The organism is Fictibacillus barbaricus, from assembly GCF_031457135.1.
In the GTDB taxonomy this organism is placed as follows: Bacteria; Bacillota; Bacilli; order Bacillales; family Fictibacillaceae; genus Fictibacillus; species Fictibacillus barbaricus_A.
In genome coordinates this window covers 403699-461369 of record NZ_JAVDWA010000001.1, presented here as the reverse complement: position 1 = coordinate 461369, position 57671 = coordinate 403699, and the positions used below count along the sequence as shown (strand labels likewise).

Genomic DNA, 57671 nt, shown 5'->3' with positions numbered 1-57671 from the left:
CCTTCTCTGCCAATTGTTTACCTAGTTCAAAACCAATACCTCTGTTACCCCCAGTTACGAGTGCAATTTTTTGATCGTTTATCATCTTATCCTCCTCGTTAATAAGAAATGACTTAATAGTTGTATGTACACACAATTATAATTACAACGATTACAAAATGTCAAAAGAAATTTATTAGAGATACTTTTGAAACGCTTTGAAAAGGAAAAAAAGCCATCGAGTAGAAATAGTTGTTAAAAAGATTTATATAAGGAGTTACTCTATGATTTGTTCGGTATCTAAGGGCAGTATTTTTTATGAAATAGCTGGTGAGGGTTTTCCGATCGTTATCCTGCATGCTATGGGAACAGATCACCGGTCGATGAAGGCTTGGATTGAACCAATCTTTGAAAGAATCCCAGGCTATAAGCGGATTTACGTTGATCTGCCAGCCCATGGTTATAGCCAGATTTCGAACGACTTGAAGTCTTCAGATGATATACGCCAAAATCTATTAGATCTTATTGATTACATACTTCCGCAACAACGTTTTTCTCTAATCGGCACTTCTTATGGAGGATATTTAGCTCAGGGCATTCTTCATCAAAGACCGGAGCAAGTAAAGGGAATCTGCCTGCTCAGCCCTGCCTTGCATATGAGGAATCGAGTGCAGCCTGAAAAAGTTGTCTTGACACGTGACGAGGAACTTTTAAATCAGCTGGATCCAAATATTCGAGCGGGCTTTGAAACATTGATGATCTATCAGGATAGCAAGCACTTGGAGTATTTTTTACGAGAGATTCAGCCTGGCCGTTTGCTGGTGAACCGTGACTTTTTGCTGTCAGATTGGAGGGAAAAAGGCTACTTTTTTCATGAAGAACTGTTTGCAGAAATTGATGATGTTGATCAGCCTGCTCTTATTATAACCGGCAAGCAAGATACGATTTGCAGTTATAAGGATACATTTATCCTGTTAGATAAATTCCATCGGGCTTCTTTTGTGGTGATGGATCAAGCTGGACATATGCTGCAGATTGAAAAAAGAGAGCTGGTACAGGAGCTCGTTTCGGAGTGGCTGGATCGTGTTAATTATGAAAAAGAAGGCTGACATTGTCAGCCCTCCTTCATTTACGTGTTCGGTGTCCTTTCATGGTGGACACTTTTACGTATTTGTTGAATTATTTGTTTTTCGCGAGATTATTAAAATTTTCGTGAGATTATGATCCTTTTTCGCGAGATTAATGGAAAATCCGCGAGATTATCGTACCACGTGTTTTTTTGAGGAAGAATTTAATATTAAGAACTTCTCCTCTCCTTCTTTATTTGGTGAATGACAAAGATCAAGCTTACAAATCCGGCAGTAAAGGAGCTTGGGATGCTAAATAAGAGGTATCTCCATTGACCTGTCATCAATGAAACAATAGTAAATAGAATCGGAAAACCTACTAATATAAAAAGGGAAACAATGAATCCTAATCTCGTATTGCTTTCCATATTTTTCTCTTCCTATTTTATTGATTCTCGTAAACTTGGATGATCGTTTCAGCCACTTCCGTAAAAACATCCTCCCCCTTGTCACAATCACTCCAGTTGAAATGCCTTTTACCTCCGTTCATCCAAACGGTCAGATCATACTTCATTTTTGAGTTTGTACAGACACCCTGCTCATATTTTTGATTTAAAAAATCAGCATACACGAGATTCTTAAACACGGTATTTTTCTCTTTGTTATCCATTGGAGTCTTGTTCGTATCAATGGCATTTTCCAAATTGGGTCCATATTTAAGAGCAAAATCAAAACGATCTTCACTTGATGAGTCGTAATGCAAGGTAAAGAGTTCAATCCGTTGTCCATCGTCACATTGGTCCAAATAACCACTCATCTGCACATCGTTCTCGTCCACATGAAACGTCTGGCAAGATGTCGTCCTGATATCTTTGACTCCAAAATCATCTTCACTGTTATCAAACTTATAATTAAAAATCTTTCCATTATACTTTACTTCTTCGTATATGGGATCTCCTTCAATTGTATGATGGCTTATTCGTATTTTATCCTTTTTACGAACCTCAATCTGCTTTATAAAATGGGTCAACCGTTCCACATTTTCAATTCCGTTGTATGAAATTTTAATTTCATCTTTGCTAGGAACACTCTTAATCTCCTTCTCTTGGCATGCTGTTAAGAGACATATAGCTGCAATGATCAATAGCCAATATTTTATCGGACCTCACCTCACTTCGTGTATTTTTCTATTTATTTCCAATCATTATATATCGAACATGTAAGATTAAAAAGGGGAATTATGGTCTTTGTCGAATTTTTGCAGTAAGGGGGAACTATCATGAAGAAATCACAAGGGAAATTTAGACCCATCTTTATACCTGTTGTCTTTTTCTTAATTGTATTTTCGATATTAACGAGTCAAAATCTTGCTAACGAAAAAGAACTTCCGTCTAAAGGATGGAGCAGATCATTGCCACTCCATACAGGTACATTTGGAGAAGTGAAGCCGGCCGTTTATGAAGAAAATGGACGATATCATGTTTATGTACCGAAAGAAAATGAGGTTCTGTCCTTTTTTGTGAATGATAAATTGCAGGTTAGCGATAAAAAAACAACTCCTGTTTCGATCCCGGGTTCACAAAATTTCTGGACCGATCGCAGAGAATTTATTTTTGTAAAAGGGACTCAGCTCATTCATTTTGATGGAAAACAGGAGCAAGTACTCGACAAAAATGTTCTAGGAATGGATTCGAATAAAAGTACCATTATCTACTTTAAGCAGCATGAAATTTTAAGCGTTGATCCCGCAACCTTCAAAGTTCAGTCTGTCGATAAAGTGAAAGAAGATTTGAAATCTGTCGCACTAAATAGCTCTTCAAAATCTTTTGTTATAAAGTCTATTTATTTGGACCCTTTTAAAAAAGTGAAGGCTGTTTTTTATGAATACAAGAATGCTGCCTTTTATAAACATGTTCTGTTAAATACGGACGAAGCCATCTCAGAAAACCATTTCAGCTTTTATTTTGTAGAAAACGGTTCAGATTTAACCGTGTATTATTTGCTGTTTAATAATGCAAGCGGCGGTAAATCATATCACCTCTATCACGGAACAAATCAATTGAACGCAAACACGGATTGGAAGTTCGAACCGATGACCTTTACGGATAAGGATGGGGTTGAACTCGAAAATCCTAAGTTTGTTCAATATGGAGTCGATGAAAACAACCAAGTTAGAATTCTCTTCACAACACGAGCTAAGAAGTCTATTGATAAAGAGGCAGTCAATGTGTATGAAGTGAAGCAAAAAGGTGATAGTTGGCTCACGGAGAGAAGAAGTACTACAAACTACAATTCTATTTATCCTCATTGGATCGGTAATCACTCGATTATGTGGATGAACATGACTGGACAAGATGAATTTACGTATAGCGGTGCCTCCACTAATAAAGATATCGTTGAGAAAAGTCTTATCACAACGAACGAAGATATTAAACAAGCCACCTCCCGTACCATTCTTTCTATGTTCAAAGGATTAATTCTTGGAATGAGCGCTTTGTACTGGGTCGCGCCAGCTGTTCTATTTGCAATCGTTATTTATTTCGTGAAACTTCAGCTCATGGAGGATGAAGATAAACGTGTGAAGTATGCGATTTTAGCTCTCTATCTTGGTGTTCAGTTAATCTTTGTGCAAACGCTTTTTAACGATCATTTTTATTTTTTCGCACCCGACTTTCTAACGTTTAGCGGCAGTTCATTTGTTCTCCCTGTCCTTATCGCATTGATCAGTGGCATAGCTGTTCTTCTTGGGAAAAGACGCAATTGGGGGATGCTTGCTACTATTAGTTATTTTGTAGTGGTCAATATTATCTTTTTGTCCTTAACAGTTGGACCTTATATGTTTTAACTTCAGGAGGTATATCATGCAGTTTTTTCATTTTGGCAAGGAAGTCGGAAAACATATCGATAAGTTTGACTCTAATTTTGTGATGTCACGTATTGTCCAAACAGAAAAACCCGCTCATATTGGATGCATGTATTTAGAGGAAGGTGGAATAATCGGCTATCACCAAGCTGTCGTTCCACAGTTGCTGCTGATCGTAAGCGGCAATGGGTTTGTCCGTGGTGAAAGTGGAGAATTTATTCCCATCAAGGCTGGAGAGGCAGTCTTTTGGACAATGGATGAGTTTCACGAAACTCGAACAGACTCGGGATTAACGGCAATCGTGATTGAAAGCGAAGAGCTGAACCCCTCTTCGTTTATGCAAGAGAAAAAACGTTAAAAGAATGAGGATCATCAAAATGAAACCAACTGTATTAACCCCTATCACAAAACCATTAAAAGTTAGAGCTGATGGCCATGCTGTAGAATTATCCGATCAGCATAATTTTGAAATTGAACAGTATTGGAAACAAATTAACGTGAATGAGAGATTTACCAGAGGAGAAATCTTTCATGTTCATTCCATTGAGGAACATGAAGATCGTTTTGATATCATACTGCGCACTACGGATTATGCCCATTACTTACATTCCGTACGATATGATACGGCTGATGATAAAAGCTGCAAAGTAGTCTACGGAGCTGGTTTAGTAGAAACAAAGGACTCGTACTTTGTTTTTGGTGAAATGGCTAATCATACCGCATACCCCGGCAGATTGCAATGTGTCGGCGGCAGTCTCAGTGATGAAGATAAAAATGGTACGTATTTTGATCTCGAAAAAAGTGTGTTGAGAGAGTTATCAGAAGAAATTGGAATCGATGATGTTGAAAAATTGTGTGATAGTGAAGTACAATTCATTAAAACCGGCGGAACATATGATTTTATAGCGGTATTGTTTCACATTAATCTCGATCTTACTTTAAAGGAATTCCAGCAATACTATACTGCTTATTGTAATGAGCTTATTGCAAATGGTGAACAGCCTGAGTTTAAAAGACTCGTAACGTTGAAGAATAATCTGAATGAGATCAGCGAATTTTTAAAGACAGAACGACGTGATGCTGTAGATTACTTATTTTCCTTATTAGAACAACAAATGCGGAAAGCTTGAGGCATCTGTCCTCAAGCTTTTATTTATTCTTCCACTCTTCTTTTAAAACACTCATTCTCAAACGACAACGAATTTTCCATTTCTTAATCGATCTTGCCGCAGTATTCCTTCTTCTATGTATCCAGCTCTTTTATAAGATTTGATGGCTTTTTCATTATCGATCTCAACCCGAAGCCAAATTTTATTTAAATGTAATTCTGTAAATCCGAAATTGAGCATTGCTCTCATAGCTGCTAATCCATATCCCTTTCCCCAAAATCGCTTGTTCCCTATAGCGATTCCAAGTTCAGCATGCTTGTTCATCCTATCAATGTTTTTGAGATCAACCCATCCTATATGTTCCCCGTTTTCAGTAAGAATAGCTTTTGTTCATACCCATTGCTTTTATCGATACATTTCTGAATCCATTCTTGAGTTTCTTCCTTGCTAAAAGGAGGGGTTTTTTTCAGGCATGTTAAGATGCTTCGTTACTTCTTCATCCAGACACCATTGATAACGGTCGTTTGCATCATCTATCAATAAATCTCTTAATCTAACTTTTACTTGTTGATTCTGCATGATACTGTTCTCCATATTTTAAATCCATTCCAAATCTTCAGCTATTTTTTCTGCTTTCTCTAAAATCTGAATTCTGATCTCGGATTTCTGTTCAATCTTAGAAATCATTTGCTTTGCAGTTTCAAAATTAAAGATGACATATCCTGTTTTTTCATGGTTAAAAGCTGTGGATACAAATTCGTCTACCTTTGCTAAGAACCAGATTGTATATGTATTCGTAGATTCCCAGTACCATGAAGCAAATGGAATCTTCTCATCCTGAAGCGTTATTCCCGCTTCTTCCATTACTTCACGGTCAAGCGCTGTATTTATTTTTTCTTCGCCTTCGATTCTCCCGCCAATCGTCGTCAGGAGCTGCTCGTCTTCGTCCCAAGCCATCATGATCATTCCGTTTTCGGTAATAGGAATGCAGTGAACACTAGCAATTTTCTTATTAGTTGGTAGTTCTTTTATAAACGCAATCATCTTTTACCCTCATTAAGATTTATTTTACGCGTTCCTTTTTTCTCTGAAACGATTGTATGGACTTGGTGTATCCCAGCTTTTCAAAAAACTCTTCTTTACCAGGCTGAGCCCCAAAAAATAGTGAGGTTGGACTTGCTTCCCACGCTAGTTCCATAAGACGTTTGCCTATGCCTTGCTTTTGATAATCCGGTCGTACTAAAACCTCTGAAATCGTCCCAAAGAAATAACCATCAGTTAAAATGCGGGCGCAGCCTACTAATCTCTCTTCGTCCCACGCCGTAATGTTGATGGTATTTTTTATGGCTTCTAACGTTCGAAATTCATGATAGGTTCCCGGCCAAACTGCATTTACTAAACATAAGAAGGAATCAACTGACAATGTTTTATCGTCTATCACATATCGTAAGTTCATCTTGTTCACCATTTGTGGTTAAAGAAAAGTATAAGAATGGGTAAGAAAATTGCTGTAAAACCGATGAATGAGAAAAATTGTACGATGTACTCTTTGCTCTCTCTATCATATTTCCATTCCATTAAAATTCGAAATGCACTTAAAATAATAATGAATATGAAAAACCAATACTTCGAAATCCAATTAGCCCCTTCTTTCATGTTCCCATAACCCATTATCCCGCCTACAATTACAAAGATGAAGATAATGAGAATTTCTCCCCATCTATGAAAACCATTTACACTTCTATACCAAAAACCATATTTCTTTGGAATGTTAAATTTTTTTCTGAATTTCTTTTCTGCTATCATTTCAATCCCGCCGAATACAATCGCAAACAATAACAACGCTAGGATATTCAATCATTGACCTCCCTTGGATAGGCGAAACTAAAAAATTTTCAACTATCCTTTAAAGCTATTTTTCCTTAACTCATCCCTTATTTCCATTAAGTATTCATTCTTCTGCTTCATCAATTTAATAATGGTTAATGCCACATAAACTACAAAAATCGGAATCGCTAAATAAAATAAAAGTCCTACTAACGGAAAAAGGCTAAAAAACGGGTTGCTCATCTTCCTGCCCCCTTTATTTGTATATATAGACTGATTTTAACACAAAATTCCAATTTTTCTCGCAATAATAGGAGGTCCATCTATATCTCGCGGATTTCAGCAACAATCTCACGAAAATTTCAATAATCTCACGGATTCTGGCTATAATCTCGCGGATTTTTTTTAATACTCGCGAGTCGACAATCACAATCAAAATATGAAAAACTTTGTTAAAATCAAAAAAACCTCTGGAACATAATCGTCGTCCAGAGGTTCATTTCCTTATTTCACTTTCGCTGCCTGCTTTTTTACTGGGATGTAGATGTCAATCTGCTTTCCTTCTTTTCCGTAGCATCTCTCATCATACAGTTCAAACTCTATGGTACCGTCATGTTCATATCCTGAATCCGGGAACCATTTTGAGAAGATCTCAACCCACGTTGATTGAATGGATGCTGAAAAGTCTTCCTCATTTGCTTTAGGTGTTGTAAAAACAGCATACTCCATTTCAGGAAAACTTCTGTATGTCATTCCTTCTGGCGCAGGTGTTCCTGCTGCCACTTCCATACCGATCAGATAAACAAATTCACCCGTTTTTATATTATAGTCCGTACATAATCCAAATTCTTCGTTTTTGTTGAGTGGGTTCGGAATTTTTGCGCCAAGATTGTTTTGCAGATAATGCTGCCAGAACTTCGGTATTTCGCGATTGTTCTCACCATCTATGTTACTTGTCTTCAGTTCGTACCCAATGATGTTGAATGCCGGTTTTGTAACTAACTTCATTTCCAATGTAAGTCCTCCCGTCAATCGGTTCCTATTCAGGTAAGCTTTTTGATGCAGAAATTTTGGTGCGATGTTTGCCTCGCGATATTGTCTTGGTGAAACGCCAAAGAACTTTTTAAAAGCACGATTGAATGATTCATGATAGTGAAATCCGAGATCCAGTGCGATATCGATCACTTTTTCGTCGGAGATCAATAATCTATGTGCTGCAAATGTGAGTCTTCTTTTTCTCACATATTCCATAACGGTTTCACCAACTAAAAAATGAAACACCCGATGATAATGAAAAGGCGAGAAACAAGCGAGCTCTGCAAGTTCCTCAAGCGTGATGCGCTCATGCAAATTCTCTTCAATATAATCCAGTGTCCGCTGAATACTAACTTCGTAATCCATTCCCTGATCACCTACCCTGCTTCTATCATACCCACGTACAAATGCTGCTTCTTAACATTTTTTGCTAAGTTCATTTTATCAAAACTCAAACGCTAAAATCGTTTAAATCATTTATTGAATGTATGTTTTTGATTTTTCATGTTAAAAAATAGGAAGAACAAATAAAGGAGAGAAGTTATGAATGGAACTATCGAAGTAATAATCCGAACCCTGGCCGCATTTACATTAATCATTTACATCGTTCACCTGCTTGGTAAACAAACCATTGCTCAGATGACCTATCATGATTTTATTGCTTCTACAACATTAGGGGCTATTGCCGGCAACTTAACATTCAATACTTCTATTAAATTTAGTAATTTTATTGTTTCATTACTTGTATTCGGAGGTATCACTTTCTTCTCCACTATCCTTTCATTAAAAAATAGAAATATCAGAGCATTATTTAGTGGTGAACCTACCGTTATCATACAAGATGGAAAAATACTTGAAAAAAATATGAAGAAATTAAAGTTTACACTAGATTCGATGAATCAAGCATTAAGGGCAAAAGATATATTTGACATCGATGAAGTGGAATATGCCGTTGTAGAAGCAGGAGGACAATTATCAGTATTGAAAAAATTACCGTTTCGGAACACGACAAAAAAAGATCTAGGGATATTTACACCGGCAAAGTCTGCCTTTCCGATTGAATTAATAATGGACGGCCAGTTGATAGAAAAAAATTTCACCCAAAATAAACTCACCAAAGATTGGTTTCATACAGAGTTAGATCAACGTGGACTCATTTTGTCTGATGTGTCCTATTGTGTCCGCGGTACGAATGGCCAGCTTTATTTTGATCTATTTCATGACAAAATTGCTTCTCCCATTGATACAGAGTCATAAAAAAAGCGCACTGCTCAATCTTTGAGTGTACGCTTTTACATTCTATTCCTCTGGAAGTAAAACAATCTTGCCAAGCTTACCTGAGTTTTTAAAAAAAGTTTGGGCTTCTCTTGCTTTCTCTAACGGAAAGGTACGTTCAATGACTGGTTTAATCTTCCCTTCAGAAATCGCGTCAAGCATACGTTTAAACTCTGCTCGAGTACCTAAAACAGACCCATATAAAGTAATGTGTTTTAAGTAGAGGGTTCGAAAATCAAGTTCCGTTTGCTGCCCCCCTGCTGAGCCAGAGATACAAAACTTTCCGCCATTCTTCAATACTTGTAGAGAAGTTGAAAACAAGGCATCACCCACAACATCTAACACCGAATCAACCGGACCGCCATTTACTTCTAAAATTTCTTCAGCAAGGTTTTCCGATTTATAAGAGAGTACATGTGCCGCTCCTAATTCTTGTATTCTTTCTTTTAAAGTCAGATCTCCAACAATTGCAATAACCTTCGCACCGAATACTTTAGAAGCAATCTGAACGTTTAATGATCCCACACCGCCATTCGCGCCGGTTACTATTATCGTTTCACCTGGCTTGGCTTGGATTTGTTCGACCATATGCCAAGCTGTAAGACCGCTTACTGAGAAAACCGAGCTTTCTATGTAGTCTGGAAGAGGCATATCAAAGCAAAGGTCCACTGGCCAAACTACGTATTCGGCATAGCCTCCATCATACTCAGAACCTATGAAAGACATGTCTTCAGAAATATGCTCAAAGCCTTCCTTCCCGCTGGAAGTAAACGGGAACAGAACTACATCCTTTCCTATCATGCTTTCTTCTACTTGATTTCCTGCTTTTACAATAGTCCCTGTTATATCGGATCCCGGAATTCTTGGAAACTGAACTCCCTCAGGCTTCCATCCTGACTTCGTACCCGAACCATAGGCGCCTTCTCTCATCCATATCTCTGTATTATTAATTGCACATGCCTTTACTTTAATAAGGACTTCATTACTTTTAGGCTCTGGTACTGACTTTTCCACAACTTCTAACTTGTCAACATCACCGTATCCCGTCACTTGAACTGCTTTCATAAAATTCTCACCTTCTAATCTATTTGTTAAATAAAAAGTACAATATTGGTTAGTTTACACATATTCGTACTCGTCATCCAATCTAATGCACTTTTGGACAAAAAAACAGCCGATCCCTTTTTCAGAATCAGCTGTTGTTAACATTATTGAATGCCTACTGCATTGAAAGCTTGTGTAACGGATGTTACTTCTTGTGATGAAGCACCATACAGGTCTGTTGCAGATTGGATGGCTGCCGCTCTAGCTTGGCTGAAGTTGGATGAAGACGTTAAATAAGAAGTGTTCATGCGGTAGAAGATTGCTCCTAGCTTCGCACGTCCAATTCCTGTCACCGTTACGCCATAATGAGTTCCGCCTTCACTCAACAAGTAAGCACATTTGTTGATGATTCCGCTGTTTGTATGAACGCCGCCGTTGTCACCTGTTCCTGTGTACCGTACTGAATAGTGGTCTGGATCTCCATATTTAGCTGGATTAGACATGGAACGAAGGGCATCTCCAGCGGTGCCTGGGGTGTACACATCTTCACCGATCTCAAAGTCGGGATTGTTGTTGCTTTGGTATTCAACGAGTGTCCCGAAAATATCGGACAATGCCTCGTTCAGTGCACCTGATTCATTTTGGTACGTAAGATTTGAACTCGTTTCAGTCACAGCATGTGTAAGTTCATGGGCAACGACATCGATTCCGCCAGAGAGAGGAATAAAGGTTGTTCCGTCACCATCTCCATACACCATCTGTGAACCGTTCCAGAACGCGTTGTTGTAGTTTTTATTAAAGTGAACAGAAGATTTAATCTGTGCGCCTTTATTATCATATGAGTTTCGGCCAAATGTATTTTTATAATAATCGTACGTCACACCTGCATAGTAATGGGCATCAACAAACGCTTTTTCATATGTGCTGTCCAACACATTATCTGTGCTGCTATAAAGGGTTCCTGGAAGAAAAAGCTCTGGAAGGAACGTACGGTTTTTCATATCATACGTCAAGATCCCACTTCCTCTCGTGTTGTCCTGCATATAATACTTGCCGCTCGAGAGTGTAAGGTTCAATGTTTTTGAGTCACCTAAGACGCCTTTTCCTGTTCCGGTCGTGCTTGTCCCGGATACTCCATCCATATTGTTGTATCGGTTTAGTATTTCACCTGTTGCTGCATCTAAAAAGTAATTCCAATTCCCAGGTTCAGGTGTTAAAAAGTTTAAGTTAACGAAGTATGCATAATGAGCAACGTCGTCTTTCATGAAAACAACGAGCTCTGCTTTCGGTGTTTTTTCAAATGTAGGTGTCATTCCCAATGCATCTTTTGCAATCTGAATCGCTTTTTTAGATTGGATCTTTTTGGTGTTTTGCAATTTTTCCTGCTTGTCCAATTCCGGAACAACTGAGCCAGATACAACTTTCAGCACTCCATCTTTTGTGACATGCGCCACTTGTGTCGATCCCCAAACAGGAACGCCGTTGTATTGCTGCTGAAGCCGAAGTACCTTTGTCCCATCTGCTTCTGTTGTGCTTTCTTTAATAGCAAAAGAATCTTCTGCTTTCTTATTGCCAAGTTTATAAGAGGATTTATGATTATTCATGTAATCGAAAAGAACCTTCTGAGCTGCATCCTTTGATGGTGTGGTTAGTTTTCCTGCTAAAAATGAGGGTGTTCCGAAATCACTTTGTGCTTTCACTTTTACTTCGTTTGAAGCAGCTGAAACTTGTGTGCCAAGTGCTCCTGATACGAGCGTTGCTGCGATCCCCATCGCAACCCATTTTCTTTTCATCATCATAAAACCTCCATTTTCCTTTTTCAGTAAATTAGCTAGCAAGCAACATCATATCACCCTTTCCTCTAAATTTATACGAATATTCAGAAAGTTAAAGAGATGTTACTACCGAAAATTGTATTTTGGAGTTTCATAGAGCCCATTGTCATATTTTGTATTTAGTACGAAAGAACCGTTTCTATCGTCATAAAAATGAACAACCTCCAGTAATCTACATAGAGGTATTTCATGATAATATGTTAAAATTAAATGGGAACATATAGGAATTAAATCAAAGATGAAAAAAGGGGAATTTATCATTCATAATCTCGTAGAACTTGTAGAATTAAATGCAAAAAATTGGTATGAATGCTGTACGTTAGAACTTGCTGATCATCAAGCCGGTCATATAGAACCTAATGCGGTTTCAATTGCTCAATCTAAATTTGAACCTTCCTTAAAACCATATGCCATTTACTATAAAGGAAAAACAGTTGGTTTTCTTATGTTTAACTCCATAATGGAAGAACTGGACGGTTATTGGATATATCGCATAATGGTCGACAAAAACTATCAACAAAAAGGCATCGGTAAAACCGCCACAAAATTAATGATTGATGAACTGATTAATAAAACAAATGCCAAAAGAATCGTGGTTGGCTATCATCCTGAAAATCGAGGAGCACACCAATTATATGCAAGCTTAGGATTTGTTGATCACGGTGACAGATTTGGTAAGGAAATGGCCGTGGTTTTGGATATATGAACAATATAAAGAAAAAGAGGCTGTTCTAAGCGAACTGCCTCTTTTAATCGTTTAAAATGCGGATTCTACATTTTTGTTTTGTATATTCATCCCTATTCGTTTATCCCACTCAACATTTACCAGCCAGATCCTCTCGTTTTCCCGACGATATCCCCTTCTAATGGAAAGAGGACGTATTCCCACGCATCATGACATTCCGTCAGCATGTAATAGCCTCTTTCTTCGTCCTTGGTAATCGTACTGCATTGCTGCGGGTTCTTCATTTTTATTTCTTTTTCAGCTTGTTTTGCAGGTACATGGCTGGCATCAGGCTGCACTTGAACCCAGCCTACTTGTGCTTGCATATCATAAACATATTGAAGATCATAGATCATCGGAACGTCAGGATCATCGAATTTTACACCTTCGAGATAACGGACGACTCGAATCTTATTTGGCTGTTTGTTACTCATATTTGAAATAAACTGTTCTAACTTATCCACATTCGTTAATTCGAATGAATCTTGAACGATGTCTTCCTTATTCGGCATAAACGTTTTACTTTTATTCTTTTCGTTTTCACTTAAAACGGACTGTTTACCTCCACAGCCTGAAACAAGGAGTAAAATTATCACAATCGACAGCAGCATTTTTGATGTCATTTTGAATCCTCCCTAACCTGCTCTTGATTATACGCTAATTGACTTTATGCTTTCTTGAGCAAGGAGGTCCAATGGGTTTGTTAGTTTCGGGAAATCCTTATTTCTCTCACTCATATGTGAAGGCAAAAACCATGCTGCTTGAAACGCTTGTATCCCTGCATCTCTTGCCCCATATAATTCATCAGATCCTCCATCACCTACGAAAATGGACTCTTGAGGTGTTACACCAAGTTTTTCACAGGCAATATGATAGATTTGCGGTGATGGTTTTGCACACTTTGCTTCATAAGAAAAGATAACGGTGTCAAAATAGTTTGGCAGTTTACAAGTGTTCCAAGACATTATTTCTTCTGGAGCGCAATTGCTGATCAAACCTAGTTTTATATTTAACGTTTTTAGCTGTTTAAGCAATTCAATCACTTCCGGATGCATCTCTTGAAAAGGAACGGCTTTTGCACGGACTCTTTCTTGATGCACTTCTTCAATCACTTTATTATCAATTTTTTTACCGTATACACTCAAGATATCCCTCAAAACGCTCTGATGATCCGGGAAAGTTCCATCCATTCTCATAGCTCTTCTGCTGTCCCATTCTTGTTTAAACACTTTCGGATCTAGTCCTAAATCATTGGTCGAATAGACTGCTTTTTTCACTTCATCCTTCCACTCCGTTATGAGCGTTTCATACAAATCAAAAAAAATGGCTTTAATCAAGTGATAGCCTCCTATGTATCTATTCTTCTATAAAAGGGACCTCACGCAAATGCTGTGTATGTTCAAATAAGACATGTGAGAAATGATCATAATTTACCCACTTAAAAGGGATGAGAAGTTGAATATCATTCTGCTTGTTGTAGATTTGCACATGTTTTTTATTGTATTTTACTTTCTTGATGTCCTGAATCTTCATTGCTTTACTATTCTTGCCTTTCGTTACAACTACATCTTGGCCAACAATTACAACTTGGCTCCGTTTCTTTTTCCATAGCTCATAAACGGTTAGAAGAAGACCGATTACGGTAAATCCGATCGAAATATAAATCTCGTCGTCTATTCCATTGATCAGCATCTTTCCCCAATGCGTAATGAGGATCGCATAAAAAAACCACAAGCCTGTTGGCAGTTTAGGTGAACTTTTATAATGGATCTCTTCATGATATTTTTGACTTAATTCTGCTCTCTTCGAAAAGAACTCTTCTTTATGTTCAGAAATGGACTTTGATTTTAATTCAACAAAATCCGTATAGGTCCCCTCCCATACATGCGCTGTGTCATCACCGTCCTCTAGAGAAAATCCGCCTACCCATCCAACATATTCTGTATCGCTTTCTTTGAAACTCATTAAAAAATAACGAATCGGCTGTCCGTATTGATTTTCCGTTTCAATCGAATCTAGAACATTGATTTGTTCAGGAAACTTTCCTATCATTTGATCTTCTTCATCGCGGAGATAAACGATATGAGTTAATAATTTTGATTTAGCGATGAGAGGCTGCTTGTCCTCTTGATTTGGAAATAAATGCTCTTTATTGCTTGATTTCAGGTCCCAATAAATCATTTCTGCACTTTCTAAATCAGCCGCTAATTTAGATAGAATTGCCTTATCAACATCAAGGTTCTTTTCCATACATATGTGTACCGCTTTTGCAGCAATAACCGGATCGTTAAAGTGTGTCGCTTCTTTTAAAAATTCTTCGGTCTCATTCGTAAAATAATAGTTTGTGAGTTGAAGAAGCAAGTTCATATTATAGCGAAGTTTAAAATAGTCTTCTTTCCAAGATGTGTACACGTATTTCGCTTGATAATCTTTGTCATACGAAAGATATTCTCTCCTCAGATCCTGATAATCTTTTAAAAGAACCGACAAAACGTTTTGTTTCTTGTAACCCGGCTCTACCCCGGATTCATTGATTGCAAGAATAAAATCATACATCATGTATTTATAATGAGGAGAATTTAATTTATCCAAAACCTGATCAACCACATTGCGCACGAAGACAGGGTATTCACAGAGCTGTTCGACTGGCAAAATTACTTCCTCTTCATGTATTAACGTTGCGATTTTATCTTCAATTTCAAAAAAGATCTCTTCATCTTCAGTGATTAAAAATAATTCCAACGCTCTTACTTTTGCATCAGGTGATAGTTTGTCAAAATACTTGATTAAATGTTCGACTACTTCAGGCATTGCATAGTCACACACAAAGTCAGTTAAATAATAAGAGGGCTGGTCCCACACATCAACGGGATCAGGAAAAGAACTCGCTGCTGTCTCAACCACTTCTTTTAACAGGTCAACTCTGACTTCTAAATCCGGTGTTTCTTTATATTCAAATAAAGCATCCAGTGCTTCAAATCGTTTTTCAGGGTCTTGGCTCTTGGTTTTTCTCAGCATATTTCTAAACTTTAATTCGTTCATGTTTTCACCTTTTTATTTAAATTTTCTTTATAAAATAGAAGGATTCGATTTATTCTAATTGATAAAAAAAGGAAATACAATGACTTTTTGTATTTTAAAATAATTATATGAACAGATTTATTAGGTAAATGAAAAAGAAAAAAGAGCTGCTAATGCAACTCTTTAACTGGTCCTAAAATATTTTCGCGTATACACATGTATCCCTTAGAGTCGAATCCGTTGCAAGTGATTCATTACGTAAGATGCCTTCTAGCGTAAATCCTAATCGCTCAGGTATCGCCGCACTCTTCTTATTCCGTCGATCACATCGGATCTCGATACGTCGTGCCTTTAATTCGTTTACTGCAAATTCTGTTATTCCTTGTACAGCTTCTGTTACATATCCTTTACCGGAATGCCGGCTGTCCGCCCAATATCCGATCTCGAACTTCGGAACATCCCAATCAATCCGGTGCAGACCAGACGAGGCGACCAGTTCGCCAGTTTCTTTTAAGAAGACAAGCAGACGCAAATCTTCTCTATTTAAAAATTTCGTATGTGCGCCTCTAATGTTTGCTTCTACATCATCTTCCGTTTGATCAATGTGAGCAAAATGCATCCATGGCTTCAACTCGTTAAGTGAAGCGTTGATTGATTCATATACAGCCTTGCCATCACCGGGCATAGGCATGCGGATTAAAAGTCTATCAGTTGTGAATTCTGTTGGAAAGTCTAGCAGGATTGGATTCATTGTGTGCCTCCGAGTTGATTCTTCATTATCTTTTAGAATAGTTTCTAGATTCGTGTCATTTTTCTTTATTTCAATTGGCATAAAAAGCGTAAAGCCACTCTTTTTCCTTGAACGGATTTTTGGTAGATACGGCGCTTGAATGAATATTCTTTTTTGAATCTTCATCGTTGTACCTGTTTCACATGAACAAGTTTTTCCGGGTTCACGATAAAATACAGATCTTGGATTTGTTCATTTTGTACGTTGAACGAAATAACACCGTACAATCGACCATCCATGTAGATGAGCATTCCTGGTCCCCCGTTAACCTGTTGAAGGGTATATGTGATTTTCTGTGTTGTTTTCGACATAACTCCCATACAAAAACGAGCAATACGTTCAGCACCCAAAATCGGCAATAAGGCAGCCTTCGTTTTTCCGCCGCCATCCGAAAGAAGTTTCGCATCCACTGCCAATAGTCGTAATAATGTGCTAACATCGCCAGAAGTGATTGCAGAAACAAACTGTTCTGTAATGGTAACAGCTTTTTCAGATGGCCTTTTGTGATATTCCGGATGAGCTCCTAATGCATTTTTCGCTCTCAGAAAAATTTGCCTGCAATTGGCACTAGTCTTTCCAACTGCATCAGCAATGTCTTCGTAATTATATTGAAGCACTTCCCGTAAAAGAAACACGGCTCGCTCGGTTTCAGAAAGTTGTTCTAATAAAAGCAAATAAGCTGTGGAAATGGATTCTTTCATGACATACTTATTTGCTGGATCTGATTCCAGCTTCTCATTCACAATTGGTTCTGGCAGCCAGGGTCCCACGTAAGTTTCCCGCTTCTTTCTGGCTGATTTCAACTCATCTATACAACGGTTCGTTACAATTTTACAAAGATACGCTTTCACGTTTTGAACGTTCTGTACTGATTTTTCGTTCATCGTAATATACACTTCCTGCACAATATCCTCTGCATCCTGGACACTGCCAAGCATACGGTATGCCAGGGAAAACAACAGTGGCTGATAGGATGTAAAAAGACTTACAGTACTAGATTCGAGCATCTTTAAGCTTCCTTTCTTATCTTATTGAAAGCGGATTTCTGAATGATTTTATCTGAGGCACGTTTGGCACTCGCAAATGCTGCGTCCACCAACATTTCTCCATGCCCCATTCCATCTCCTGCCATATATAGGTCTGGAATTTCAGGAACTGCAGGATCCAAAAACGATGTGTGAACCGTAGCAGTATTTTGAACAACGGTGATATGAGGTATAAATTGTCGCGCTGCTACTTCTTCTCTCCACCCAGGCTGCATGAGATCCATAACTTGTTCCAGTTCTTGTTCAACTGCTTTCACGTTCACTTCTTTTTCGAATCCAAGGTATTTCAGAACATTTATAACAACAGAACCATCATCCGTTAATTTCGCAGCACGTGACTGGTTCGTAAATAAAATGTGCTGGTCAATCCCAATCGCAAAATTGTGACTCGGCATAGGAAGCTTTTTAAGTACAACGTCCAGGCAAGCCGCATAAAGAGGCAACGATTTTTCTTTCCACTCATGAAGAGAAGAATGTTCTGCCCCTTTAACAACTTTGTTCGCTTGATTTGGCCCCGTCGTTACAATTACGAATAGAGCTTCTATCTGATCTCCATCATTAAATTGCACATGATGGCTGCCATTTTCATATTCAATCGCTGAAACCGATTTTTGCGTATGAATAGTGACTCCGGCTTTTAGTGCTTTATCTCGCAGGCTAACGACCATTGACTGCCAACCGCCGTCTACATATGTGACACCATTCAATGCAAGCTGCAATTGCTTAAGTACTGCGCCGGCAAGTAAACGTTCAAAATCAATACCATACGTTGCCGTTCGGCATAAAGCATAAAAGATGTGACGGACCATCGGATCAGTAATCTCACTTTCTGCCCAATCCCGCAAGCTGATATGCGGTATCTTTTCAGGAGTCAGCTTTTGCAATCGAATTATCATTTTACCCAATTCCATTTTTCCGGACCAGGATAATAATCGTGTTGTAAAGAGCGATGTTAAAGAGCTAGGCAGAGCATGCAGCTTGCCAATCCATATTGCATCCCCTTTCGTATCCGGAGTTCCGCCATATACAGTCACACCTAATTCTTTCAAAATCTTTTCTGCTTCTCCCCCCTTGTAAATGGCATGTGCCCCAAGGTTTAGCATCGCACCATTTTTCTTTACGGATTGGGCACGCCCGCCAACTTCTTTTCCTTTTTCATAAACGGCAACAGATAAACCAGCCTTCGCTAAATAGATTGAAGCCGTCAATCCAGAGATTCCTCCGCCAACAATTGCCACATCAAATTTATTCAAATGAATCACCACTTTCTGATTTTACAAACAAGACGAGAAAGTGGTTTATTTTGTGACATAAAAATAAATTTAAAAATGGATATAAGATAATCTTTGAAGGAAATTGATTCATTTTTTCATAGTAATTTATTTATTCAACCTTTCACTAGGTGTTTAAGTTTTGGAAAGAGAGGGAATGGTTTTTGTTTGATTTTCTGATGAAAGGGTATTCTTAAACAAAGGCTATTTTCAAAATATTCTGCCTTTTAATTTATTTTTATAAGAAAGGAGAACATATGATGTTATACAGAAAAATTCTCGTTGCAATTGATGGTTCAGAAGGCAGCATTGAAGCATTGAGAAACGGCTCTGAAATCGCAAAAAATTCAGGTGCAGAATTGACGCTTCTTCACGTGATGCACGAATCCCCTCTGCCATTATATGGCGGTGTATATCCGCTAAGCGTTGCAAGTACTTCTATGGTTCGGGAAGAAGTGATTGAGGCTGAAAAAGCTGAGCAGACACATGGCGAGGAAATCTTGCACAAAGCGCAAATGCAAGTGCCCCCTGAAGTCGAGACAAGAACCGCTTTGCTTAATGGAGCTCCCTCTGATACGATTTGTGCCTATGCAGAGAGATATAACATCGATCTCATCGTCATTGGAAGCAGAGGACTGACTGGACTGAAAAAATTCGTACTTGGAAGCGTCAGTCAAAAGGTATTACACGACGCAAATGTTCCTGTTCTTATTACAAAATAGAATAGAGCAGACTCTTTAACGAGTCTGCTCCTTTTTTTATTCCACCATTTCAGAAACCGTTTTAAATTTATATCCCTTCACTTTTAAACTTTCCACGATTCTTTTTAACGATTCCAGTGATTCTTTTCAGCTGTCATACATGACGTACAGCAATATAATCGAGCCAGGTTCGATACTTTAAATACCTGATATGTATTCCTAGTCGCACCATCATCAAAAGAAAAGGCAACCACCTTTTCGCTAGTATTTTGCTTTTGTGATAAAGGACGCATCGTAAAACCCAAAGCAGTGAATTAATCGAGCATTTCTTGCAACCAGTTAGCATACTTTTTACAGACGCTTGGGAACATAGTCGAACACTAACTGATTATTGCAAGGAAGACTGGTCATATTATCATAAATGGTTATCATGCAAAATTCATTCAATGGTTGGGTCAATTCAAGGATGTTCCGACCAGTGTCTTAATAATTTTTTTAGCCTAGTTTCAATTTCTTGAAGTAGAACATTCATTGTTTAAGAAGGGTTCGTCCGTCCCCTCCATTGCGAACATCGTTTATCAAATGAACAAATCCTTCAGACAAATTTAATGAGGAATACTTTGTTTCCTTATTCAATTGAAATGCAGTTTTGTTAAATAGAGAAATTCACAAAGGTTGATGGAGTACATTCGTAAGTATACAAGCGAGGTAAAATGGGGGTGATAGGTTGATAAAAAAATCAAAATTAATAGTAATTACTTTGATCCTATTACTTATTGGTGTTGTATTCTTTACATTTGTTCAATTAAGTTACCCTATCCGGATTGATGGGGTTTCTACTAGCACTAAGGAAGATGGAAAAAAGGAAATAGTTTTTCAATTTTATAACTTAGGTCTTAAGAGGATAACAATAAAAGAAGTCACTTTGAATCATAGGAAACAACCTAAAGAATTGGCATTAGGGATTAGTTATGATACTGAACATTTAGTACAAAGTGGTATTGATAATCCAATGATTAAGTTTATGAAAGTTGACGCAGCACCCATTAAACCAAAGTTAAACAAAAAAGAAATTACTGACGCTTTTAATAGAAAAGAAAATACACCAATTTATTATGGAATAAAAATGGAGTTTGAAAAGGAACCAATCAAAAGTATGACAGTTAAATATAAGTATTTTGGGTTTTTAGTTACTAAAAAGTATGATTTAGAATTATGGAATTTAGAAAACTAACAGATGAAATAGTTCAACAACGATAGGCTGCTTCGGCAGTCCCCTTTTTTTTGAGCTAACGTGCAGCATAGTTAAACAAGGGATTAACCAAAATTACGGGCAACATCTTACTTTATCAGAGCCAATATTAAAAGAGCATACATTTCTAGCTCCAATGAAAACAAAGATAGATAGGAGTAAAATGATTAAAACTTTCTTCACTCCATTTCACCCTGTAAAGTATATTAATCCGTTTACTTGTACCAATAACTCGTTAAGTCTGTTGTAACAGATGCGTAACCCATTTGGCGAAGCATCGCTGTTATATTTCCGCGATGGTAAGCGCCATGAGTAACAAGGTGCATCACCATTTCAGCAAGACTCGTTTCTCTTCGCCCTGCCCATGGTGTATCAAGCACTAACCTCTTGTCCAAATCTTCTTGTTCGTTCAAAAAACCTTTATACTGCCCCGTTAATTTACTAAACATCATAGTCATTTCTTCTATGTTCTTCGTATCTGTTTCTACTTTTTCGATTTCCAGTGCATCACTCATACTTATTCCAGAAATGATGTGGAACCAGAGTTGATCAACAATAAACATATGGGAAACTACTTTTGATACGGATGGAAAAGCGCTTTTCACTTCCTGATGATAAACATCATTTTGAAGTTCTAATAACCGGTTAAACAAGGTTTGATTCGCCCAAACGTGATAGTCATACATAGTTAATGCTTGATGAGTCATAATGGAATCCTCCATTTTTCTGTTATTTAATCATTCCAGTTCGTTCTCCTCCTTTTTTTCGACAAAGTCCCTCATTTCCCTTTTTTATGGATTTTAGAAGGGGTTTCGTTTGAAAGAAAGAATAATATTACAATTAAACGATGAATTTTTATAACCAAAGGAGAACAGCATGAATTCATTTGAACATGACATATAAAACCGCTATTTTTGCAGAGGACCTCCCGTTTTTTGTGGTTCGTTTATTTTGAAACAATACGGAGGTGCAAAAATGAAACGGGATAAAGAGTTTGAAATGTATATAAAAGATGCGGAGAAGCCTTTTTCCGGCTGGGATTTTTCTTTTATTTCGGAGACTGGCCGAGTGAGCAGCAGCATGCTTTCCTGGTCGTATGGCAGTATGGTGATACCGTTAGTTCAGAATGCTAGTTCAATGCTTGATATGGGAACTGGCGGCGGTGAACTTTTATCAAAATTCCAGCCTTTTCCCGAGATGATTTGTGCCACAGAAGCTTATCCCCCTAATGTGCCGATTGCGAAAAAAAGATTAGAACCTTTAGGTGTGAAAGTTCACCAAATCGGTGAGGATAATCTTCTTCCCTTTTCTGATCGGCAATTCGATTTGATCGTCAACAAACATGAGGAATATTCACCACAAGAAGTCCGCCGCGTGATTTCGGATGATGGTATTTTTTTGACACAGCAAGTTGGCGGTACGGATTGTAAAGAACTCAATGAACATTTTGGAGTTCCTTTGAATGATGTGTTTTCTCATTGGAATCTTTCTTTTGCTAAGCACCAGCTGCAAAGTCACGGGTTTGATGTGTTGGAAGCGAAACAAGAATTTCCGGTACAGCGTTTTTATGATGTTGGAGCTCTTCTATATTATTTAAAAGCGATTCCATGGCAGATGCCAGATTTCCAAAGAGATAACTATATAGAAGAACTTTATAGTATCCATTTAATGATTCAATCGAAAGGGTATTTTGATGTAAGACAGCATCGATTTATTTTAAAAGCGAGGGCTAAATGATGGAATATATGATTGCATTGCTTGTAGGCGCCTCAATTTTTATGTTCTTGATCTTCTATGCCATTCAGATTTACGCTCCAAAAAAGAAAAGAATAAAATACTTTTTCGCGATCGTCTTTCTGTTAGCAGGCTCGAGCGGATCCATTTACAGTTTCCTTCTTATTCCGGATTTACTAACAAGCATTGTGAGTTTAGGCCTTGTAGCTCTAGCTGCAGGTTCCTTTCTAATTGCTTTTTCAATGGATATGTTCTCCAAGTAAATCTTTGATTGGAAGTGCTCGGATGAAAAAATATGAAGCCAAATTTGACAAAAATGAAATCGATCTCCTCAAAAATATGATAGGGAAACAAATGACTTCTATTTTCGGTTCTTCCATTACTAGTCATGATCATGGTGATCTGACCCCTTACCAATCTTACGCAACGGTCTTTTTAACTAATGAACAAAAAGAGATTTTAGCATTCAGCTGTCGAGTGCTTGAAACCCAGCACAATGAAGAATATTGGAAGATTTCTATTCAGAAACAAGAAAACCCAGCTCCCTTTATTTTTGAAGTAGATGATGAGGATAAAAAGGTAAACCTGACTAATACAGAAATTTTGATTGAATCTCATGTGATGGGTATGTCTATCTTTTCAAAAGAATTTGAAACAGATATGGAGCAGCTAAACTATGATCATGCAGTAGTTTTCGAACTCGAAAACGGAAGAAATCTTTGTATTTCGGCAATGAACGGCCCTTGTGGAGTGGATATAACGATGGATGAAGAAGAAATACAGAAGATACTAGCAGGATGCATTGAAAGATTCGTATAGGATTTGAAAATACGAGCGCTTTCCCTGAAATACGATCACTCTACTCAACACGGCACAAAAAGAAGCAGTCCTTAATTTCTCAGGGACTGCTTCATTCATTTACTTCTGTACGTTTGTTACTTTCCAGCCTTTTTTATCGACCCATTCAAGGTTTACCGTATATCTTTGGTCAGATTTTCCGTCTGGACTTACTTCAGCGACAGATTTTTGCGGGCTTCCGCCATTCGCAATTTTCCACACTGTCATGTTTTCATCTAACCCTGTTGCTAATCGAATCGCTTTAAGTTTTTCATTCCAATCGACGCTTCCTTCTTCATAACTAGACGTATGCGGTCCAGTTTGGGAAGTTCCGATCGGCTTGTTGATTGTTGGCTGGTCTGCTGCTGCTTGTTGTTTCTTCTTGGCTTCAGCAGCTTTTTTCGCGTCTGCTGCTTTTTGGGCTTCTGCAGCTTTTTGAGCTTCTTCTTCTGCTTTTTGAGCCTCTTCTGCTTTTTGCTTTTTATCAGCTTCTTTATTCTGATCTATATTGCTGTTATTTGAGGAATCATCGCTTTCTGAATCATTCTTTTGCTTGTTCTCACTATCAGAACTCTTTTCTTCTTTCGTTGTTCCATCAGGCTGAAGTTTTACAATACTGTGTTTTGGTTCTTTAACTTGATGTTTCTCTGATTTATCATCATTTCCCATTAATAGAGCATCTTTCGGTAAAAACAATAATCCTATGAGAACTGCACCTAGTGCGCTGAATAAGACAACATTGCGCTTTTTTGTTTTGTTCCTGCTGCTGTTGCGACGTGATCTAGACATTTTCTCACTCCTTTTTAAACCGTTCCCTTTGTTGCTATATATAAACAAAGAACTCCTGTACAAGATATGAGTTCTTTCCTATTAACATCTTTTTCAATAACTTAAATGAACATAATAACATTCGAAGGGTTCACGTCGAAACATGTCGGTCAAATAAAAAAAGGAGCCAATTTCCAGCTCCTTTCCATTCACTATTTTATGCTGCTGTATTCTTTTGTTTAGCTTCTAATCGTTTGATGTCAAATCGGATCAAAACCGAAACGATGAGTGCCACTACGAACAATCCTGAGAAAAAGGATAAACTGTTTGCGTATGAGCCAGTTGTATCTTTAATCCAAGCTGCGAATAATGGTCCTGCAAGACCAGCCGCAGCCCAAGCTGTTAAAATATAACCGTGGATCGCACCCACTTCTTTTGTTCCAAAAAGGTCGCCAATATACGCTGGAATGGAAGAAAACCCTCCACCATAACATGTATAAACAACCGCAAGCATTACTTGAAAAAGCATGACCGATGTTGTATGAGGCAAAAAGAAGAACAATACAATCTGTAATACAAAGAATGTAGTATACGTATTAGGACGTCCAATGTAATCGGAAATTGTTGCCCAGCCGATTCGGCCAAACCCGTTAAATAAACCTAACACACCGACAAGTGCTGCCGCCTCAGCTGTTGACAGCCCTATGCTTTCCTGCGCCAATGGTTTTGCTGCCGATAGAATCGCAATTCCGCAAGTCACGTTGATAAATAGCATGATCCACAAGTAATAGAACCGGCGCGTTTTTACTGCTTCGTTTGCTGTTAATTGTGAAAGATCTTTTTTAATTTTCACTTTTCCGTTATCTACATTTTCCTGGAACCCTTCTGGCAGCCAGCCTTCAGGAGGTTTTTCTAGATAAAGAGAAGATAATGTCATGATAGCAAAATAAGCAATTCCAAGAATGAAAAATGTATTCGCTACACCTGCTGATTTTATCAGTGAATCCATGATTGGAGAACTGATAGCCGCTGCGAATCCAAAACCCATGATGGCTAGTCCCGTTGCCAAACCTCGGCGATCAGGGAACCATTTGATTAGCGTTGATACTGGAGCGATGTACCCGACTCCAAGTCCGATCCCGCCAAGCACTCCGTAAAACACATACAATAATGGCAATGACCCAATGTTTACTGCTAATCCAGAACCCGCTATCCCAATACCGAAGAAAATAGCTGCCAGCATACCCGCTTTTTTCGGACCGTGTTTTTCAACAAAATGACCAAGGAAAGCCGCAGATAATCCTAAAAATAAAATGGCAATACTAAAAGTCATCTGTACTTGTGAAGCAGACCACCCGAACTTGTCGATCAAAGGATTTGTAAAGTTACTCCATGCGTACACAGATCCGATAGAAAGATGAATTCCTACTGCAGATAAAGCGATGAGCCAGCGATTTTTCGTTTTCTTCATTTCTTCATTCCCCCTTTTCAATTGTTAATTTAGTTAACCTTTCTATACACTTACCCTTACAACAAACAAATAAAAAGACAACATTCAAAAAAACTTATACAATGATAAGCTTCATTCGAATGTTGCCTAACATCTCTACATACACGTGCAGAGAAATCATTCATCATTATTCATTAATAAAATAAAAAATGTGCAGTGCTTGCAAATTCTTCATTTTAGTTTGTTGTAGTTGTAAACGTCTTTAATATTATCAGATATAGAAAAGTAAGGCAATAAACTTTTTAATAGTTCTGAAAAATTGTCAGCTGCTTTTACCGCTGCTAGTGGCCCCTTTATTACCCGCTCCGTTGCTGGTTATAAAATATTTGATAGAGGCAACCGTTCCTATCCCATATAAAGCATACTGAAGCCCTACTAATAATCCAGCTGGAGTGGCTTTACCATCTTGCCAGAAAGCATAAAGTACTCCTAATACAACCGCGAAAATCGGAATATACCGATTAGAAACACGATTCGTTTGACGAATGGCATACAAAATCACAGCAAGACCAACATACGGAGTGAACGTTGTAAGCAGACTCATCTGATTGCCCTCCTCTAAAAGTGTGATGTCAAACCATTACTTGTAATATAACTATTATGAAATTGGACAAAAAAGACCGTTATGAAAAAGAAAAAAAGCGATTCAAAAGTAAAATCAATCACTCTCGGACCGCTTTTTTCTCTTTCCACTTTAGCGAATATTCTTCTCTTTCATGTTTGTTGTCTGTGCAGTTCTGAAATTATTTTACTGCAATCTACAGCTATTGTTTCAATCAATTCTTTAGCCGACTGTCTTTTACTCATTGCTGATGCTTGCCCAGCCCACATTGAAAGCATTTCTTTGTTTTTTCTTCGCCCTGCTTCTTTTCTTATGTCAGAAGTCAGGATGTGCTGGATAGGATAAGGCGGCAAGTTTTCAATTTGAATTTTCTCAAGCTCCAGCATCATCTCGTTCTTAAAGCCTCTGGCACTTTTTCCTGAAAAAGCCTTCGTGATTTTCGTGTCCGTATCTTTACTTGAAAGAATTGCTTGCTGATGGATGTCACTTGCTCCACTTTCGGTAACGGTTAAAAATGCCGTTCCGATCTGAACGCCTGATGCCCCTAACGATAAAGCAGCAGCATATCCTCTTCCGTCCATGATGCCGCCAGCTGCGATAACCGGACAACTTACTGCGTCAACCATCTGCGGAACTAACGCAAACGTTCCGATCAAAGCTTCGTTTTCCTTTGAGAGGAACGTTCCCCGGTGTCCTCCCGCTTCGCTTCCTTGTGCAACAATAACATTAACGCCTAACTTATCAAGTACTTTTGCCTCTTCTACATTCGTCGCAGTTGCGATTACAAGAATGTCTTTATTCTTCAGCCTTTTCACCAGTTCTGCTGATGGCTGATCAAAGGTAAAACTGACGATCTTCACTCCTGTTTCAATCACAACCTCGAGCTGCCGTTCAAAAATATCTTTCATGTCAGGAATCGTATGTATTTCTGGAATATCAAGCTTTTTTCGATAGTGATTCAAGTGTGCTTGCATGTTCAGAATCTGCTTTTCATTTGTTTCATAAGACTGCGGGAGAAATAGATTAACAGCAAATGGAGCTTCCGTTTGTTCTTTAATATGTGCAATTGCTGCACCGATATCTTCAGGCGGCATATACCCTGCACCTAATGTACCAAGTGCCCCAGCATTACTAACTGCCGCAATGAGTTCAGGGGTTGTTGGGCCGCCAGCCATTCCAGCTTGAATGATTGGATGTTTGATGTTTAGCATTTTTCTTAACATTTCTTCTCACCTCTTAAAATATAGCTTTTTTCGTAAACTTTGTTGCTTTTGGATGATGTTAATTTCCTCTGCAGTGGCTCGCTTTCCTCAGGTGTGCGGCGAGCCCAATTAACTTTTCAAAGAAGAACTGCTTGAAAACCTCTTAATAGCAACAATCTTTTAGAAAACAGCGTAAAATATAAAAATGAGTACTTACCTATACCATACTAAAAAGAAAAGGCTTTAGTCTTTTTTCAACTAAAGCCCATCCTGTTTATACCGCTATTTTTTTTCCAGAAGTCAACTCTTTCAACGCTTGTTCGCTCTGACTTTCATCAAATTCGTTCTCGCTTTTTGAAACAACAATTGTCGCGATTCCGTTTCCGATTAAGTTTACGATCGCACGTGCTTCACTCATAAAACGGTCTACGCCAAGTAATAATGCTAACCCTTCTACCGGAATAACAGACATAGCTGAAAGAGTTGATGCAAGTACGATGAATCCCCCACCTGTAACGGCAGCTGCTCCCTTTGATGTGAACATCAAAATGGCGATGATCGTGATCTGCTGCGTCAAACTAAGGTCAATGTTGAACACTTGTGCCAAAAAGACAACGGCCATAGATAGGTAGATCGATGTTCCGTCCAAGTTGAATGAGTAACCCGTCGGGATGACGAGACCCACTACTGATTTTGAACAGCCGAACTTTTCCATCTTGTTCATCATGCGCGGTAATACAGATTCAGATGAGCTTGTACCTAGAACAATGAGCAGCTCTTCTTTTATAAACTTCAAATACTTCCAAAGACTGAATCCGTTCATTTTACAGATGATGTTCAGTACGATGAACACAAACAAGAACATAGTTATGTAAACCGACATCATTAGTTTTCCTAGCGGCAATAATGATTCAAGCCCAAAGTTACCGATTGTAAAAGCCATCGCACCAAACGCTCCAAGAGGTGCAGCTTTCATAATATAGCCAACAATTTTGAAAAAGACGTTAAGCAGTTTATCGAAGAACTCAATGATGATTTTGCCTTTATCCCCTAAAGCAGTTAAGGCGACACCAAAAAGAACGGAAAAGAAAAGAACCTGCAGGATGTCTCCTTTGGCAAATGCATCAACCATGTTGCTAGGGACGATGTGTGTGAAAAACTCGATCCAGTCGATCTTGCCTCCTCCGTTAGATGTATATTGTGACACATCTCCTTTTTGAAGCTTATCAAAGTCCAACCCTGCACCAGGCTTTAATACATTTACTACAATTAATCCGATAATGAGGGCGAGTGTTGTTACGACTTCAAAATAAATAAAAGCTTTTCCCCCGACCTTGCCTACCTTCTTCATGTCACCCATTTTGGCGATTCCAAGAACAATCGTCAAAAAGATGATTGGAGCAATAACCATTTTTACGGCATTGATAAACGTATCTCCTACTGGTTTCATCTGCTTTCCGGCTTCCGGCCAGATTAAACCAACAAGTATACCTATAGCGATAGCAGTTAAAACTTGAAACGTGAGATTTTTAAAAATACTTTTTTTCAATGATAAGTCCTCCTTCAAATGTTGTTAGCAAGCTCTATATATTTTTGAGGAATAATAACGCTTTCAATATGTTGTAAGAATATTACGAAAGTATTTGCTTTTCAACTTAAAACTGTATTTGAATTGGCTGAACTAACGGTTATAAATGAAGCATATGAGTAGCGATATAAACGTCTTTTTCGATATAAGTAGGCATTTCTAACTGTTTTTTCAAACACTATATTTCGTTCCTTTGTAACTGTGGATAAAATTTACAACCTTGTAAAATGGGATTAATACATTTGATATAACATGATTACGCTATCACCAACATTGAGAAATTTCACCCTAGAAATAAAGCATTTCGCTTAATAAAGGAAAGGGGGACAGACCCCGGGTCTGTCCCCCTTTCAAAAAAATGATGGAGGTGTTGGTTATGAAAAGGCACGGCAACAAAAAGTTCCTTTCACTTTTTTCCGTTGTGATTGCTCTAGCAATAAGTACGCTAACCTTTATCCCGACTCTTCAGGCTACTGGAGATGGTACATCCAATTCCCCTTACTCTGTATCACAAGCGATTTCCAATCAAAATAACGGTGTGAAAGCTGTACAAGGGTATGTCGTAGGACAACCTACCGCAGCCTCAACCGTCGTAACAAGCAATTATCCAAACGATTATGCTCTTGCCCTTGCAGACAGTGAATCTGAATCAAACACTGCAAATATGGTTTACGTACAGATACCTGCTTCCTTCCGATCCACATTCGGTTTAAAAACAAATCCAAGTTTAAAAGGTACTGTTATTAAAGTAACCGGAAATCTTACCGCGTACTTTTCACACCCTGGATTAAAAGATCAAACAGCAATGGAGAAAACATCTAGCTCTGACCCTGAGGATCCGCCGACTGAACCAACTGATCCGCCAACTTATGATGATTCTTATTACGATCCAGCTCGAGGCAAAACAGGAGTTGCTTTAAAAACGGCTCTTCATAACATTATCGATGACCATACAGAACTCTCTTACTCTGCAGTTTGGGAAGCGTTAAAAGTCACCGACCAAGACCCGAACAACAGCAACAATGTGATTTTACTCTACACAGGTCGTTCTCAAAGTAAAAACTCAAACGGTTCAGGTGTTAATGATTGGAACCGCGAGCATGTTTGGGCAAAATCTCATGGAAATTTTGGTACAGCGATGGGACCAGGAACCGATCTTCACCATTTACGGCCAACTGATGCGAGTGTAAACAGTTCAAGAGGAAACCTTGATTTTGATAACGGAGGAACAGAGGATTCAGAAGCAAAGGGCAATTACCACGACAGCGATTCATGGGAACCTAGAGATGCTGTAAAAGGTGATGTGGCACGTATGATTTTTTACATGGCTGTTCGATATGAAGGAGACAGTGGAGAACCCCAGCTTGAAATGAACAATAACGTTAATAACGGAACGGCTCCTTATATGGGGAAAATGTCTATATTGCTGCAGTGGAACGAGCAAGACCCTGTTGATGACTGGGAACGAAACCGAAACAACATTATCTATGAAGACTACCAGCACAACCGAAATCCCTTTATCGATCACCCCGAGTATGCGGATGAGATTTGGTAATTCAAACACCTGAGTAACAAAAAGAGGCTCCTCCCCTTTAAGTCAAAAACTTGTGAGGAATGCCTCTTTTTTTATAATGTAGGACAGAACTGATTGACTATTTCTATCAGCCGTTCAGACTTTTCTGTTGAAACGCTTTCTGACAATCTTGCTCCCGCTATGATTGGAGCCCATTGAAAAACTTCATCTTTTGACAATCCACTTTTCTGACAATACAGATGCAGGTACAGATCGGCTATTTCTATTGAAAACTGCGAATACAAAAGATACGTACGATATACGTCAGCTCGTATGTCCCCAGCACTCGAATCAACCCAATCGATAATCGTCACTTTATTATCTGACAGAATCAAATTAAACAAATGAAAATCACCATGACAGAGTTTATTTTCAAATGTCATCGTCTCTAATTTTTGAAATAATGCCGTCTTCTGTCTTGTGTCCAAAGGATGTGCCAACTCAATTTGACGGGTTAATTTTTCAGACATCAGTTCAAGAGAATCAGCGGAATGCATATGAATGGCTTGTTGTATTTCAACGGATAAATTTAGGTAATATTCTGCTTGCTTCATGTTTTCAGACAGGATATCACCAATTGTTCTACCGTTGATATACTCCATGATTATTGCTTGTTTCCCATCTATCTTTGTAACATCCCAAACTTTTGGAACAGGAAGTCCGCACTTATAGGCAATCTTTTGCTTATTTGCTTCATACAAAGATTCTGAATTTGAGAATTTGTCATTAAACACCTTGATTATCTTGTTGTCGAATAAATAAATTTTAGCTGTATTACCTATTGCTATCGGAGTGCCTAAATTCATTAATCATCTCTCCTAATTTTTCAAACTACATAAATACCCTGTAATAGATTAGACAAATTGCACACGCTGCCCATGATACCATCGCGAAGACAGTTACGATCATATTCTCCGACCAGCCGTATTTGAGTCTGTAGTGATAGTGAATAGGTGTAAATCGAAACAGCTTCTTTTTTGTCCTTTTAAAATAAGCAACCTGTAAGATGACAGAAAGCTGTTCACCTAGATAGATAATAAATAGGATTGGGATTAGAATTTCTACCTTTTCAATAATTGCTAGAAATGATAGTGTTCCTCCTATCGCGAGTGAGCCGGTATCACCCATAAACGCTTTTGCCGGATACAAGTTGTAGATCAAGAATCCTAAAATAGCTGCGATCATCACCAGACAAAAAATCTTAACCTCTGTATGTTCGCTGATCACAAAGAAAAAGAAATAGGTAGGGATGGATACCATTCCTAAAAGCCCGTCCATTCCATCAGTAAAATTGATCGCGTTCGCGGTTCCTACGATAAACAGTGTGATGACTACGAAATACAAACTGTATGGTAAAACGATTTGCAGAGATTCAGTAATGTGTATGCTAGTATCCATTTCAAATAATTGAACACCTGCAAACAAGAGCAATATCGTGAATCCAAATTGAAAATACAGCTTCGTTTTTCCTGAAACTCCCCCTGGGTCTTGTTTCGATGCTTTCCAAAAATCGTCTAGAAAACCGATGAAACTAAACAAAATAAACGTACATACGAGAAACAGCATTTCCGGACTTTTGTCATTAAGCCAAGCGACAGCAACCCCCACTAGGAATACGCTTCCAAGCATTAATGGCGTCCCCTTCTTCTCTTGATGATCAGCAGGGAGTTCTGCCCGAATAGGCTGCGTCAACTTTAATTTTTGCAAAATGAAAATCAGAAGTGGTGCAATGCACACTGTAATAAAAAAGGTTATGAGTGCTGGTGTTAATTGAGAAAACACAATATGATCCCCTTTCAATCTATCAATCTTATAAGATTCGATAACATGTAAAGGTGTCCCTGTTTTTTTATGATAAATTTACTATTTTCGTATCATCACATATTTAATAATCCATTCTTTAGGTATTTGTACTGTGGGTCGTACGAGCGATAGACAACTTTGTTAATAGACTGCTACTGTAAGTAAGTGTAAGAATTTTCAGAATAAAGGAGATGAGTAAATGAGAGGAAAACGTGTCATTTTCAGCACAATGTTAAGTACGGCTATTGCTTTCTCTGCCGTTACCCCAATCATCCATGCAGAGGATACTTCCAAACATAATGCTGCACACCCTGGTGATTGGAACCGGCCAAGTATGCCTTCATCTGTTCTTCATCCGGGAACTCCTGAAAGCGTTTCCTTAAATCGCACCTCATTAAAAGCTATTGATCCATTTATTGAACAAGAAATCGAAAAACGTACGATGCCAGGTGCAGTCGTTTTAGTTGCGCGCAGCGGTTCGATCGCAAAGTGGGATGCATACGGCTACTCTACTCGTTACACAGACGATCAGTTTACTGAGATGGACAATCCTGTTGAAATGAAGAAGGATACGATTTTCGATATCGCTTCAATCAGTAAGCTCTTCACAACAACTGCAGCAATGCAGCTATATGAAAAAGGACTATTTAACCTTGATGACCCGGTAGGAAAATATATTCCTGAGTTCAATGAGAACGGTAAAGAAAAGGTCACCATCCGGCAGATCATGACGCATACTTCGGGATTTACAGCTTGGATCCCTCTTTATAACATGGGTACGAATCGTGAAGACAGGCTTCAGATTGCATTAAAGAACCCTCTAAAAAATCCGCCTGGTACAACGTATACATACAGTGACCTTAATTTGATCACACTCGGTGTTTTAGTAGAACGACTTACTGGCAAACGTCTTGATGCGTATGTAAAAGAAAACATCACGGAGCCGCTAGGTATGAAGGATACGATGTACAACCCACCCGCTTCTCTCCGCAGTCGTATCGCCGCAACTGAATATCAGCCTGCTCTGGGGCGAGGTTTAGTTTGGGGAAGTGTTCATGATGAGAACTCGTGGAGTCTTGATGGTGTAGCTGGTCATGCTGGTGTCTTCTCAACCGCAAAAGATTTAGCGGTTTTCGGTCAAATGATTTTACTAAAAGGAACTTACGGAGGGAAACAAATACTAAAACCCGAAACCGTACGATTATTAACTGAAAATCAACTTCCGCAATTCCCTAGCAACTCTCATGGTCTCGGCTGGGAGCTGAACCAAGGATGGTACATGGACGCACTTTCGAGTGATCTGACACTCGGTCATACTGGATACACAGGTACTTCGATGGTTGTGTCACCAAAAAACCAGATGATCGTATTAACATTGACGAATCGTGTTCACCCTTCCCGCAACACCGTTTCAACGAATGCAACAAGACGTCAGGTAGCACGTCTTGCAGCTGACGCGATCTCTGTCCCCATGCATAAACGCGATAAGGCATGGTTCTCCGGATATGGCGATAACTTGTCTAACGTTTTAACTTTCTCTGTAAAGCCTGATCAAAAGTCTCTTTCTTTCAAGACTTGGTACAGCATCGAAAATGAGAGTGATAAAGGACTCGTCCAAGTTTCTGCTGATGGCGAGAACTGGAATACGTTACCGGATTATTTTACCGGTAAGGATGAAGAATGGATGAAAAAAAATATAGATTTACCTGATGGGACACAATATGTACGTTTCCTTTATCAGACAGACGGTTCCGTAAACTGGCGAGGCTGGTATGTGGATGACGTATTTACCACTGATAGCCGCGGTCACAAAAATAAAGCAACAGTTACCGATGACCAATGGGGTCAAAGAAACTGGTAAAATCAAAAAGCCAACTCTCCATATTCATTGAGAGTTGGCTGTGTTTTATTGTCGAAGAAAGGAAGCATGAGGAAATCTGGATACGAGGGTCATTAGTCTGGAATAAATGCGGTTTTTTATCCTGAATAAATAGGATGTAATACCACACTTTTAATGAATAAAGTAAAACGAGAAAATACATTTTACTATTTTTATTCAATTATTTAAGAAAAAGATGGCCGAATTTAGCCATCTTTCTCATTCTATTGCTGCTTTTCCTTATATTCGTGTTGCAGGTCATAAACACATTACGCTGAATAGAAAGTAACCAGCATGATGTAAAAGGAATATAGAAGTGAAAGGGATCCGGCGCCATAATCAAATGCTTTTTTCTCCCTGTCCAATAAGAAAAGAAATAATAGTCCTGAGCAAAAGAAACCAATCATCCAACCGGTTTGGTAATTAAGAACCGCTAAGAAAAAACCAATAATTCCTATGGATTGCACCATGATCCTCAGAACCTTTTTACTCACTGCCTACTCCCCCTAGTTTTCATTATTTCTTATATCCCTGTAAAATACGACAAACTTCTATTTTTTTCCTTCTTCTTTCATTTGTCCAAAAAAAAACTTGGCAATCGCCAAGTCTCCTATTTCATCTGTATTCTCTCTGGTCTCGTATACACGTTCATAGAGTCTCCTCGTATAAAACCGACTGTTGTAATTCCGAGTTCCTCTGCCGATTGCAGAGCAAATTCAGTTGGTGCTGATTTAGACAAAACGATCTCACATCCAATCTTCGCTACCTTCAGTAATATTTCGGACGAGATCCTTCCACTGAACACAATAATCTTATCCCCTATGAAAATATCATTCCGCAAACAATAGCCGTAGATTTTATCAAGAGCATTGTGCCGTCCAATATCCATGCGATTCAGTATGATTCCGTCCACATCACAAAGAGCCGCATTGTGCACTCCGCCTGTTTTTTTAAAAAGTCCTGCAGAATCCTGCATCTCCTTCATCAGCCTGTAGCAGTCGTTCGGAGTGATCTTCACCCGTACTTCCTTCATGCGTTTTGCTGTTAATGCATCGTTTGCGAACACAAACCCTTGCCGGCTCATGCCGCAGCATGACGTGATGTATCTTTTATTCTGCAGATTTTGGTACAGTGGATTGAGCTTATCTGTTGTAACATGCGCATAGCTGCCGTCTTCCTGCACCCAAATGTCTTTAATATCCTGATAGTTTCTAATAATTCCTTCAGATGCTAGGTATCCGATGACCATGTCCTCAATGTACTCCGGACTGCAGACCATCGTCACGAACTCTTCACCGTTTATTTTAATGGTTACAGGCTGTTCTGTTACGATAGTGTCTTCCAGACGGGATGCTTTCCCTTCCTTAAACTGAAGAATTTCTCGTTTGATTTCAACAGGTTTCATGAGACTCACCTCCCTTAGGCGATCGGTTGATCGAACACAAATACAGAAACGGCCATGTCTTCATCTACTTTAAAATCAGAAAAAAGATGGACGAACTTTGCTCCTGTCACCTCTTCTAACCCTTCTGGAGGAGCCGTTGCATAAACGTCTTGGATTAAGCGTGTTCTTGCCGCATGAACCATCTCTTTGCCTTCTGCTGACCTTGCAATGAATTTTTCTGTCGGTGTTAAATTACCGTACATCGTGGAAATAGCCATATTTTCAACAAACACGGTATGTATTTTTTCAGGTCCTTTTCCTAAGAGGTTCTTGCGCAATTTCCGAATAATATCATTAAAATCATGCACCTTCTTTGACATTCCTTACACCACCACTGTTTCTTTATTTTGGTTAAAATATATCACTTTGAACTCACATTTTGCACGGAATTAATTTTAGAGATACATTGTCTAATAAATTTAGAAGCGCTATAATGAAAAAGAAAAGTTAGAAAATAAATCAATAGATGTTTTTCTTTCTTTACATAGCTGACGACGAGATTCGCAGCATATCAAAATTGAATCATATATTTTTCAGATGCAAGAAGGTCGAGGAAGTAAGATTTTCGAGACGCGGAGTTTAGTACATCTAAATGAGCACCGAGAAAACGAGACTGACGACGAGATTCGCAGCATATCAAAATTGAATTATATATTTTTCAGATGCAAGAAGGTCGAGGAAGTGAGATTTTCGAGGCGCGGAGTTTAGTACATCTAAATGAGCACCGAGAAAACGAGACTGACGACGAGATTCGCAGCATATCAAAAATATATTAAGTTGGATTGGTTAGATAGTAAGCCCTGCTATTAAACTATTCCACCATGTTAACGCATTTTCTGTAAGTGAAGGATCTGTGATTTCGTGGTGGATTTTTTTGTGCAATTTTATTTGAAAGGAAGATTCTTAAATGGACAAAATGATCCAGATAAAGATTGACGGAAAGACTTACGAAGCTCCATTTGGCACTTCTATTCTTGATATCATCAACGAGAATGAACTCTCTCATCCTCAAATCTGCCATACCCCACAAGTTGATCCGATCGAGACGTGTGACACGTGTATTGTGGAAGTGAATGGCAAGCTTGTACGCTCTTGCTCAACGACAGCCACCAATGGCATGAATATTGAACGATCTTCAGACCGCGCTAAAAAAGCGCAGACAGACGCGATGGATCGCATTCTTGAAAACCACCTGCTTTATTGTACGGTTTGTGACAACAATAACGGAAACTGCAAATTGCATAATACGGCTGAAATGATGGAGATTGAACATCAAGCGATTCCTTATTCTCCTAAGGAACAGCCTGTTGATATCGACATGTCTCATCCGTTTTATCGCTATGATGCGAACCAATGTATCACTTGCGGACAGTGTGTGGAAGTGTGCCAGAACTTACAAGTGAATGAGACGCTTTCGATCGATTGGGAACGTGAACGTCCTCGTGTCATTTGGGATGCTGGTTCCCCTATTAACGACTCTTCTTGTGTGAGCTGTGGACAGTGTGTAACCGTATGTCCTTGTAACGCGTTAATGGAAAAATCAATGCTCGGTGAAGCTGGTTTTATGACAGGCTTAAAAGAAGAACTTTTAGAACCAATGGTTGAGCTTGTAAAAGAAGTTGAGCCTGGCTATAGCGGTATTTTTGCGGTTTCAGAAGTCGAAGCTGCTATGCGTGAAACACGCACGAAAAAAACAAAAACGGTTTGTACGTTTTGTGGTGTAGGCTGCTCGTTCGAAGTGTGGACAAAAGGCAGAAAGATTTTAAAAGTTGAACCATCAGAGGGACCGGTTAACGCGATTTCAACTTGTGTAAAAGGGAAATTCGGATGGGATTTCGTGAACAGTGAAGAACGGCTCACTACTCCGCTCATCCGTAAAGATGGCGAGTTCGTGGAATCCACTTGGGACGAAGCGCTGAACTTAATCGCAAAAAAAATGGGCGGAATTAAAGCTGTCCATGGCGGAAAAGCGCTTAGCTTTGTTTCATCCTCTAAAATTACGAACGAAGAAAACTATTTGATGCAAAAGTTAGCTCGCCAAGTGTTCGGTACAAACAACGTCGACAACTGTTCTCGTTATTGCCAATCCCCTGCGACAGATGGTCTTTTCCGAACGGTTGGTATGGGTGGCGATGCGGGTACGATCAAAGATATCGCTGAAGCAGGACTGGTGATCATTGTTGGTGCGAACCCGACTGAAGGTCATCCGGTTCTTGCGACTCGAGTGAAACGTGCTCACAAGCTTCACGGCCAAAAGCTGATCGTCGCTGACCTCCGTAAGCACGAAATGGCTGAGCGTTCTGACATTTTCATAAGCCCTAAACAAGGGACAGATCAAGTTTGGCTGATGGCCGTAACGAAGTATATCATCGACCAAGGCTGGCACGACGAGAAGTTTATCGATGAGAATGTTCATTTTCTTGATGAATTTAAAGAACTGCTGGAAAAATACACACTGGAATATGCAGAAAAAATTACAGGTATATCAAAAGACACCTTAATTAATGTAGCCGAGATGATTCGTGATGCTGATGGGACTTGTGTGCTTTGGGGCATGGGTGTTACTCAGAACACGGGTGGAAGTGATACATCTGCTGCGATCTCGAACCTTCTATTAGCGACAGGTAACTATCGCCGTCCGGGTGCTGGTGCCTACCCGCTTCGTGGCCACAATAATGTTCAAGGTGCTTGTGACATGGGAACTCTTCCTGCTTGGCTGCCAGGTTATCAGCATGTTACCGATGATATTGCTCGTGCTAAATTTGAAAAAGCGTACGGTGTTGAGATTGGTGATACGCCTGGAATGGACAGCATCACAATGGTTGAAGCGATCGGCCGTGGTGAGATTAAAGCAATGTACCTCGTTGGTGAAGACATGGCGCTTATCGATGCGAATTCTAACCATGTTCATGCCATGCTTTCACAACTGGAATTCTTTGTGGTTCAAGATATTTTCTTATCGAAGACGGCTCAATACGCGGACGTAATTTTACCGGCTGCTCCTTCTCTTGAAAAAGACGGGACGTTCACGAATACAGAACGCCGTGTTCAGCGTTTGTATCAAGCACTTCCGACGACTGGCGGGTCCAGACCGGACTGGGAGATTATCCAAAGCATCGCAATACGGATGGGCGCAGATTGGAACTACACGCATCCGAGCGAAATTTTTGAAGAGATGGCTTCCTTATCTCCTCTGTTTGGTGAAGCGGACTATTCAGTACTTGAAGGCTGGGGCAGCTTTTTATGGGGAGATTTCAGCGGGAAAAGCACACCGCTACTATATACTGAAGGCTTTAACTTCCCTGATAAAAAAGCACGCTTTGCACTTTCCGACTGGGTGCTGCCGACTGAGTTTCCTGCAGAATACGACCTGCATATCAATAATGGCCGTATGCTTGAACATTTCCATGAAGGTAACCTGACAAACAAATCTCGTGGCATCCAGGAAAAAGTACCGGATGTTTTCGTAGAAGTTGCTCCTACTCTTGCAGAAGAGCGCGGCATTGTTGACGGCTCAGTCGTTCGGCTGATTTCGCCTTTTGGAGCGGTGAAATTGAATGCGCTCGTAACGGACCGCGTGAAACATAATGAATTGTACTTGCCGATGAACTCGGTGGATAAAGAGTCAGCGATTAATTTCTTAACAGGGCCAGCAGTAGACCATCGCACGCGTACTCCTGCTTATAAACAAACAAAGGTGCGCATGGAAATCATCAGCCGCGAAGGCGAAGTGAAGCTTCCAGGTCATAATCCAAGAAACAAGAAGCGCTACCCGCAAAACGGTGTAGAAGTCAGTCGGAAGTGGAATCGCCCAGGCTACGTCCACTTAACGGATGAAGTTTAGGAGGGATGATCGAATGGCTCAACCGATTACAACCGTGAGAAAAAAGATAAAAACAGAAGAACAAGTTCAACAGGACAAACTCATGGAATTGCAGACCGCATTAGCTGAAAAAGATGAAGCTCTTACAAAAACGCTAGATATCATCGGTGAACTTCATAGCATGGGAGCACTGGATGCAGTAAATGCGATGTTGGAAGCTAAAGAAAAAATTGCAGGTATTGCTCTTGGTCAAGCGACTCGAGAACCTGTCACAAACATGATCAACAACTTGATGGGTGCTGCCGGTGTTTTAACGAAAATGGATCCTGAAATGACAACGAAACTGTTAGACAGCGTTGTTGCCGGTGTGAAGCAAGGCGAAAACTTTGTGGAAAGCGAGAAAAAGATCGGCGTGTTCGACCTGATGAAGGTATTGAACGATCCTGACATCAACCGCGCTATCGGCTTTGGGCTCAACTTTTTAAAAGGCATGGGACAGGAATTGAAGAAGTAAGCAAAAAACCTCGGAGATATGAAAAACTCCGAGGTTTTTATTATGAATATCCGCTTTTTATTAGCGGTAAATGAACGGTAAATGTACTCCCAAATCCCGTCTTACTTACCAGTGTAATCGTACCGCCAATGTTATGAACGAGCTCCTTAGCGATGGATAAACCTAACCCTGTTCCTCCTGTTTGACGAGAGCGGTCTTTGTCTACCCGATAAAAACGATCAAAAATCTTATGCTGATCCTGAACAGGAATACCGATACCCGTATCAGTAACAATGAAACGGATTTCTTCATTATCTTTTTCTAATACAATGGTTATCTTTCCATGCTCATCCGTATATCTAATCGCATTTTCAATTAATATAACTGCAATCTGTCTAAATTGTTCTTCATCTGCCATACCAAATATATTATTCCCAAGGTTTCGAATAATTTCAACATTACTATCATTTTGCATTTGCATAACAACTCTCTCAATGACAACCGTTAAATTCACACGTTCATTCTTACTTTCAAAATGTTCATTCCTTGCAAGCGTAAGCATTTGAATCATCATACGCTCCATCCTTTTACTCTCTTCATCCAATGCTTGGATCGATTGTTCCAAAACCACCGGATTACTTTTCCCCCAGCGATTAATCAATTTCAAATGTCCTTTAAAAGCAGTCAACGGCGTTCTCAATTCATGAGAAACATTTGAAACAAAACTTTTCTCCCTTTCAAATTGTTCCTCCAATTGATGCAGCAGATGATTAAATGTCAGGGATAGCTCAGATAATTCCCGAGGAGCTTCAGGAACAGGGATCCGTTTCTTCAGATCTGTTGATCCTCTCATCTTTCCAACTGCATTTGTAATCATGAGTAATGGTTTTAAATTACGTTTCGAAAGTTGAAAGATGAGAATTGAACCTGCGATTAGGCTAATTACTCCTGTAATGAGTATAACCTGAATCATAAGTCCAAGAAATTCTGCATCTTTATTTAACTGTAATTTAATTTGTATTGTTCCCTTTTTTCCATTTGGCTGATTCCAAGGGATTTCCTCATGAAAAAACACCCCATGATTTCCATTCCAAAATATCGGTTCTAACCAATTCAAATGGACTTCATCAACATGAAAGGTATTCGCCCACCCCCTAGACTGAGCTAGCATTTGATTATCGTCAGTCTTAATCTTCACAAAATAATTGGAGTGGTCCGGATAGAGAATTTCATCTAATGAATCTTGCAGATTCTCCTTGGAATCTTCTCCTGTAATATATATGAGTTTTTCTTCAATAGCCTGCAGCTCGCTTTTGGTACTCTGAATCAAAAAATAGCTTACCGTTCCAATCACAGCAATACCTATAAAAAAAAGGATTGCGATAAAGTGCAGGACATACCAAGATGTGAATTGAAAGATTAATGTCTTTTTATTCTCTTTGTAAATTTTTTTAGGATTAAGGTTTGGAATGTTGAACTTCAAAGGATGTTCACTCCAGATGTGTTATTTTAGATCCGTTACGATTGGGTCGAACGTAAGACATAACCTATTCCACGAACGGTATGAATTAGTTTTGAGTCGTAATCCCGATCAATCTTATTTCGAAGATACCTGATATAGACATCAACAACATTGGTCTCTCCAACAAAATCATAGCCCCAAACTGCCGACAAAAGCCAATCACGGCTAATTACTTCTCCTTGATGTTTTAACAAAAATACTAATAAATCGAATTCACGCTGAGTGAGCTCAATGGATTTTTCAGATCTTTTTACCAGCCTGCTCTTAGAATCAACAACGAGATCTTCAAAGATATACGTTTCTTTTCCAGTACTTTTCGTCTCACTTTTATGCCGCCGCATTACGGCTCTGATCCTTGCTAACAATTCCTCTATTTCAAAAGGCTTTGTTATGTAATCATCTGCACCAGTATCGAGACCAGCAATTTTGTCACCGATATAGTCTCTTGCTGTTAAAAGGATTATCGGAACATCACTAGTTTTTCGTATTCTTCTGCATACTTCCAACCCATCAAGTTTAGGAAGCATCCAATCCAACAAGATCACGTTCCATTCGTTTTCATGAAAAAAAGTTATGGCCTGCTCTCCATCTTCGGCAGTCGTTACCGAATAACCCTCATATTCAAGTTCCAATCTAATAAATTGAGCAACATTATGTTCGTCTTCCACTAACAAGATCCTATCTGATTCCATATGAGTTCCACCTCTTTAATCATTCATTTTTATTTTATCTCTTCAAATACTTTTATTCAGTAAATTAAACATTAGAAAACGATGAGAATTATGTATTTTCCCTCACAATGGCTTATCCCATTTTTTTATTGTTTATAATGGATAACAATGTGCATGTAAAGATAAAAATATAAAAGCTGCACGAATTTATAAGAGAATCTCAGCGTTTTCTCATCAAATTTTAATAATTCATTCACACTGCTATTATTTCCTATGTGTATAGTTAAAATAAGGGATTCTATTATTTATAATGCTTTATTTAAACATATTGTTTTTAAAGCAATAAAGGTAAGGAGGTTGTCGTTTTGTTTTTGTTTCTCATGATATTATTTATTGCTTTTATTTTTTACGCAATAATACCAACACTGCTGCATCGGCTTTTTTCAACTAAATCTTTTCATGACTCACAAAATAACAATGCCGTTTATTTAACATTTGATGATGGTCCGAACCCTCTGTATACACCGGTATTGCTCGATTTATTAAAACAATATAATGCAAAAGGCACTTTTTTTGTTTTAGGTGAACGTGCGAAACAATTTCCCGATTTGATTCTGCGTATGAAAGAAGACGGCCATACAATCGGCATTCATAATAACAAACATACGAGTAACTGGTTCACTGATCCTTTTACTTTTCAAAATCAATTAAATAAAGCTGTATCCCATGTTGAAGAGATAACGGGAGAAAAACCTATCTACTATCGGCCACCTTGGGGACATTTTAATTTATTTTCGTGGATTGCCGCTAAAAAATTTAAAATCATCATGTGGAAGTATGCTCCACGGGATTGGAATGTAATGGAAAGAAAGAAGTTAACGCAAAGGCTGCTCGATAATATTAAAAAGGAATCAATTATCCTTTTGCATGATTGCGGTGAAACGCTAGGAGCGGATAATAGAGCACCTGGCGTCATGATAGAAGCATTGAGAGAAATGTTCGAAATGACAAAAGATAGAGGTTTACTATTTAAAGAACTTGAGGAAAACCCTGCTGGTTCAGCAGACGATTTACTCAATCAATCCACTACTCGTTTTTGAAAGGAATGATGCTTAATGAAAAAAATTCTGTTTCTTCCATTATTTCAGATGCCATCTGGCCACCATCATGTAGCGGATTCCCTTATTGATTCAATTAAAAGTCATTCTGATCAAATTGAATGCTGTAAATTAGATTTTTTACACTATGTAAATCCTGGACTCGAAAAACTTGTTTCTTCGATTTATTTAAAATGGATTTCTGCTTCTCCAGCAACTTATAAAAAAGCTTATTACCATTATTCTTATACAAATAGCACTAACAATTTGTCCTTATCTTTTTATGAGAAATTATTTTTACGAAGAATGGAAAAACTGATTTTAAGAGAGAATCCAGATTTAATTATTTGCACGCATAGCTTCCCTTCATTTCTATTAAGTGTTTTAAAAGAAAAAGGAAAGTTAAATATACCTGTTATCAATGTCTATACTGATTTTTTCATTAATAGCGTGTGGGGTATGAACGGAATTGATTATCACCTTGTCCCTGATCATGCTATCAAATCAACTTTAGTTGAAAAATACGGTGTTCCGGCTAAAAACATTAAGGTAAGCGGTATTCCCATTCATGAGAAGCTTGAAAAGAAGCTGCCCGATAAAGCGAAAACAAAATCCATCAATATCCTTATAGCGGGCGGCAGCAGCGGTCTTGGCGATATGACTGGATTTTTAGAACAAGCACGTAAACAGCAAGGCGATATAAAATTTACTATTTTATGCGGGAAAAATAAAAATCTTTATGATGCCATACGCTCTTGGAACCATCCTTCCATTCAGTGTGTGCCCTACCTTTCTTCAAAAGAAGAAATGAATCACTTATATGAACACGCTGATGCCATCGTAACGAAACCAGGCGGTGTAACCATTAGTGAATGCTTAAAAAAAGGAGTTCCGATCTTTGTACACTCGGCTCTGCCAGGACAAGAAGATGTGAATTTAAATGTCCTATTAGACAAACGCCTTATTTACAAAATATCGAAAGAATCCTCGTATATTGAACAAATCGTCTCGATATTGAAAGATGATAAAGAAATGGCGGACTATCGATCCAGAGTTGACCTTTATCGTTCAAGTCTGGAACTATCTGATTCAAACGGCATGTCTTCCTTCATTTACGCAGTGCTGCAACAATCAGGACAACAGGCTATTAACAAAGATTCTTTAACAAAAAAACATTGGGCTATTATTAGACCTTTTAAAAAACGACGCTCTTTCGCTGAATAACCAAAAACGCACTTATTCTTTATTATCATTGTCTATACACAGAAAGGTCTGTGTATTAGGAGACTAATTAATATGAACCTTGATCTTATTACAAACTATCTGCTCCATTACGGATATATAATCATCACGCTATGCTTGTTTTGCGGAATTGTCGGCATTCCTGCACCAGAAGAAACATTTATGGTAGTAGTGGGTGTATTAATTGCCAATCATCACCTTAATTTATCCCTATCCCTATTATCTGCATTTATCGGCATATTCTTTGGCATGATCGTCGCCTATATGATCGGCAGAAAAATGGGTCCAGCATTTATTAAGAAATTCGGAAAGTATATGTTTATCACACCAAAGAAATGGGAGTATGTATCCCGGCAATTTCATCGATACGGACGGTTAACCATTGTCTTTGCTTATTTCTTTCCAGGTATCCGTCAGATCAGTCCCTATTTAGCAGGAACCACTCGTTATCCGCTTGTTCCTTATATCCTCTTAGCTACAATAGGAAATGCGATTTGGTGTGTCGTATTTATTTTTGGAGGATATCATGTTGGAAACCATATACCATTAAAATTCCTGGCATGGATTCCCGTTTTCTATATTCTTGTTTTTGCTTTTTTCTATCTTAAGAGGAAAATGAAAAAAAGGACGGCATAGATGAAAAATGAATCAAAGAGGCTGACCCAAAAATGAAATATTTTTTGTGTTAGCCTTTCTTTGTTCTTTTGCTGTTATTAATTTGTAACTTAGCAGGATTGGAATCTAAAGTATTAGCCATTTCATTAAACACAAGTCAGTCATTGCCAATTTCCATTTTAATACATAACAAAAAAGGCGCAAATTTGCGCCTTTTTTGATCAAGTTCTTCCAAATAAGAGATAACTTACTCATTCGCTCTCTACATCATTTCTTAATTATTCTTCAGTTATGGTCTCGGTTGGTATTTCATCTCTTTTAGTTCTTGTCAGATAGACAACTAAGCTCAATATAATTACTAAAAAGATTATACTTGTACCCGTAGTACCTAGACCTAAGCCACCATGTTTGTGTGGCTGTGATAGTAAGTCTCCGAACGAAGCTCCAAGTGGACGGGTTAAAATATACGCGATCCAGAAAGCCCAGACAGCATTAAGTTTAAACATGTAATAGCCAATAATCACTACTGCAATCAGTCCGACGAATATGAATCCAGAAACCAAGTAACCTAAATGAAGTCCCTCTGCTATAAGATCACCAGCTGCAGTACCTAATGCAAAAGTAAATAAGATGGCCATCCAATAGAATGCTTCCCGCTTTTTCGTATAAATCGAGTGGATCGACAAAGTCTTCTCACTTCTATACCAAGCAATGAATGTCACCAGCAAGGCTATTGTGAAAAAGATGGTTGTCGTCTGTAATGCGACTCCGAAATGGTCTACCAAGTTATCAGTGACCAACGTACCTACAATACTGATCAATACAACTACTAGCCAATATTTCCAAGGTACATATTTTTTTGCTTTAAATTGAATAATCAACGAAATGACCAAGAGGACAGACATCAAATATGTGGTATTGGTCAAGCCCCATTTCAGATTAAAACTTAAGAAATCTGCAGCTGTCTCCCCAACTGTAGTTGCCATAATCTTGATGATCCAAAAGAAGACCGTGATCTGGGGAACCTTATTAAACAATTGTTGAAATTTTGATGGGTTGCTAATTAATTTATCTGAAATAGGTGGTTGAACGTTTCTGTTTTTGGCATCATTGTTATATTCCATGTGCTAGTTCCTCCTTCATTTGAATGGTTTCATATATCACCCTTACAATACCTACAATTAAATAGATAAGTGGAGGCATTAATAACATACCAAAAGAAAATGAAAAAATTAGGACAGATACATGAGATTCTCATGAGAGAAATTCGCTGATAACCCAATCTGAGCAGCTAGACCTGTCCATTTAATCCTTGCATTGCATTGTGTGAATAAATACATCGAATAACGGAAAAGTATGCACTGGCTAATACTTCTATGCAATATGATTAATCCTATCGATTTTTTTCTAGATCTCATTAAATTTGTAATTGGATTTTCTTCCTATATAATTTAATTACCTACACAAATTAGGAGGCTTTACTATGAATTCAACGAAGAGTATTGTTGAAAAATTGAATTTATCCAAATACAAAAACAGGCTGATCCTCAATACACCTAAGGGTATCGATGACTTTCATGAATTAGATCATTCTTCTACTATTCAAAAAAAGAAGTATGACTTGATCTTCACGTTTGTGTTTAATTTAGAAGAATTTTCAAGAGATTTAAGATTAGTCATTGAAAAAAAATTGTTAGAAGATAACGGCTATGTTTTCTTTGCTTATCCGAAAAAGAACAACAAACAATACAAAGAATATATTGAGCGTGATGAAATCTTTCCTTACATCAATGTTGGTGAAGATGGGTTCGTCCCTGAGAGCCATTTGAAATTTTCCAGGATGGTTAGTCTGAATGATGTTTTTACTGTGGTGGGGATGAAGGCCGTTGCTAAAAACGCTCAAAAATCTCTTGCCAACAAAAGCCGTCAATGTGTGGATGACTATATCACTCATGTGGAAGATATTAAGCGGCATTTGAGCAGAAATGAAGATTTGCTCAATACTTATAATGAACTTACATTTGGTTATCAAAAGGACTGGGCTCGATATGTGTTCAGTGCAAAAAGAAAAGAAACACAAGAAAAACGATTGTTAGAAATGGAAACAATCATTGGTGATGGGTATAAATCGATGGACCTTTACAGAAGAAATAAAAAATAAATGAGAGGCTGACCCGACTTGTTGGGCTTAGCCTCTCTTCGTTTGTTGGATTACACTCTTCGTTTGTTGGAATGTATTGCTGGTTGGTTGAATTTGTGTTTTTTCATCCTTAATCCCTCTTTATTTCATAATGAAAAACCAATTCTTCACCATATTCCCCCGCATAACGGATTCCTTTATTTAGAAAGGCCGATTTTTTGTATAGATGGATAGCAGGCGTATTCGTATGGTGAACAGTTAAGAGGATCTCGTCTTTGTCTGGATATTTCTCTTTGATCAAAGCAGGTAAAATCTCCAACGTTTGGAGGGCATATCCCTTTTTTTGATGACGCAAATCAATGGAAAAGGACTTAAATACAATTGCCTTTTTATTATCCGTATAAAAGTTTCCAGAAGGATCACCATACAAGACGAAGAAGCCTGCCAAATCATCATCTGCTAATACCACATAAGGCTGATTCCATTTATCCAGCTTAAATGTTTCAATAACTTGAGAAGGGATCGTTGTAAAGATTGCTTGTTCTTCTGGCAAATCGTATTCACTGATAGATAGTAAATCTTTATCTTCTTCAAATTGTCTAATCTTTAGATTACTCATCTCTCTTCTCCTGTTACTTTGAATGATCAGCTTCTCCATACACTATACTTTCAACCCTTTCTTCCTCATAACTAACTCTAAGTTTCTTTTTATATGTTCAACACTCTTCATGCCAACCATTGTCGAGAATATTCCTTTCGTCTGAACCACAAACACACACAGTCAAAAACTGTGTGTTCTCTTTTTATTTAATAGTATTTCTCTATCGGAATTGCAGTACCTTTTTTAGCAGATCCTTTTAAAAGGTTTTTTTGTTTTTATGTCTAATTTTATAAATAGTGTCCTATTTCATAAAAGGAAGTGTACCTTCACTATGTGTACTAGCTTTGCTTTGCATGCAGAAAAAACGTATATTGGCATGAATTTTGATATTTCCGATCGCCCTATCAAAATGGCTTTAATCAAAGACAATCAGCTTATTATTTTTCAAAAAGAAAATGGCTCATTTTTTCCCGCGTTTGGATTGAATAGAAATGGAACGTTTATGAATCTGCTGATGGTCGATCCAAATGAAAACGGAAAATATAGGCGCGGTAAGAATTGTGTTCATATCATGAAGTTATTTGATGATGTGCTGTCTGAACGTATTGAGGTATCTTCGTTAAACGATTATTTAACTGAAAAAAAGATCGTGAATGTGCCTAATTATAGTGTACATAGTATGATTGCGGGGATAGATCGCCATTCCTTTGTTGTAGAACCAGGCAGAGAGAATTTGAGCCTCGATTCATTCGATCAAGATTTTATGGTATTAACCAACTTTCCTTTTGAAGCGGATCAATATTACAATGAAGTTTCAGGAGATGGCAGTGATCGATATCAAAAAGCATATCATTCGCTGTTAAACTGCAAAGAATCTTTTCAGGTAAATGAAGGTTTTTCTATTCTTGAAGGTACAATTCAAACTGAAGGAGATTACCCAACACAGCTCTCAATGATTTCCGTACCTGAAGAACAAGTCATATACTTCACTCTTAAGGGTAACTTTAATAAAATTTTCATGTTTTCCTTCCACGATAACCAGATTCAAACGCATATTGGATTTGAGTTCAGCAACCATCATTCTCTTTCTAAAAAGGGTATCTTGCTTTCGGAACTTGAAAGCTGGTAAACGATCTAAAACACCGAAAACAAACATCGGTGTTTTTTATAATCTTATTCTGACTTCCGTTCCGTCCTGTGCTTTCACATTAACTAACTCGAAGCCTTTATGCTGTTTAAGTTCTCGGATGATTTTATTGAGTGCCGCTTTCTCTATAGGAGGAATGGTGAATGAGATTTTTTTCTTATCTAGATGAGGCTTTGACCATTTGTTTGCATGACGGATAAGTAGTTTGGAGGTTAAGATCGACACACCTATATTTAATAAAATATAAGGCACTGGTATCGTGAACTTTGCTCCTTTTGTTTTCACATTTACACTTAACATCGCTAATTCCTATTCGATTACTACAGAAACGGTATCACCGTTTGCAGATTTCACATCAACGATTTGACCGTCTAGTTCGTTTTCAATCGCATCAAAAATCAGATCGATATTAATATCTTTTACATACTGTTCGGATTGCGGAATCTTAGAGGCAATGCTATGTCCTGCTGCTAATACAACCTTCACAAGCTTAATCGGCAAATTCACATTTACGTTATCGCTTTGGGCAGAAACAACACGAATTTTCAATGTTTTATCCAAATAGCTGGATGGCCTTACAGGTGGTGCATAGTCTACTGTTCTAGATGGGGTAACCGCAACGAGTTCTTTTTCTTTTAACACTTGGATCAGCTCAGAACCTTTTTCTGCATCAATCTTTCCTTCTTGAACCATTGTCAGCACTTTTTCAATCTCACTTTTCATATTCCGTTCCTCCTATTCGTCTTTTAACATTTTAATTGCTTCATCTGGCGTGATCTCACCACGTTCTAGCATTGTAACAATTTTTTTCTCATCTGCTTCATTTTTCTTTTTCTGTTCGTACCCTAATGATGATGCAATATCATTTAACTTTCCGCGGACTGTCGGATAAGAGATACCTAGCTCCTTTTCAACTTCTTTGATGTTTCCTCTGCATACAAGAAACACTTCTACAAAGTGAAGCTGTTCTTTCGATAAGGATGCAAACTTGGATAATTCAAATTCATTTTCAATTGTTGTGTGACAATCAGAGCAATGCAGTTTTGTAATTTTTAACGTTTGACTGCAAACTGGACAATTTGTGAGTAATGGATGGGCCATATCCGACTCCTTTCTTTTAATTAATTTGATTATATACAATAAAATTAAAAAAGTGAACAAAAAATTTTAATTTTTATAAAATTAATATTAAATATATTAAAGTTGATATTAATTTTATTGATTTCAATGCGTAACTTTTTAAAAAAGCCACCCTGAACAGGATGGCTTTAACGATTTTCTATGAACTCTTTGTACGCTCCAATTTTGTAATCAAGCATTTCCTCTGTCGCTTTTAATGTTTTGATTTGATCATGAATGGCTTTCCGATGATTTTCTAAAAGCTTCAATCGCGATCCAACTGTATGCTCTCCTTCTATGAACAGCCGAGCATATTCTCTGATTTGTGCTATCGGCATTTGGGTTTGTTTTAATTTCATAACAAAACGGAGCCACTTCACATCTTCATCTGAGTAGGATCGAATACGATTTTCATCTCGTTTCGGATCAATGATTTTTTCTTTTTCATAATAACGCAGCGTATGGGTGGTTACTCCCAGTGTTTTAGATACTTCGCTTATACTGTACATGTTTGCCTCACATCCTGTAAAAATTTTTAAGCTGATTGCGCATTCATTGTTGTTACTGGGAGGAGTTGACCTCCGTTTTAGGATGCTCGCTTGCCGCGGGGTGCGCGGTGAGCCCACTCGTCGCCTTGCGACATAGAATGGTCTCACCTGTCACACTGATCCCGCTGGAGTCTTGCACCTTCCACTCCGGTCAACCTTGCATTTGAAGCATTACAAATCCCCTAAAACAATAATTTTATAGAAAAAAGCCTTAAAAGGAGCCTTTTAAAAAAATTGATAAATAACATTTGACTTAGAGTACACTCTAACCTCTATCATACTCATTATAGTTTAAATCATGAAATTCTACATTCCATTCTAAGGAGGAAGTATTATGAAATATACAGTTATCACAGGCGCAAGCTCAGGAATCGGTTATGAAAGTGCACTTGCTTTTGCATCTCGAGGGAAAAACGTCATTATCATTGCTCGCAGAAAAGAAAAGTTAGAGGAATTAAAGTTCGAAATCGCTAAAATGAACCAAAACATTGAGGTAGTCATTCGAACAACGGATCTTTCTATGCCGGAAAATGCTTATAAATTATATGAAGATCTTCAGCAGTTCGAAATCGAAACATGGATTAATAATGCTGGTTTCGGAAATTTCGATCCTGTTGCAGAACACAAATTAACAAAGATTGAATCAATGCTGCATCTAAATATTGAAGCTCTGACGATCCTATCCTCTCTCTACGCTCGGGACTATTCGAATGTTGAAGGTGCACAGCTTATCAACGTCTCTTCTGGGGGCGGTTATACGATCGTTGAAAATGCTGTAACGTACTGTGCGACAAAATTTTATGTGAGTGCTTTTACTGAAGGACTTGCCTACGAATTAAAAGGAAAAGAAGCAAAAATGAAAGCAAAAGTTCTAGCTCCAGCTGCTACAGAAACAGAATTTGCTCAGCGTTCTTTTGATCTTGATGATTTCAAATACGAAGGAACGGTGCCAAAATTCCATACGGCAAAAGAGATGGCTGGATTTATGCTCGATCTTTATGACAGCGAGCACGTAGTCGGAATCGTTGATGGCCGTACTTATGAGTTTCAGCTAAGAGACCCAATCTATCCTTATGCAGTAAGATCATCTAATTCATCGGGCTCAATAAAAAAATTCTAAAGTTAAGTAAATCATAAATATTTCCTCTTTCCTTTTTCTCTCTCAAACCGTTATGTTTATAGAAGAGAATAGATTTGGAGGGAGTGAAGATTTATGGAGAAGATTTTCAGCCTGCTTGAAAAAGAACTTGTTGTCGCTTTAGGATGTACAGAGCCAGTTGCCATTGCACTTGCAGCAGCTACTGCCAAAATGTATATAAAAGAAAAAATTACGAGTATTTCAGTCAGCGCAAGCGGTAATGTAATCAAGAATGCTTTATCAGTTGGCATTCCAGGCATGAGTTTTACAGGTATTGATTTTACCGCTGCTCTTGGTGTGATCGCCGGTGATCCTTCTAAAAAACTTCAGGTACTAGAAGGCGTCACAAAGACTGACGAAGAAAGAGCGATTCAAATCGTACGCGAAAGACTTGTCACCGTCAAGACTGCTGATACACCAGAAAAGCTTTATATCGAGGTGGAACTGAAGTCTGCATCTGAAACTGTAAAAGTTGTAATCTCAGGCGAACATACAAATATCAGCTACATTTCATATATGGATGAAATTTTGTTAGATCAATCTGATGCACATTTATCAGCAAATAATACATTAGAAAAATTCCCTGAGCTCTCAGTGGACGACATATACTCATTCATTACAAGTGTTCCTATTCACAGATTAGATCTCGTTAAAAAAAGTGTTTCATTGAACCGGGCTATTTGTGAAGAAGGCTTGTCTAACGATTATGGTTTAAAAGTCGGAAAGACACTCTATGAACAAACACAAAAAGGCTTTCTTTCTAATGATCTTGCAACGTATTCGATGGCTTTTTCAGCTGCGGGTTCCGATGCACGAATGGCAGGTTCGACAATGCCCGTCATGGCGAATTCCGGAAGCGGGAATCAAGGGATTGCTGTAACAATGCCGGTTGTAGCTGCAGCAGAAAAAATCGGTGCAGATGAAGAAAAGATGCTCAGAGCTGTCACACTTAGCCATCTTCTATCCATCTACATGAAATCAAAGTTCGGCCGCTTGTCGGCACTTTGCGGAGTAACAGTAGCAGGGGCAAGTGCTTCAGCAGCAATAACCTATTTGTTAGATGATGATCTTTTTAAAATAAAATCAGCCATCCAAAATACATTAGGCAATGTGAGCGGCATGGTGTGTGACGGGGCAAAAGCTGGATGTGCGATGAAAGTAGCTACTTGTTCGAGTGCAGCAGTTCAATCTGCACTTCTCGCCTCCCAAGGATTATGTATTCCTTCAACGAACGGTTTTATTGAAGAAGATGTTGAGAAGACGATCGAAAACTTCTGCCGATTAGGAAACGAAACATCCCGAACGACTGATCAAGTATTATTGGATATGATGGTGAATAAAAACAAATGATGAATCTGACTTCAAAGGAATGATTACCTTTGATTAGTCATGTATTGCCTATGAAGTTTGAATTCTTTTCGATTGTCGAATAATGTCGACTCGGGAGTATATGATAAAAGCTCGGTGGATTATCGTTGATTCTCGGTGGATTATTGTTAAAACTCGGGAGATTACGTCCGAAACCCGGTGGATTATGCTTAAATGATGTTGCAGAACACCTTGTTGCACACCGTACCACCTCTATAAAAAAGACCAAAAAGGCTTTTCACAGTCCTTTTTGGTCTTTTTCTTATTCAGTTGCTAATGTTTTGGGAGCCATATGCTCTTCTTTTTGTGTTTCTTCTGGTTTTACTTTTACTATTCTGCTGTTCCCTACCGATAAAGCAACGATAATACCAATTCCGATAAAGATTAGTCCTGTGTAGAACACATTTGAGAATGAAGATGACCATACTTCTTTGATTGTATGGATAACTGGAGTTTTTAATGCTTCAGGCATTGGCAATAAGTTAGGTTTAAGCAAAATTCCAAACATCGCATCCGTTTTCTTTCCGATCTCTGTTAATGCTTTTGCCAAGATCGGGTTGGATTCACTGCTTGCTGCATCTCCAATTTTATTTGTTAGAGAATGATTCATAACCGCGTTCAAAATCGTAATACCGATTGTTCCTCCGATTGAACGGAAGAAAGTAGAAGCAGATGTAACTTCACCTAGGCGGCTTTTTGGAAATTCATTTTGGATAGCGATCATTAATGTCGGCATAACAAGACCCATTCCAAATCCTAAAACAACCATGTACGCATAAGCAGTAAATTCTTTTGAATCTACACCCATCGTGCTCATCAAGAAAAATCCGATTCCAGTTATAATCATCCCAGCCGTTAAAACCGTTCTAAATCGGAATTTCAGCAGTAATCGTCCGCCGATAATACTAGCAAGAATCAGTGAAACCATCATCGGTGTCATCGTAGATCCCGCTTTTGTCGGGCTAACTCCTAAAATCCCTTGCATGTACATGGGAACGAACATGATTGCACCAAACATCCCAAGTCCTAATAAAAAGCCCAGTACATTTGTTGTTGCAAATACCCTGTTTTTAAACAAGGACAGATTAAGAATGGGTTCAGCTGCACGTTTTTCAATGAATAGGAACAACCCTAGTAAAACGATGAAACCGCCAAATAATAAATAGCTTTCTGTTGATTGCCATTCAAATTTATCTCCGCCAAATGTAAGGCCTAAAAGTAACAATACAACCGCTGGTACGAAGGTTAGAATGCCAAGGAAATCGATATTTACTTTACCTTCGCGTCTAATTGTTTCGTTTTTCATTCCCATTACGATCATAGCTGTAGAGATCAAGCCAAAAGGAACGTTTACATAAAAGATAGAGTGCCAGCTGATGTTATCAACCATCAATCCACCGATAAACGGTCCGATTACAGAACTTAATCCGTAAATAGCACCAAAAACACCTTGCCATTTTGCACGCTGCTCTGCTGTGAAAATATCACCAATGATCGTTTGAGATAGAGGCATGATCATACCTCCGCCAATTCCTTGAATTCCTCGGTAGATGATAAGTTGTTCCATTGACGTTGCTGTTCCACAAAGTGCTGATCCTGTAATAAAGATCAAGTTACCAAGTAAATAAAGCTTTCGTCTGCCGTATAAGTCGGATAGTTTACCAACGATCGGCACAACGGTTGTTGAAGTGATCAGATAGGCTGTTGTTACCCAAGCAAAGATGGAGAAACCGTTAAGATCTCCAATAATTGTTGGCATGGCTGTACCGACTATCGTTTGTTCGAGCGCACTGAAGAACATCCCGATAATCAAGCCAGCTAATATCAGCTTTGTGTTTAATGTATTTTGTTGTGTTTCCATATTCATTCTCCTTATAGCAGCTGAACGTTCATTAATTCAGCGAATCGTTCCCGCTCTTTTTCTATGTTGTTAACGCCTCTTAAATTGGCGAGCATTCCTTGAATAACCATTTTTTGCGGCTGGTCTTTTTTTATTTCTTGCAGAATGAATTCAATGACTTGTATGAAATCTTCCCTTTGATTCTCTTCAAGAGGTTCTTGCTCTATTTGTTCTTTAATAAGGTTAAGTATATCCTTCGCAACTTCCTCTTTGCTTTCTTTTTCTGACCATGGTCTCAGCTTCTCATCCATTTTCTTTTTATCTAACACAGGATTCATATCCGTATGGATCAGACCTTGGATGACATTATCGTATCGTTCCATGAGATATAATGAGAAGCTTTCAATATCAACTGGATCTTCGATAAACATAAACGCCCGAATGAATGACTGTTTTATTCCTTCACAGATTGTTATAACATCACTTAAGTACGGCTCAATTTTGGGTCCGTAAATCTGCATTAAATGACTTTCATACCATTTGGACAGTTCAAAAAAGTTTTTCCTGATAAAGACTTGGATTCCTTTAATGATGGAAGCATTTTGTTCACGAAAATGCATCTGCATGAAAGGTTTATGAGCAATGTAATTTTCAATCTGTACTTTAAGCTGCATCTCCATCCGCTTCTTCGGCGGATGATCTTCACTTACTTGCTTCATACCTGATCTCATTTTTTCGCTGTAATAGTGAAAAATTTCTATAATCAAATCATCTTTTGATGGAAAATACGTATAAAAGCCACCCTTAGAAATACTTAGTGCTTTAGCGATTTCTTGGACAGATGTTGCATGGTATCCTTTCTCTGCAAACATCTCGATCGCCTTCTCTATAATTTCAACTCGTTTATCTTTTTTCACTTTCTCCACTCTCTCAACTCCTACTGACCAGACAGTCACACTTAACATATGTCATTATAAGTCATAAATGACCGGTCAGTCAAAAGTTTTTTTTGAATTTATTTTTCCTAATATTTTGTAATCGCTTTCCTATACGATGTGATAGAATTTAGCCATGTGATGTGCTTTTAGTGGATATGCTATTTTCGGTTTCAGCGTTCCATTTTCAATCGGATTTTGGCTAGGATTTATTTTATATGAAGAGTCCAAAAGACTAGAGTAATTAACAAAAATAATTGGAGGAATACTTTTGAACAACATTTTTACTAACCCGCCGACTCTCTCCGACTACAGAATCGCTCTTGTTCCGATGGAGCTGGTGCATGCTGAAGGATTATTTCAAGTACAAAGTCCTGGAATTTGGGACTTTATGACAAGCCGGAATGAAACGATTGAGGCGATGGAAAGTCTGGTCCATGCAGCTGTACAGACTAAAAATGAAGGGTCAGCTCTACCGTTCGTTGTGACACTTAAAAATTCTGGGAAGGTTATTGGCACAACAAGATTGTATGATTTCAACTTCAATAATAAATCATGCGAAATCGGATTTACTTGGTATGGAGCAGATTATCAGCGTACTTTTGTAAACACCACTTGCAAACTGCTGCTGCTTGAGTACTGTTTTGAAACGCTGGGCTTTAACCGTGTTCAATTCCAGACAGACGAACGGAATATACGCTCGCAAACTGCTATTGAACGTTTAGGGGCAAGTAAAGAAGGGATATTAAGAAAACATAAAGTAATTTCGAGTGGTTATGTAAGAAACTCAGTCCTTTACTCCATTATTAATGACGAATGGCCGAAAATTAAAGAAAATTTGAAGCAGAAACTGGCGAATTGAGAGCTTCAGCCTTGATTTATAGCAGAAAACGAGGCTGCACCCTGTTTGGTTGGCAGTCTCGTTTTCTTTTTGAGCACTCTCATTGGATAATCTCACGGGTTTTGGAATTAATCTCACGGATTCGGAATATATTCTCACGGATTTTGAGCAGAATCTCACGAATAAATACAATATACTCCCGAGTCGACATCAACCGACAAAAATTGAACTTAACGCTAAAAATCGCCTATCACACTGTAAGAATTAACGATCCTACAACCCATTAATCTTCACTTTTGGCCATGTTTGCTGCCAATTTTTGTTCAGGATCCGGGACTTGTATTTGTTTTTATGTATGTTCACCTCAGAAAACAGCGTTGTTGGCCACACTTCCATGTTGATGGCGTCCTCAATGCCACAAGGTGCGGCTAAAATCACCTCGTTATCTCCATCAAGTTTCACACCTAATGCAGTTACCGTTTCAGGAAATTTCGAAATCGCATCTACTGCAGATTCATAAGGTTCAAACCCGTTTACTATGTGCATTCTTGCTTGGTTCTTAACAGACCACGGAAGGTTTGGATTTCTCTCCAAAAGTTGTTTCTCGTATTCTTTTTCGACACCTGTTTCCGTATTCATTGGATCAAAATAAACGACGTCAATATCAGCCAGCGGCGTCCTTTTTTCAAAGCCATGCAGTGTATCCCAAATTTTTGAGCGCACGAATCCCGCACATACCCACCAGTCGGGCAGATTAAGCGTTTTTGCTGCTTTCAATATTTCCATCATCCA

60 protein-coding genes and 1 pseudogene (2 of these 61 only partly in view) are annotated in these 57671 nt (G+C 38.4%); 23 read left to right on the top strand and 38 right to left on the bottom strand.

The window, feature by feature from the left end:
- On the bottom strand, positions 1-85 hold the 5' end (the start) of the coding sequence (locus J2X07_RS02425) for an SDR family oxidoreductase (protein WP_310256104.1). It extends 623 nt beyond the left edge of the window; only the first 85 of its 708 coding nucleotides appear in the window; its start codon is at positions 83-85; the stop codon falls past the left edge of the window.
- Positions 86-263: 178 nt separating this feature from the next.
- Here J2X07_RS02425 and J2X07_RS02420 point away from each other — a divergent pair, with 178 nt between their 5' ends.
- The gene (locus J2X07_RS02420; RefSeq protein WP_310256103.1) at positions 264-1088 is read left to right on the top strand and encodes an alpha/beta fold hydrolase; all 825 of its coding nucleotides are present in this window, start codon (positions 264-266) and stop codon (positions 1086-1088) included.
- 403 nt (positions 1089-1491) lie between these two features.
- Here J2X07_RS02420 and J2X07_RS02415 read toward each other — a convergent pair whose 3' ends face one another.
- Complete coding sequence (locus J2X07_RS02415) at positions 1492-2190, bottom strand: DUF4362 domain-containing protein (protein ID WP_310256102.1); 699 nt, start codon at positions 2188-2190, stop codon at positions 1492-1494.
- A 135-nt stretch (positions 2191-2325) separates the two neighbouring features.
- Between J2X07_RS02415 and J2X07_RS02410 the strand changes: the two genes are divergently transcribed.
- From J2X07_RS02410 to J2X07_RS02400, 3 genes are read left to right on the top strand one after another with little or no spacing between them, the layout of a single operon-like run.
- Positions 2326-3891: a hypothetical protein gene (locus J2X07_RS02410; RefSeq protein ID WP_310256101.1), complete on the top strand. Its 1566-nt coding sequence runs from the start codon at positions 2326-2328 to the stop codon at positions 3889-3891.
- 16 nt (positions 3892-3907) lie between these two features.
- Complete coding sequence (locus J2X07_RS02405; protein ID WP_310256099.1) at positions 3908-4267, top strand: cupin; 360 nt, start codon at positions 3908-3910, stop codon at positions 4265-4267.
- Positions 4268-4286: 19 nt separating this feature from the next.
- Positions 4287-5039, top strand: a complete 753-nt coding sequence (locus tag J2X07_RS02400) for a hypothetical protein (protein ID WP_310256097.1) — start codon at positions 4287-4289, stop codon at positions 5037-5039.
- A 19-nt stretch (positions 5040-5058) separates the two neighbouring features.
- Here the strand turns inward: J2X07_RS02400 and J2X07_RS02395 are convergent.
- The 6 genes and pseudogenes from J2X07_RS02395 to J2X07_RS02370 all read right to left on the bottom strand — a co-directional run bounded on the left by J2X07_RS02395 (position 5059) and on the right by J2X07_RS02370 (position 8246).
- Positions 5059-5597, bottom strand: a pseudogene (locus J2X07_RS02395) (GNAT family N-acetyltransferase).
- Between the two features lie 18 nt (positions 5598-5615).
- The gene (locus J2X07_RS02390) at positions 5616-6062 is read right to left on the bottom strand and encodes an NUDIX hydrolase (RefSeq protein ID WP_310256095.1); all 447 of its coding nucleotides are present in this window, start codon (positions 6060-6062) and stop codon (positions 5616-5618) included.
- Positions 6063-6081: 19 nt separating this feature from the next.
- Positions 6082-6474, bottom strand: a complete 393-nt coding sequence (locus J2X07_RS02385; RefSeq protein WP_310256093.1) for a GNAT family N-acetyltransferase — start codon at positions 6472-6474, stop codon at positions 6082-6084.
- A gap of 5 nt (positions 6475-6479) precedes the next feature.
- On the bottom strand, positions 6480-6875 hold the full coding sequence (locus tag J2X07_RS02380; protein ID WP_310256091.1) for a DUF4181 domain-containing protein: 396 nt from the start codon (positions 6873-6875) through the stop codon (positions 6480-6482).
- A gap of 42 nt (positions 6876-6917) precedes the next feature.
- A complete protein-coding gene (locus tag J2X07_RS02375; protein ID WP_310256089.1) occupies positions 6918-7088 on the bottom strand; it encodes a hypothetical protein in 171 nt (56 codons plus the stop codon).
- Between the two features lie 261 nt (positions 7089-7349).
- Positions 7350-8246, bottom strand: coding sequence for an AraC family transcriptional regulator (locus tag J2X07_RS02370; protein ID WP_310256087.1), 897 nt, complete (start codon positions 8244-8246; stop codon positions 7350-7352).
- A 177-nt stretch (positions 8247-8423) separates the two neighbouring features.
- Between J2X07_RS02370 and J2X07_RS02365 the strand changes: the two genes are divergently transcribed.
- Complete coding sequence (locus J2X07_RS02365) at positions 8424-9137, top strand: DUF421 domain-containing protein (protein ID WP_310256085.1); 714 nt, start codon at positions 8424-8426, stop codon at positions 9135-9137.
- 42 nt (positions 9138-9179) lie between these two features.
- Here J2X07_RS02365 and J2X07_RS02360 read toward each other — a convergent pair whose 3' ends face one another.
- Both J2X07_RS02360 and J2X07_RS02355 read right to left on the bottom strand, forming a co-directional pair.
- Positions 9180-10220 carry a zinc-binding dehydrogenase gene (locus J2X07_RS02360; RefSeq protein ID WP_310256082.1) on the bottom strand — a complete coding sequence of 347 codons (1041 nt, stop codon included), beginning with the start codon at positions 10218-10220 and terminating at the stop codon, positions 9180-9182.
- Positions 10221-10363: 143 nt separating this feature from the next.
- Positions 10364-11992, bottom strand: coding sequence for a M4 family metallopeptidase (locus tag J2X07_RS02355; RefSeq protein WP_310257369.1), 1629 nt, complete (start codon positions 11990-11992; stop codon positions 10364-10366).
- A gap of 280 nt (positions 11993-12272) precedes the next feature.
- On the opposite strand from J2X07_RS02355, the gene J2X07_RS02350 reads away from it, so the two are divergent.
- Entirely contained in the window at positions 12273-12740 is a 468-nt protein-coding gene (locus tag J2X07_RS02350; RefSeq protein WP_310256081.1) for a GNAT family N-acetyltransferase, read from the top strand.
- A gap of 116 nt (positions 12741-12856) precedes the next feature.
- Here J2X07_RS02350 and J2X07_RS02345 read toward each other — a convergent pair whose 3' ends face one another.
- From J2X07_RS02345 to J2X07_RS02320, 6 genes are all read right to left on the bottom strand, one after another.
- Complete coding sequence (locus tag J2X07_RS02345; RefSeq protein ID WP_310256080.1) at positions 12857-13381, bottom strand: DUF4362 domain-containing protein; 525 nt, start codon at positions 13379-13381, stop codon at positions 12857-12859.
- Between the two features lie 27 nt (positions 13382-13408).
- On the bottom strand, positions 13409-14095 hold the full coding sequence (locus J2X07_RS02340) for an HAD family hydrolase (RefSeq protein ID WP_310256079.1): 687 nt from the start codon (positions 14093-14095) through the stop codon (positions 13409-13411).
- Between the two features lie 19 nt (positions 14096-14114).
- Positions 14115-15800 (bottom strand): hypothetical protein, encoded by a 1686-nt coding sequence (locus J2X07_RS02335; protein WP_310256078.1) that lies wholly within the window; start codon positions 15798-15800, stop codon positions 14115-14117.
- A gap of 172 nt (positions 15801-15972) precedes the next feature.
- A complete protein-coding gene (locus J2X07_RS02330) occupies positions 15973-16530 on the bottom strand; it encodes a GNAT family N-acetyltransferase (RefSeq protein ID WP_310256077.1) in 558 nt (185 codons plus the stop codon).
- 161 nt (positions 16531-16691) lie between these two features.
- Positions 16692-17576, bottom strand: a complete 885-nt coding sequence (locus J2X07_RS02325; RefSeq protein WP_310256076.1) for an RNA polymerase sigma-70 factor — start codon at positions 17574-17576, stop codon at positions 16692-16694.
- 2 nt (positions 17577-17578) lie between these two features.
- The gene (locus J2X07_RS02320; protein ID WP_310256075.1) at positions 17579-18868 is read right to left on the bottom strand and encodes a phytoene desaturase family protein; all 1290 of its coding nucleotides are present in this window, start codon (positions 18866-18868) and stop codon (positions 17579-17581) included.
- Positions 18869-19143: 275 nt separating this feature from the next.
- Here J2X07_RS02320 and J2X07_RS02315 point away from each other — a divergent pair, with 275 nt between their 5' ends.
- Positions 19144-19608, top strand: coding sequence for a universal stress protein (locus tag J2X07_RS02315; RefSeq protein WP_310256073.1), 465 nt, complete (start codon positions 19144-19146; stop codon positions 19606-19608).
- Positions 19609-20314: 706 nt separating this feature from the next.
- The gene (locus J2X07_RS02310) at positions 20315-20821 is read left to right on the top strand and encodes a hypothetical protein (protein ID WP_310256071.1); all 507 of its coding nucleotides are present in this window, start codon (positions 20315-20317) and stop codon (positions 20819-20821) included.
- Between the two features lie 233 nt (positions 20822-21054).
- Here J2X07_RS02310 and J2X07_RS02305 read toward each other — a convergent pair whose 3' ends face one another.
- A complete protein-coding gene (locus tag J2X07_RS02305; protein ID WP_310256070.1) occupies positions 21055-21546 on the bottom strand; it encodes a DinB family protein in 492 nt (163 codons plus the stop codon).
- A gap of 268 nt (positions 21547-21814) precedes the next feature.
- Between J2X07_RS02305 and J2X07_RS02300 the strand changes: the two genes are divergently transcribed.
- Genes J2X07_RS02300 through J2X07_RS02290 form a run of 3 tightly spaced genes read left to right on the top strand, consistent with a single transcriptional unit; the run spans position 21815 to position 23392 of the window.
- Positions 21815-22576, top strand: a complete 762-nt coding sequence (locus tag J2X07_RS02300; protein WP_310256069.1) for a class I SAM-dependent methyltransferase — start codon at positions 21815-21817, stop codon at positions 22574-22576.
- A complete protein-coding gene (locus J2X07_RS02295; protein ID WP_310256068.1) occupies positions 22573-22836 on the top strand; it encodes a hypothetical protein in 264 nt (87 codons plus the stop codon). Before J2X07_RS02300 ends, J2X07_RS02295 begins: the two co-directional genes overlap by 4 nt.
- 22 nt (positions 22837-22858) lie before the next feature.
- Positions 22859-23392: a hypothetical protein gene (locus tag J2X07_RS02290; protein WP_310256067.1), complete on the top strand. Its 534-nt coding sequence runs from the start codon at positions 22859-22861 to the stop codon at positions 23390-23392.
- A 99-nt stretch (positions 23393-23491) separates the two neighbouring features.
- On the opposite strand, the gene J2X07_RS02285 is transcribed toward J2X07_RS02290, so the two are convergent.
- The 5 genes from J2X07_RS02285 to dctP all read right to left on the bottom strand — a co-directional run bounded on the left by J2X07_RS02285 (position 23492) and on the right by dctP (position 28989).
- Positions 23492-24199, bottom strand: coding sequence for a YrrS family protein (locus J2X07_RS02285; RefSeq protein ID WP_310256065.1), 708 nt, complete (start codon positions 24197-24199; stop codon positions 23492-23494).
- 196 nt (positions 24200-24395) lie between these two features.
- Positions 24396-25649 (bottom strand): L-lactate MFS transporter, encoded by a 1254-nt coding sequence (locus J2X07_RS02280; protein ID WP_310256064.1) that lies wholly within the window; start codon positions 25647-25649, stop codon positions 24396-24398.
- A gap of 301 nt (positions 25650-25950) precedes the next feature.
- Positions 25951-26232: a hypothetical protein gene (locus J2X07_RS02275; RefSeq protein ID WP_310256063.1), complete on the bottom strand. Its 282-nt coding sequence runs from the start codon at positions 26230-26232 to the stop codon at positions 25951-25953.
- 170 nt (positions 26233-26402) lie between these two features.
- Complete coding sequence (locus tag J2X07_RS02270) at positions 26403-27473, bottom strand: NAD(P)H-dependent flavin oxidoreductase (protein WP_310256062.1); 1071 nt, start codon at positions 27471-27473, stop codon at positions 26403-26405.
- A gap of 253 nt (positions 27474-27726) precedes the next feature.
- Entirely contained in the window at positions 27727-28989 is a 1263-nt protein-coding gene (gene dctP / locus J2X07_RS02265; RefSeq protein ID WP_310257368.1) for a C4-dicarboxylate transporter DctP, read from the bottom strand.
- Positions 28990-29416: 427 nt separating this feature from the next.
- On the opposite strand from dctP, the gene J2X07_RS02260 reads away from it, so the two are divergent.
- Positions 29417-30595, top strand: a complete 1179-nt coding sequence (locus J2X07_RS02260) for an endonuclease (RefSeq protein WP_310256061.1) — start codon at positions 29417-29419, stop codon at positions 30593-30595.
- A gap of 71 nt (positions 30596-30666) precedes the next feature.
- Here the strand turns inward: J2X07_RS02260 and J2X07_RS02255 are convergent, their stop codons facing one another.
- Together J2X07_RS02255 and mraY are read right to left on the bottom strand one after the other, a co-directional pair.
- Complete coding sequence (locus J2X07_RS02255) at positions 30667-31419, bottom strand: phosphotransferase family protein (RefSeq protein WP_310256060.1); 753 nt, start codon at positions 31417-31419, stop codon at positions 30667-30669.
- Between the two features lie 25 nt (positions 31420-31444).
- Positions 31445-32395: a phospho-N-acetylmuramoyl-pentapeptide-transferase gene (mraY, locus tag J2X07_RS02250; RefSeq protein ID WP_310256058.1), complete on the bottom strand. Its 951-nt coding sequence runs from the start codon at positions 32393-32395 to the stop codon at positions 31445-31447.
- A gap of 220 nt (positions 32396-32615) precedes the next feature.
- Here mraY and J2X07_RS02245 point away from each other — a divergent pair, with 220 nt between their 5' ends.
- Positions 32616-34277, top strand: a complete 1662-nt coding sequence (locus tag J2X07_RS02245) for a serine hydrolase (protein ID WP_310256057.1) — start codon at positions 32616-32618, stop codon at positions 34275-34277.
- 287 nt (positions 34278-34564) lie between these two features.
- On the opposite strand, the gene J2X07_RS02240 is transcribed toward J2X07_RS02245, so the two are convergent.
- The 3 genes from J2X07_RS02240 to J2X07_RS02230 all read right to left on the bottom strand — a co-directional run bounded on the left by J2X07_RS02240 (position 34565) and on the right by J2X07_RS02230 (position 36059).
- Positions 34565-34789: a hypothetical protein gene (locus J2X07_RS02240; protein WP_310256056.1), complete on the bottom strand. Its 225-nt coding sequence runs from the start codon at positions 34787-34789 to the stop codon at positions 34565-34567.
- A gap of 116 nt (positions 34790-34905) precedes the next feature.
- Positions 34906-35700 (bottom strand): formate dehydrogenase accessory sulfurtransferase FdhD, encoded by a 795-nt coding sequence (gene fdhD / locus J2X07_RS02235; protein ID WP_310256055.1) that lies wholly within the window; start codon positions 35698-35700, stop codon positions 34906-34908.
- A 14-nt stretch (positions 35701-35714) separates the two neighbouring features.
- A complete protein-coding gene (locus J2X07_RS02230; RefSeq protein ID WP_310256053.1) occupies positions 35715-36059 on the bottom strand; it encodes a DUF2294 domain-containing protein in 345 nt (114 codons plus the stop codon).
- Positions 36060-36646: 587 nt separating this feature from the next.
- On the opposite strand from J2X07_RS02230, the gene fdhF reads away from it, so the two are divergent.
- Positions 36647-39583, top strand: coding sequence for a formate dehydrogenase subunit alpha (gene fdhF, locus J2X07_RS02225; protein WP_310256052.1), 2937 nt, complete (start codon positions 36647-36649; stop codon positions 39581-39583).
- 13 nt (positions 39584-39596) lie between these two features.
- On the top strand, positions 39597-40076 hold the full coding sequence (locus J2X07_RS02220; RefSeq protein ID WP_310256051.1) for a DUF1641 domain-containing protein: 480 nt from the start codon (positions 39597-39599) through the stop codon (positions 40074-40076).
- A gap of 40 nt (positions 40077-40116) precedes the next feature.
- On the opposite strand, the gene J2X07_RS02215 is transcribed toward J2X07_RS02220, so the two are convergent.
- A complete protein-coding gene (locus J2X07_RS02215) occupies positions 40117-41538 on the bottom strand; it encodes a sensor histidine kinase (RefSeq protein WP_310256049.1) in 1422 nt (473 codons plus the stop codon).
- Between the two features lie 35 nt (positions 41539-41573).
- Positions 41574-42269, bottom strand: a complete 696-nt coding sequence (locus tag J2X07_RS02210; protein ID WP_310256048.1) for a response regulator transcription factor — start codon at positions 42267-42269, stop codon at positions 41574-41576.
- 344 nt (positions 42270-42613) lie between these two features.
- Between J2X07_RS02210 and J2X07_RS02205 the strand changes: the two genes are divergently transcribed.
- The 3 genes from J2X07_RS02205 to J2X07_RS02195 all read left to right on the top strand — a co-directional run bounded on the left by J2X07_RS02205 (position 42614) and on the right by J2X07_RS02195 (position 45223).
- Positions 42614-43348 carry a polysaccharide deacetylase family protein gene (locus J2X07_RS02205; RefSeq protein WP_310256047.1) on the top strand — a complete coding sequence of 245 codons (735 nt, stop codon included), beginning with the start codon at positions 42614-42616 and terminating at the stop codon, positions 43346-43348.
- Between the two features lie 15 nt (positions 43349-43363).
- The gene (locus J2X07_RS02200; RefSeq protein WP_310256046.1) at positions 43364-44569 is read left to right on the top strand and encodes an MGDG synthase family glycosyltransferase; all 1206 of its coding nucleotides are present in this window, start codon (positions 43364-43366) and stop codon (positions 44567-44569) included.
- 72 nt (positions 44570-44641) lie between these two features.
- Positions 44642-45223, top strand: coding sequence for a DedA family protein (locus tag J2X07_RS02195; protein ID WP_310256045.1), 582 nt, complete (start codon positions 44642-44644; stop codon positions 45221-45223).
- A 257-nt stretch (positions 45224-45480) separates the two neighbouring features.
- Here J2X07_RS02195 and J2X07_RS02190 read toward each other — a convergent pair whose 3' ends face one another.
- Positions 45481-46326 (bottom strand): COG4705 family protein, encoded by an 846-nt coding sequence (locus J2X07_RS02190; RefSeq protein WP_310256044.1) that lies wholly within the window; start codon positions 46324-46326, stop codon positions 45481-45483.
- Between the two features lie 359 nt (positions 46327-46685).
- Here J2X07_RS02190 and J2X07_RS02185 point away from each other — a divergent pair, with 359 nt between their 5' ends.
- On the top strand, positions 46686-47363 hold the full coding sequence (locus tag J2X07_RS02185; protein WP_310256042.1) for a YdeI/OmpD-associated family protein: 678 nt from the start codon (positions 46686-46688) through the stop codon (positions 47361-47363).
- 109 nt (positions 47364-47472) lie between these two features.
- On the opposite strand, the gene J2X07_RS02180 is transcribed toward J2X07_RS02185, so the two are convergent.
- A complete protein-coding gene (locus J2X07_RS02180; protein WP_310256041.1) occupies positions 47473-47961 on the bottom strand; it encodes a GNAT family N-acetyltransferase in 489 nt (162 codons plus the stop codon).
- A 313-nt stretch (positions 47962-48274) separates the two neighbouring features.
- Here J2X07_RS02180 and J2X07_RS02175 point away from each other — a divergent pair, with 313 nt between their 5' ends.
- Positions 48275-49072: a hypothetical protein gene (locus tag J2X07_RS02175; protein WP_310256040.1), complete on the top strand. Its 798-nt coding sequence runs from the start codon at positions 48275-48277 to the stop codon at positions 49070-49072.
- Positions 49073-49108: 36 nt separating this feature from the next.
- Here J2X07_RS02175 and J2X07_RS02170 read toward each other — a convergent pair whose 3' ends face one another.
- The 4 genes from J2X07_RS02170 to J2X07_RS02155 all read right to left on the bottom strand — a co-directional run bounded on the left by J2X07_RS02170 (position 49109) and on the right by J2X07_RS02155 (position 50718).
- Positions 49109-49390 carry a hypothetical protein gene (locus J2X07_RS02170; protein ID WP_310256039.1) on the bottom strand — a complete coding sequence of 94 codons (282 nt, stop codon included), beginning with the start codon at positions 49388-49390 and terminating at the stop codon, positions 49109-49111.
- 9 nt (positions 49391-49399) lie between these two features.
- Entirely contained in the window at positions 49400-49813 is a 414-nt protein-coding gene (locus J2X07_RS02165; RefSeq protein ID WP_310256038.1) for an SHOCT-like domain-containing protein, read from the bottom strand.
- A 12-nt stretch (positions 49814-49825) separates the two neighbouring features.
- On the bottom strand, positions 49826-50191 hold the full coding sequence (locus J2X07_RS02160) for a DUF2089 domain-containing protein (protein WP_310256037.1): 366 nt from the start codon (positions 50189-50191) through the stop codon (positions 49826-49828).
- Between the two features lie 167 nt (positions 50192-50358).
- Complete coding sequence (locus J2X07_RS02155; RefSeq protein ID WP_310256036.1) at positions 50359-50718, bottom strand: MerR family transcriptional regulator; 360 nt, start codon at positions 50716-50718, stop codon at positions 50359-50361.
- Between the two features lie 373 nt (positions 50719-51091).
- On the opposite strand from J2X07_RS02155, the gene J2X07_RS02150 reads away from it, so the two are divergent.
- Positions 51092-51877 carry an SDR family NAD(P)-dependent oxidoreductase gene (locus J2X07_RS02150; RefSeq protein WP_310256035.1) on the top strand — a complete coding sequence of 262 codons (786 nt, stop codon included), beginning with the start codon at positions 51092-51094 and terminating at the stop codon, positions 51875-51877.
- Between the two features lie 93 nt (positions 51878-51970).
- Entirely contained in the window at positions 51971-53245 is a 1275-nt protein-coding gene (locus J2X07_RS02145) for a serine dehydratase subunit alpha family protein (protein WP_310256034.1), read from the top strand.
- A gap of 280 nt (positions 53246-53525) precedes the next feature.
- Here the strand turns inward: J2X07_RS02145 and J2X07_RS02140 are convergent, their stop codons facing one another.
- Positions 53526-55130 (bottom strand): MDR family MFS transporter, encoded by a 1605-nt coding sequence (locus J2X07_RS02140; protein WP_396193557.1) that lies wholly within the window; start codon positions 55128-55130, stop codon positions 53526-53528.
- Positions 55131-55135: 5 nt separating this feature from the next.
- Positions 55136-56029: a TetR/AcrR family transcriptional regulator gene (locus J2X07_RS02135; RefSeq protein WP_310256032.1), complete on the bottom strand. Its 894-nt coding sequence runs from the start codon at positions 56027-56029 to the stop codon at positions 55136-55138.
- A gap of 280 nt (positions 56030-56309) precedes the next feature.
- On the opposite strand from J2X07_RS02135, the gene J2X07_RS02130 reads away from it, so the two are divergent.
- Positions 56310-56900, top strand: a complete 591-nt coding sequence (locus J2X07_RS02130) for a GNAT family N-acetyltransferase (protein ID WP_310256031.1) — start codon at positions 56310-56312, stop codon at positions 56898-56900.
- Between the two features lie 252 nt (positions 56901-57152).
- On the opposite strand, the gene J2X07_RS02125 is transcribed toward J2X07_RS02130, so the two are convergent.
- Positions 57153-57671 carry the 3' portion of a nucleotidyltransferase family protein gene (locus J2X07_RS02125; RefSeq protein ID WP_310256030.1) on the bottom strand. The gene runs 51 nt beyond the window's last position, so only the last 519 of its 570 coding nucleotides appear in the window; the start codon falls outside the window, past its right edge; the stop codon is at positions 57153-57155.

What these genes read in the sequence shown, in the direction of transcription:
- J2X07_RS02420 (WP_310256103.1), top strand. Translation starts at nt 264, where the DNA reads ATGATTTGTTCGGTATCTAAGGGCAGTATTTTTTATGAAATAGCTGGT.
- J2X07_RS02410 (WP_310256101.1), top strand. Translation starts at nt 2,326, where the DNA reads ATGAAGAAATCACAAGGGAAATTTAGACCCATCTTTATACCTGTTGTC.
- J2X07_RS02405 (WP_310256099.1), top strand. Translation starts at nt 3,908, where the DNA reads ATGCAGTTTTTTCATTTTGGCAAGGAAGTCGGAAAACATATCGATAAG.
- J2X07_RS02400 (WP_310256097.1), top strand. Translation starts at nt 4,287, where the DNA reads ATGAAACCAACTGTATTAACCCCTATCACAAAACCATTAAAAGTTAGA.
- J2X07_RS02390 (WP_310256095.1), bottom strand. Translation starts at nt 6,062, where the DNA reads ATGATTGCGTTTATAAAAGAACTACCAACTAATAAGAAAATTGCTAGT.
- J2X07_RS02385 (WP_310256093.1), bottom strand. Translation starts at nt 6,474, where the DNA reads ATGAACTTACGATATGTGATAGACGATAAAACATTGTCAGTTGATTCC.
- J2X07_RS02375 (WP_310256089.1), bottom strand. Translation starts at nt 7,088, where the DNA reads ATGAGCAACCCGTTTTTTAGCCTTTTTCCGTTAGTAGGACTTTTATTT.
- J2X07_RS02370 (WP_310256087.1), bottom strand. Translation starts at nt 8,246, where the DNA reads ATGGATTACGAAGTTAGTATTCAGCGGACACTGGATTATATTGAAGAG.
- J2X07_RS02365 (WP_310256085.1), top strand. Translation starts at nt 8,424, where the DNA reads ATGAATGGAACTATCGAAGTAATAATCCGAACCCTGGCCGCATTTACA.
- J2X07_RS02360 (WP_310256082.1), bottom strand. Translation starts at nt 10,220, where the DNA reads ATGAAAGCAGTTCAAGTGACGGGATACGGTGATGTTGACAAGTTAGAA.
- J2X07_RS02355 (WP_310257369.1), bottom strand. Translation starts at nt 11,992, where the DNA reads ATGAAAAGAAAATGGGTTGCGATGGGGATCGCAGCAACGCTCGTATCA.
- J2X07_RS02350 (WP_310256081.1), top strand. Translation starts at nt 12,273, where the DNA reads ATGAAAAAAGGGGAATTTATCATTCATAATCTCGTAGAACTTGTAGAA.
- J2X07_RS02345 (WP_310256080.1), bottom strand. Translation starts at nt 13,381, where the DNA reads ATGACATCAAAAATGCTGCTGTCGATTGTGATAATTTTACTCCTTGTT.
- J2X07_RS02335 (WP_310256078.1), bottom strand. Translation starts at nt 15,800, where the DNA reads ATGAACGAATTAAAGTTTAGAAATATGCTGAGAAAAACCAAGAGCCAA.
- J2X07_RS02330 (WP_310256077.1), bottom strand. Translation starts at nt 16,530, where the DNA reads ATGAATCCAATCCTGCTAGACTTTCCAACAGAATTCACAACTGATAGA.
- J2X07_RS02325 (WP_310256076.1), bottom strand. Translation starts at nt 17,576, where the DNA reads ATGCTCGAATCTAGTACTGTAAGTCTTTTTACATCCTATCAGCCACTG.
- J2X07_RS02315 (WP_310256073.1), top strand. Translation starts at nt 19,144, where the DNA reads ATGATGTTATACAGAAAAATTCTCGTTGCAATTGATGGTTCAGAAGGC.
- J2X07_RS02305 (WP_310256070.1), bottom strand. Translation starts at nt 21,546, where the DNA reads ATGACTCATCAAGCATTAACTATGTATGACTATCACGTTTGGGCGAAT.
- J2X07_RS02300 (WP_310256069.1), top strand. Translation starts at nt 21,815, where the DNA reads ATGAAACGGGATAAAGAGTTTGAAATGTATATAAAAGATGCGGAGAAG.
- J2X07_RS02295 (WP_310256068.1), top strand. Translation starts at nt 22,573, where the DNA reads ATGATGGAATATATGATTGCATTGCTTGTAGGCGCCTCAATTTTTATG.
- J2X07_RS02290 (WP_310256067.1), top strand. Translation starts at nt 22,859, where the DNA reads ATGAAAAAATATGAAGCCAAATTTGACAAAAATGAAATCGATCTCCTC.
- J2X07_RS02285 (WP_310256065.1), bottom strand. Translation starts at nt 24,199, where the DNA reads ATGTCTAGATCACGTCGCAACAGCAGCAGGAACAAAACAAAAAAGCGC.
- J2X07_RS02280 (WP_310256064.1), bottom strand. Translation starts at nt 25,649, where the DNA reads ATGAAGAAAACGAAAAATCGCTGGCTCATCGCTTTATCTGCAGTAGGA.
- J2X07_RS02275 (WP_310256063.1), bottom strand. Translation starts at nt 26,232, where the DNA reads ATGAGTCTGCTTACAACGTTCACTCCGTATGTTGGTCTTGCTGTGATT.
- J2X07_RS02270 (WP_310256062.1), bottom strand. Translation starts at nt 27,473, where the DNA reads ATGTTAAGAAAAATGCTAAACATCAAACATCCAATCATTCAAGCTGGA.
- J2X07_RS02260 (WP_310256061.1), top strand. Translation starts at nt 29,417, where the DNA reads ATGAAAAGGCACGGCAACAAAAAGTTCCTTTCACTTTTTTCCGTTGTG.
- J2X07_RS02255 (WP_310256060.1), bottom strand. Translation starts at nt 31,419, where the DNA reads ATGAATTTAGGCACTCCGATAGCAATAGGTAATACAGCTAAAATTTAT.
- J2X07_RS02245 (WP_310256057.1), top strand. Translation starts at nt 32,616, where the DNA reads ATGAGAGGAAAACGTGTCATTTTCAGCACAATGTTAAGTACGGCTATT.
- fdhD (WP_310256055.1), bottom strand. Translation starts at nt 35,700, where the DNA reads ATGAAACCTGTTGAAATCAAACGAGAAATTCTTCAGTTTAAGGAAGGG.
- J2X07_RS02230 (WP_310256053.1), bottom strand. Translation starts at nt 36,059, where the DNA reads ATGTCAAAGAAGGTGCATGATTTTAATGATATTATTCGGAAATTGCGC.
- fdhF (WP_310256052.1), top strand. Translation starts at nt 36,647, where the DNA reads ATGGACAAAATGATCCAGATAAAGATTGACGGAAAGACTTACGAAGCT.
- J2X07_RS02220 (WP_310256051.1), top strand. Translation starts at nt 39,597, where the DNA reads ATGGCTCAACCGATTACAACCGTGAGAAAAAAGATAAAAACAGAAGAA.
- J2X07_RS02210 (WP_310256048.1), bottom strand. Translation starts at nt 42,269, where the DNA reads ATGGAATCAGATAGGATCTTGTTAGTGGAAGACGAACATAATGTTGCT.
- J2X07_RS02200 (WP_310256046.1), top strand. Translation starts at nt 43,364, where the DNA reads ATGAAAAAAATTCTGTTTCTTCCATTATTTCAGATGCCATCTGGCCAC.
- J2X07_RS02195 (WP_310256045.1), top strand. Translation starts at nt 44,642, where the DNA reads ATGAACCTTGATCTTATTACAAACTATCTGCTCCATTACGGATATATA.
- J2X07_RS02190 (WP_310256044.1), bottom strand. Translation starts at nt 46,326, where the DNA reads ATGGAATATAACAATGATGCCAAAAACAGAAACGTTCAACCACCTATT.
- J2X07_RS02185 (WP_310256042.1), top strand. Translation starts at nt 46,686, where the DNA reads ATGAATTCAACGAAGAGTATTGTTGAAAAATTGAATTTATCCAAATAC.
- J2X07_RS02180 (WP_310256041.1), bottom strand. Translation starts at nt 47,961, where the DNA reads ATGAGTAATCTAAAGATTAGACAATTTGAAGAAGATAAAGATTTACTA.
- J2X07_RS02175 (WP_310256040.1), top strand. Translation starts at nt 48,275, where the DNA reads ATGTGTACTAGCTTTGCTTTGCATGCAGAAAAAACGTATATTGGCATG.
- J2X07_RS02170 (WP_310256039.1), bottom strand. Translation starts at nt 49,390, where the DNA reads ATGTTAAGTGTAAATGTGAAAACAAAAGGAGCAAAGTTCACGATACCA.
- J2X07_RS02165 (WP_310256038.1), bottom strand. Translation starts at nt 49,813, where the DNA reads ATGAAAAGTGAGATTGAAAAAGTGCTGACAATGGTTCAAGAAGGAAAG.
- J2X07_RS02160 (WP_310256037.1), bottom strand. Translation starts at nt 50,191, where the DNA reads ATGGCCCATCCATTACTCACAAATTGTCCAGTTTGCAGTCAAACGTTA.
- J2X07_RS02155 (WP_310256036.1), bottom strand. Translation starts at nt 50,718, where the DNA reads ATGTACAGTATAAGCGAAGTATCTAAAACACTGGGAGTAACCACCCAT.
- J2X07_RS02150 (WP_310256035.1), top strand. Translation starts at nt 51,092, where the DNA reads ATGAAATATACAGTTATCACAGGCGCAAGCTCAGGAATCGGTTATGAA.
- J2X07_RS02145 (WP_310256034.1), top strand. Translation starts at nt 51,971, where the DNA reads ATGGAGAAGATTTTCAGCCTGCTTGAAAAAGAACTTGTTGTCGCTTTA.
- J2X07_RS02140 (WP_396193557.1), bottom strand. Translation starts at nt 55,130, where the DNA reads ATGAATATGGAAACACAACAAAATACATTAAACACAAAGCTGATATTA.